The sequence below is a fragment of the Pedobacter sp. SG908 genome (assembly GCF_011759615.1).
Lineage (GTDB): Bacteria > Bacteroidota > Bacteroidia > Sphingobacteriales > Sphingobacteriaceae > Pedobacter > Pedobacter riviphilus.
In genome coordinates, this window is the sequence record NZ_JAAOYY010000003.1 from 519,045 (window position 1) to 576,715 (window position 57,671).

Annotated in this window: 42 protein-coding genes and 1 tRNA gene (2 of these 43 cut by a window edge); 24 read left to right on the forward strand and 19 right to left on the reverse strand. The window is 38.9% G+C overall.

The window, feature by feature from the left end; genetic code table 11:
• Together ribH and ytxJ are read left to right on the forward strand one after the other, a co-directional pair.
• Positions 1-387 carry the 3' portion of a 6,7-dimethyl-8-ribityllumazine synthase gene (gene ribH, locus FHT21_RS22920; protein ID WP_167297033.1) on the forward strand. Its footprint begins 105 nt before the window's first position, so only the last 387 of its 492 coding nucleotides appear in the window; the start codon falls outside the window, past its left edge; its stop codon occupies positions 385-387.
• A 266-nt stretch (positions 388-653) separates the two neighbouring features.
• Complete coding sequence (gene ytxJ, locus FHT21_RS22925; protein ID WP_167297034.1) at positions 654-986, forward strand: bacillithiol system redox-active protein YtxJ; 333 nt, start codon at positions 654-656, stop codon at positions 984-986.
• Between the two features lie 712 nt (positions 987-1,698).
• On the opposite strand, the gene FHT21_RS22930 is transcribed toward ytxJ, so the two are convergent.
• Positions 1,699-3,216, reverse strand: a complete 1,518-nt coding sequence (locus FHT21_RS22930; RefSeq protein ID WP_167297035.1) for a malate:quinone oxidoreductase — start codon at positions 3,214-3,216, stop codon at positions 1,699-1,701.
• A gap of 384 nt (positions 3,217-3,600) precedes the next feature.
• Here FHT21_RS22930 and FHT21_RS22935 point away from each other — a divergent pair, with 384 nt between their 5' ends.
• Entirely contained in the window at positions 3,601-4,902 is a 1,302-nt protein-coding gene (locus FHT21_RS22935; RefSeq protein ID WP_167297036.1) for a short-chain dehydrogenase, read from the forward strand.
• 91 nt (positions 4,903-4,993) lie between these two features.
• On the opposite strand, the gene FHT21_RS22940 is transcribed toward FHT21_RS22935, so the two are convergent.
• Together FHT21_RS22940 and msrA are read right to left on the reverse strand one after the other, a co-directional pair.
• A complete protein-coding gene (locus tag FHT21_RS22940) occupies positions 4,994-5,347 on the reverse strand; it encodes a VOC family protein (RefSeq protein WP_167297037.1) in 354 nt (117 codons plus the stop codon).
• Positions 5,348-5,420: 73 nt separating this feature from the next.
• Positions 5,421-6,020, reverse strand: coding sequence for a peptide-methionine (S)-S-oxide reductase MsrA (gene msrA, locus FHT21_RS22945; protein WP_167297038.1), 600 nt, complete (start codon positions 6,018-6,020; stop codon positions 5,421-5,423).
• Between the two features lie 353 nt (positions 6,021-6,373).
• Here msrA and FHT21_RS22950 point away from each other — a divergent pair, with 353 nt between their 5' ends.
• Positions 6,374-7,336 (forward strand): isopenicillin N synthase family oxygenase, encoded by a 963-nt coding sequence (locus tag FHT21_RS22950; RefSeq protein ID WP_167297039.1) that lies wholly within the window; start codon positions 6,374-6,376, stop codon positions 7,334-7,336.
• 23 nt (positions 7,337-7,359) lie between these two features.
• Positions 7,360-8,274, forward strand: coding sequence for a hypothetical protein (locus FHT21_RS22955; RefSeq protein ID WP_208399020.1), 915 nt, complete (start codon positions 7,360-7,362; stop codon positions 8,272-8,274).
• A gap of 281 nt (positions 8,275-8,555) precedes the next feature.
• Here FHT21_RS22955 and FHT21_RS22960 read toward each other — a convergent pair whose 3' ends face one another.
• Positions 8,556-10,373, reverse strand: a complete 1,818-nt coding sequence (locus FHT21_RS22960; RefSeq protein WP_167297040.1) for a serine hydrolase — start codon at positions 10,371-10,373, stop codon at positions 8,556-8,558.
• Positions 10,360-11,994, reverse strand: coding sequence for an amidohydrolase (locus tag FHT21_RS22965; protein WP_167297041.1), 1,635 nt, complete (start codon positions 11,992-11,994; stop codon positions 10,360-10,362). The genes FHT21_RS22960 and FHT21_RS22965 overlap by 14 nt, the downstream gene beginning before the upstream one ends.
• Before the next feature lie 588 nt (positions 11,995-12,582).
• On the opposite strand from FHT21_RS22965, the gene mutL reads away from it, so the two are divergent.
• The 6 genes from mutL to FHT21_RS22995 all read left to right on the forward strand — a co-directional run bounded on the left by mutL (position 12,583) and on the right by FHT21_RS22995 (position 21,935).
• On the forward strand, positions 12,583-14,418 hold the full coding sequence (gene mutL, locus FHT21_RS22970; protein WP_167297042.1) for a DNA mismatch repair endonuclease MutL: 1,836 nt from the start codon (positions 12,583-12,585) through the stop codon (positions 14,416-14,418).
• Between the two features lie 100 nt (positions 14,419-14,518).
• Entirely contained in the window at positions 14,519-15,250 is a 732-nt protein-coding gene (locus FHT21_RS22975) for a rhomboid family intramembrane serine protease (RefSeq protein ID WP_167297043.1), read from the forward strand.
• Positions 15,243-16,097, forward strand: coding sequence for a rhomboid family intramembrane serine protease (locus FHT21_RS22980; RefSeq protein ID WP_167297044.1), 855 nt, complete (start codon positions 15,243-15,245; stop codon positions 16,095-16,097). Before FHT21_RS22975 ends, FHT21_RS22980 begins: the two co-directional genes overlap by 8 nt.
• 29 nt (positions 16,098-16,126) lie before the next feature.
• The gene (locus tag FHT21_RS22985) at positions 16,127-17,209 is read left to right on the forward strand and encodes an endonuclease/exonuclease/phosphatase family protein (RefSeq protein WP_243854079.1); all 1,083 of its coding nucleotides are present in this window, start codon (positions 16,127-16,129) and stop codon (positions 17,207-17,209) included.
• Positions 17,210-18,086: 877 nt separating this feature from the next.
• The gene (locus FHT21_RS22990; RefSeq protein WP_167297046.1) at positions 18,087-18,719 is read left to right on the forward strand and encodes a nitroreductase family protein; all 633 of its coding nucleotides are present in this window, start codon (positions 18,087-18,089) and stop codon (positions 18,717-18,719) included.
• 489 nt (positions 18,720-19,208) lie between these two features.
• A complete protein-coding gene (locus tag FHT21_RS22995; RefSeq protein ID WP_243854080.1) occupies positions 19,209-21,935 on the forward strand; it encodes a carboxypeptidase regulatory-like domain-containing protein in 2,727 nt (908 codons plus the stop codon).
• A gap of 323 nt (positions 21,936-22,258) precedes the next feature.
• On the opposite strand, the gene FHT21_RS23000 is transcribed toward FHT21_RS22995, so the two are convergent.
• The 11 genes from FHT21_RS23000 to FHT21_RS23050 all read right to left on the reverse strand — a co-directional run bounded on the left by FHT21_RS23000 (position 22,259) and on the right by FHT21_RS23050 (position 43,088).
• Positions 22,259-23,218, reverse strand: a complete 960-nt coding sequence (locus FHT21_RS23000; RefSeq protein ID WP_167297047.1) for a D-glycerate dehydrogenase — start codon at positions 23,216-23,218, stop codon at positions 22,259-22,261.
• 62 nt (positions 23,219-23,280) lie between these two features.
• Complete coding sequence (locus tag FHT21_RS23005; RefSeq protein WP_167297048.1) at positions 23,281-24,090, reverse strand: DUF4249 domain-containing protein; 810 nt, start codon at positions 24,088-24,090, stop codon at positions 23,281-23,283.
• 4 nt (positions 24,091-24,094) lie between these two features.
• The gene (locus FHT21_RS23010) at positions 24,095-26,419 is read right to left on the reverse strand and encodes a TonB-dependent receptor (protein ID WP_167297049.1); all 2,325 of its coding nucleotides are present in this window, start codon (positions 26,417-26,419) and stop codon (positions 24,095-24,097) included.
• Between the two features lie 96 nt (positions 26,420-26,515).
• Positions 26,516-27,715: a multiheme c-type cytochrome gene (locus tag FHT21_RS23015; RefSeq protein WP_167297050.1), complete on the reverse strand. Its 1,200-nt coding sequence runs from the start codon at positions 27,713-27,715 to the stop codon at positions 26,516-26,518.
• Between the two features lie 16 nt (positions 27,716-27,731).
• A complete protein-coding gene (locus FHT21_RS23020; protein WP_167297051.1) occupies positions 27,732-29,483 on the reverse strand; it encodes a cellulase family glycosylhydrolase in 1,752 nt (583 codons plus the stop codon).
• A gap of 18 nt (positions 29,484-29,501) precedes the next feature.
• Positions 29,502-30,842, reverse strand: coding sequence for a glycoside hydrolase family 30 beta sandwich domain-containing protein (locus FHT21_RS23025; protein ID WP_243854081.1), 1,341 nt, complete (start codon positions 30,840-30,842; stop codon positions 29,502-29,504).
• Between the two features lie 144 nt (positions 30,843-30,986).
• Positions 30,987-32,516, reverse strand: coding sequence for a RagB/SusD family nutrient uptake outer membrane protein (locus tag FHT21_RS23030; RefSeq protein ID WP_167297053.1), 1,530 nt, complete (start codon positions 32,514-32,516; stop codon positions 30,987-30,989).
• 10 nt (positions 32,517-32,526) lie between these two features.
• Positions 32,527-35,646, reverse strand: a complete 3,120-nt coding sequence (locus tag FHT21_RS23035; protein ID WP_167297054.1) for a TonB-dependent receptor — start codon at positions 35,644-35,646, stop codon at positions 32,527-32,529.
• 261 nt (positions 35,647-35,907) lie between these two features.
• The gene (locus tag FHT21_RS23040; protein WP_167297055.1) at positions 35,908-38,826 is read right to left on the reverse strand and encodes a triple tyrosine motif-containing protein; all 2,919 of its coding nucleotides are present in this window, start codon (positions 38,824-38,826) and stop codon (positions 35,908-35,910) included.
• Between the two features lie 616 nt (positions 38,827-39,442).
• A complete protein-coding gene (locus FHT21_RS23045; protein ID WP_167297056.1) occupies positions 39,443-40,102 on the reverse strand; it encodes a GDSL-type esterase/lipase family protein in 660 nt (219 codons plus the stop codon).
• A 904-nt stretch (positions 40,103-41,006) separates the two neighbouring features.
• A complete protein-coding gene (locus FHT21_RS23050) occupies positions 41,007-43,088 on the reverse strand; it encodes an FUSC family membrane protein (protein ID WP_167297057.1) in 2,082 nt (693 codons plus the stop codon).
• A 287-nt stretch (positions 43,089-43,375) separates the two neighbouring features.
• Here FHT21_RS23050 and FHT21_RS23055 point away from each other — a divergent pair, with 287 nt between their 5' ends.
• Positions 43,376-43,699, forward strand: coding sequence for a hypothetical protein (locus FHT21_RS23055; RefSeq protein WP_167297058.1), 324 nt, complete (start codon positions 43,376-43,378; stop codon positions 43,697-43,699).
• A 234-nt stretch (positions 43,700-43,933) separates the two neighbouring features.
• Positions 43,934-44,359 (forward strand): hypothetical protein, encoded by a 426-nt coding sequence (locus FHT21_RS23060; RefSeq protein WP_167297059.1) that lies wholly within the window; start codon positions 43,934-43,936, stop codon positions 44,357-44,359.
• Between the two features lie 631 nt (positions 44,360-44,990).
• Here the strand turns inward: FHT21_RS23060 and FHT21_RS23065 are convergent.
• Positions 44,991-45,437 carry a hypothetical protein gene (locus tag FHT21_RS23065; protein ID WP_167297060.1) on the reverse strand — a complete coding sequence of 149 codons (447 nt, stop codon included), beginning with the start codon at positions 45,435-45,437 and terminating at the stop codon, positions 44,991-44,993.
• An 820-nt stretch (positions 45,438-46,257) separates the two neighbouring features.
• On the opposite strand from FHT21_RS23065, the gene FHT21_RS23070 reads away from it, so the two are divergent.
• Complete coding sequence (locus FHT21_RS23070) at positions 46,258-46,989, forward strand: DUF6261 family protein (RefSeq protein WP_167297061.1); 732 nt, start codon at positions 46,258-46,260, stop codon at positions 46,987-46,989.
• Between the two features lie 237 nt (positions 46,990-47,226).
• Here FHT21_RS23070 and FHT21_RS23075 read toward each other — a convergent pair.
• A tRNA-Lys gene (locus tag FHT21_RS23075) sits at positions 47,227-47,299 on the reverse strand.
• A 139-nt stretch (positions 47,300-47,438) separates the two neighbouring features.
• Here FHT21_RS23075 and FHT21_RS23080 point away from each other — a divergent pair.
• The 7 genes from FHT21_RS23080 to FHT21_RS23115 all read left to right on the forward strand — a co-directional run bounded on the left by FHT21_RS23080 (position 47,439) and on the right by FHT21_RS23115 (position 54,010).
• Positions 47,439-47,882, forward strand: coding sequence for a DUF3805 domain-containing protein (locus tag FHT21_RS23080; RefSeq protein WP_167297062.1), 444 nt, complete (start codon positions 47,439-47,441; stop codon positions 47,880-47,882).
• A 60-nt stretch (positions 47,883-47,942) separates the two neighbouring features.
• A complete protein-coding gene (locus tag FHT21_RS23085) occupies positions 47,943-48,713 on the forward strand; it encodes a Zn-ribbon-containing protein (protein ID WP_167297063.1) in 771 nt (256 codons plus the stop codon).
• Positions 48,714-49,576: 863 nt separating this feature from the next.
• On the forward strand, positions 49,577-50,050 hold the full coding sequence (locus FHT21_RS23095; RefSeq protein WP_167297065.1) for an SMI1/KNR4 family protein: 474 nt from the start codon (positions 49,577-49,579) through the stop codon (positions 50,048-50,050).
• 99 nt (positions 50,051-50,149) lie between these two features.
• Positions 50,150-50,893, forward strand: a complete 744-nt coding sequence (locus FHT21_RS23100; protein WP_167297066.1) for a hypothetical protein — start codon at positions 50,150-50,152, stop codon at positions 50,891-50,893.
• A 145-nt stretch (positions 50,894-51,038) separates the two neighbouring features.
• The gene (locus tag FHT21_RS23105; protein WP_167297067.1) at positions 51,039-51,587 is read left to right on the forward strand and encodes a DUF2199 domain-containing protein; all 549 of its coding nucleotides are present in this window, start codon (positions 51,039-51,041) and stop codon (positions 51,585-51,587) included.
• A 71-nt stretch (positions 51,588-51,658) separates the two neighbouring features.
• A complete protein-coding gene (locus tag FHT21_RS23110; protein WP_167297068.1) occupies positions 51,659-52,702 on the forward strand; it encodes an SMI1/KNR4 family protein in 1,044 nt (347 codons plus the stop codon).
• A gap of 228 nt (positions 52,703-52,930) precedes the next feature.
• On the forward strand, positions 52,931-54,010 hold the full coding sequence (locus FHT21_RS23115; RefSeq protein WP_167297069.1) for an FISUMP domain-containing protein: 1,080 nt from the start codon (positions 52,931-52,933) through the stop codon (positions 54,008-54,010).
• Between the two features lie 423 nt (positions 54,011-54,433).
• On the opposite strand, the gene FHT21_RS23120 is transcribed toward FHT21_RS23115, so the two are convergent.
• Positions 54,434-55,012 (reverse strand): dihydrofolate reductase family protein, encoded by a 579-nt coding sequence (locus FHT21_RS23120; RefSeq protein ID WP_167297070.1) that lies wholly within the window; start codon positions 55,010-55,012, stop codon positions 54,434-54,436.
• Between the two features lie 555 nt (positions 55,013-55,567).
• On the opposite strand from FHT21_RS23120, the gene FHT21_RS23125 reads away from it, so the two are divergent.
• The 3 genes from FHT21_RS23125 to FHT21_RS23135 form a co-directional block, all read left to right on the forward strand.
• A complete protein-coding gene (locus FHT21_RS23125) occupies positions 55,568-56,263 on the forward strand; it encodes a hypothetical protein (protein WP_167297071.1) in 696 nt (231 codons plus the stop codon).
• 80 nt (positions 56,264-56,343) lie between these two features.
• Complete coding sequence (locus FHT21_RS23130; protein WP_167297072.1) at positions 56,344-57,003, forward strand: hypothetical protein; 660 nt, start codon at positions 56,344-56,346, stop codon at positions 57,001-57,003.
• Positions 57,004-57,201: 198 nt separating this feature from the next.
• Positions 57,202-57,671: the beginning of a hypothetical protein gene (locus FHT21_RS23135; protein ID WP_167297073.1), read on the forward strand. The gene runs 505 nt beyond the window's last position; the window shows 470 of its 975 coding nt (coding positions 1-470); the start codon lies at positions 57,202-57,204; the stop codon falls past the right edge of the window.

A 57,671-nucleotide genomic window follows, 5' to 3' on the forward strand; every position in this document is an offset into this window, starting at 1 on the left:
ACCGGTGCTTTATACAATGGCGCATTAAAAACGCTGTTAGCAAATGGCGTTGCGGAAGAAAATATCATTTCTTTACCTGTACCCGGAAGTTTCGAATTAACAGGTGGTGCAGAAATTTTATTGAGCAAAAGAAAAGATATAGATGCTGTAATTTGCTTAGGTTGTGTAATCCAAGGCGACACGAAACATTTCGATTTTATTTGTGATGCTGTAGCGCAAGGGATAACCAACGTTGGCATTAAGTACAGTAAACCAGTTATTTTTGGTGTTTTAACGACCAATAACTTAGAGCAGGCGCAAGATCGTGCTGGTGGCAAACACGGCAATAAAGGCGATGAGGCTGCAATTACAGCGATTAAAATGGCTGATTTTTCTGCTCAAATTTAGCCATACGCTTTTAATAATTATTTGTAACTTAGAAGTTTAAAAATTATCAGATCAAATGAAAAAAGTAGCCATCTTGTTATTGGCGGTGTTTTGCACCATTACCATTTTAGAATCCTGTTCTTCTAAGCTTTGCCCTGCTTATGGGTCTTATCCAGAAGGAAAGCGCAGAAGAAATTAATCTACCTCATTTGTAATCTCATATTCAGGTCATTTACAGAACTTTATTTAACTGTAATTGTTGTCCTGTAAAACAATACTATAATATCATGACTTGGGTTAACTTAACTTCAATAGAACAGCTTGACGAGATCAAGAATGCAAGCGGTTTTAGTCTTATTTTTAAGCACAGCACACGTTGCTCAATTAGTTTAATGGCTAAAAAGAATTTCGAATTTGATTGGGACATCATTCCTGCAAGCACAAAACTTTACTTTTTAGATTTAATTAGCTACCGCGATATTTCCAACCAGATTGCCGAAGTATTTCAAGTAGCACACCAGTCGCCACAGATTTTATTGATTAAAGATGGCGATTGCGTATTAGAAGCTTCGCATAGCGATATTTCTGCTGATGAAGTTGCAGAAGTGATTGCGGCTTAACCATAAAGTATTTTTCACAAAAGAGGGTATTCGAGCAATTGGATACCCTCTTTTGCATGGTAAGAATATATGCCATATTTTTTTTGAAAAGCAAGGTCTGGTTTGCTATCGGTTACTGTAGTCCTGCTGTACACTGTAGTCCCGATGAACAATCGGGAGCTGCCATTCCCATCAGGTTTATTGAGGTAAGGTCTGTAAACAAAACACCCAGCATTTCTACGGAACGAAAAAAGGTGTCACAACACTGAGGTTAATTTATTGTATAAAAATCAATATAAATGACTGATTTTTTTTGCAAATGTTAAGTTACTAGGGATCGTCATTCCCAACTTGATTGGGAACCACGTAGTGCTCATGAATGCCTTTGAAGAGAAGAATGCCGATGAATAATCGTAATGCAAGCGCTTTAAGATTCCCACCTGCGCGGGAATGACGATCATTCTATTCAAGTATATCAATAGTAGCGTAGTTGAAGGGTATCTTTTTAATTGTTCAAACTCTCGAAGTCTTCGACTACGCTCAGACTGACAAGCGCACGAAATAACTTAATTGACATTTTCCTTCGGAACGATTGATGGCGCAAACGATCAATTATCTATCCGGTTTTGATCTATGGAGACACAGACCGAAGATGCAAAGAAAGAACCTCCACATAAAACAAAAAAGGTCCCGATTTACATCAGGACCCTCTAAAATTTATAACTGTTATAACCTAAGCAACCACAGTATTTTCGATTTTCAACACTTTTGAGGTCCTGTTTCTGGTTTCTCTGCAAAGATCTGCATCCTGAGCAAGTGATTTTCCATATGTAGGGATCATCTCTTTAATTTTTGCTTGCCATTCTTCAGTGGCCAAATCATCAGCAAAACAACGGTTTAACAGGTCGAGCATAATAGAAACTGCTGTTGAAGCACCAGGAGATGCACCCAATAAGGCGGCAATGGAGCCATCAGCAGCGCTTACCACTTCTGTACCAAATTCTAAAACACCACCTTGTTTTTCATCTTTTTTAATCACCTGAACGCGCTGCCCGGCATACTCCAGCTCCCAATCTTTAAGTTCGGCAGTGGGTAAATATTCTTTTAATGCTTCTAATCTATCTTCTGGCGATTGCCTAACCTGCTCAATCAAATACTTTGTTAAATCGAGGTTATGTAAGCCTGCCGACAGCATTGGGCGGATATTATTAAATTTTATCGATTTTGGTAAATCCAGGAACGAACCATTCTTAAGGAATTTAGTAGAAAAACCAGCGTAAGGACCAAACAACAGCGCCTGTTTGCCGTTAATCATTCTGGTATCCAGGTGTGGAACAGACATTGGTGGTGCACCAACCGCAGCTTTTCCATATACCTTAGCGTGGTGTTTTTTAATAATTTCTTCATTGGTACATTTTAACCATTGCCCGCTTACAGGGAAACCGCCAAAACCTTTTCCTTCCGGAATATCAGATTTTTCCAACAGCGGTAAAGAGCCACCACCAGCACCGATAAATACAAACTTAGCTACACGTTTACGTTTGTCGCCGCTTTCTAAATCTTTAACTTTTACGATCCAGTTACCATCTTTATTCTTCTTAAGGTCGCGGATTTCGTGGTTAAAATACAGATTAACATTACTTTGTTCCTTTAAGTTGTTAAACATGTCGCGGGTTAAAGTACCAAAGTTAACATCAGTACCTAAATCCATTTTTGTAGCAGCAACTTTTTCGCTTTTTTTACGGCCATCCATAATCAATGGTGCCCAGTTTTTTACAAGCTCAGCATCTTCAGTATATTCCATATCGCTAAACAGATCGCATTGGGTTAATGCATCGTAGCGTTTTTTAAGATATTCTACATTCTTTTTACCCCAAACAAAACTCATGTGAGGAATACTGCGGATAAAATTGCAAGGGTCAGAAACCAATCCTTTGTTTACTAAATATGACCAAAACTGCTTAGAAACCTCAAAATGTTCTGCAATTTGAACCGCTTTTTTTATTTCAACTGTACCATCCTTCTTTTCGGGTGTATAGTTCAATTCGCAAAAAGCAGAATGTCCCGTTCCGGCATTATTCCATGCATCAGAACTTTCTGCTGCTGCAATATCTAAACGTTCGTAAATTTCTATGCTTAAATTGGGTTCTAATTGTTTTAATAAAACACCGAGGGTTGCACTCATGATGCCAGCCCCTATTAAAATTACATCAGCGTCAGTTTTACCAACTGTCTTTTTCTTTTTTGTCATCTTAGTTTAAAGGAGTTACAAATTTAGAATGATTTTAAACATCCTACGAATTTTAGGTCATTAAATCTGAAAAAATTGCCAAAAAATTAGAAATACCTCACTCTTTTTGACAAGTTCTGATCAAATTTTAATCCAAAAAATAGTTTGGTCAATCACAAAGCAAACGGAACATTAAACTCGTCACAAAAACCAATTATTAATTTGCTAACCGCGACATCTATTTCTTTTAAAAATTTATCATTTTACTTTTAAAATCTCAAAAAAATTTAAATTTCGATAATTAGGAAATATGCTAAAAGACTATATTTTAAAAGAATCTGCATTTTTCATTTTTTCCTTTCCTAAAATGTTAGTTTTATACATCTATTTGTTTAAACATATCTCATGAAGAATTTAATTTTATTTTGCGCTGTCCTATTTTTAGCTTCCTGTTCTGGCGAAAAAACCGACCAGCTTTTACTCGAACTTGACAAAAAGAAACTAGCAGAAAACATCAATTATGATAAAATCACATTTTATAAATTTGCAAAAATAGCTGTCCGTTCAACTGCCGTTCAAGATACCACCCAACCCGAGTATCAGAAATTCAGCAAACAGGCACAAAGTGTTGTCAGAAACCTGAACAAAGTAAACGCACACAACAGCGAAAATATTTCAGTAATCGATGCCCTGATGGTATATAAAGAATATCGATCGGTTAAACAATTTGTAAAAGAAACCGATGAAGATGTTTTTCCATTGCTTACCGCCGGTTTTATCGCGATGAAAACGGGCGTAAAAACGCCTCAACCATTTTTTAAGGATGCAAACAAGGCCTACTATCAAAATATAGAACATGCCATTTTAAGCATGGCTGTACTGGCCACCAGAGATTTAGGGCAACCTTTTGCATTATATGAATGTGCTAAAACCCAACCAGAACTGCTTGATGATTGCGAAATTAAAACACTTTTAGAATTTGTGCGCGGTTTCTTGTTTTTTAGCAACAACCTGTTTTATTTATCTGAAGATGGCCTTTCGAGAAACATTAAATGGCTGGAAAAAAACGAGAAAATCCCACTCCCCTATACCAAATCATTTTTTGGCTGGAGCCGTTTAAACGATGAGCAGACACATTTGGCTTTCCATAGCATGAACTATCTTTTTAGAGGTTTCGACCGAATGAGAATGGAGCGAAAAATTGATGAAGAAAGATCGCTCGAAGATTTTGAGGCTTTCTTAAACGACATGAACAAACTCGGCATCCAAAACGAACTGGTTTGGGGAATAACCGCTTATTTAAATTTAAAGAAAGAGCAGCCCGAGAAATCACTTCCGGCATTGGAAAAGCTGAGCAAAAGCTCATTATTCTCTAACAGCGAACGCGAAGCACTGCAACAAACTATGGTTTATGTAAAAGACCGCGAGTCAGACAAGGCTTTAACCAATATATACGACAAAGCATTTATCGGTAAAATTGCCACCAAATACATGATTGCGGTACTCTCGAAAATAGACTGGAAAAAACTGATGAAACAGCAGGGTGTTCCTTATACCGAAGAAGTATTTGCTGGCATAGGCAAGTTTAAAGCGCTTTCCAATTCGGTGAGTGAGTATACTCAACCTTCAACTATAGAAAAAGGGGAAAAAGAGATTGGCAAGAAAGGCAGCGAACTGCTCGAAAAAGCTAAAGGTTTTTTGAACTAATGGTAAGTTTAACCACGGATAAAAGGATACACACAGATAAATTTTAGCATCTACTCAGGAGGACAAATTCATAAGCGGAAGGATTCGGGAATTAATCGAGATGACTTAAAATATTAATCAGTTTCCCAAAAGGATCTCTGGTATAAAACCGCCTAACGCCCCATGGTTCATCAGTTGGACCGTATTCGATCGGAAATCCGGCGGCTTTCACCTTTTCCAATATTTCATCAACATTTTCAACTTCGATGGATAAGTCTGGTGTTGGGGTACCCGATCCGCCTTCGGAAGCAAAACTGATCTGCACATCCATTTTTTGTCCTGTCGCCCCATAAGTGGCAATCCAACCATGATCCATTAGCAGATCAAGCCCCAAAATATCTTTATAAAAACTGGTTGCATCAGCAATTTTTTGGGTATCGATATTAAGCACTATTCTTTTTACCATAAATGGAAGTTTAAATTCCTAAGATAACAAAAAGCCCTGCAATGTTTATTGCAGGGCTAGTCAAGCACGCTTATCAGTTTTTAAGCTTCGCTTTAAATATTTTTTCCAGTTTCTCTATTTTGGGTTGAATCACCAATCTGCAATAAGGCTCACTTCCGTTTTTGTTAAAATAATTCTGATGGTAATTTTCTGCAATATAAAATGGTTTGGCCGCTTCAATTGCTGTTACCACTTTTTTGCCATAAGCATTGGTTTTATTCAACTCTGCCTTATACTTTTCTGCCAAAGCTTTTTGCTCAGCCGTGTGATAAAAAACAACTGAACGGTATTGGGTACCGCTATCGGCGCCCTGGCGGTTTAAGGTAGTTGGATCGTGGCTTTTCCAAAAAACTTCTAACAAATCATCGTAAGAAATCACCATGGGGTTATAGGTAATTTCCAAAACCTCTGCATGCCCGGTAGCACCAGTGCACACTTCTTCGTAAGTTGGATTGCTTAATGTACCGCCTTCGTAACCCGATTTTACCGACACTACACCTTTTAACCTTTGAAATATGGCCTCGGTACACCAAAAGCAGCCCATACCAAATGTGGCCTTTTCTGTTTTTTTAGGCTGTGCATTGGCCTGGTTTAAAGCCAACACCGACAATAGAATTAATATTATTTTTTTCATTGTGTGTTTATTTGTTTTTAACTGTAATGAAGCTATCATGATTTTTTATCTAATTGTTGAGATGGCAAATCACGATGGTCTCATTTTGTGTTCATTTATTTTATTAGTCGCAAATAACCCATTTACCTTACAGGCCAGCTGCATTATTTTCTAGTTAATTATACGAAATTAAACAAAGCCTAGTTTGCGTATAAATTATAATGGATTTGGTGTGACAATCAGACATCATATTGATTTGCAATTTTGTTAATAACTTAAAAATCTCTATATTAATTCGTTAAATACATAATACCCAACCAAAATGCAGTTATTAACAATTCTTTTTAAATTCGTACAACATTAAATATAAAATTATGTCTACACCGTATATTCCTTGTTTAGATTTAGGCTCTTACATCAATGGCTCAGCAGAAGACCGTAAAAAATTTTCTGATGAATTGGGCAGAGCTTTTAACGATTCGGGTTTTGTTACCATTACCAACCATGGCTTAAGTCAGGAATTAATTGATAAACTTTACGAAAACATTAAAGCAGCCTTTTCGTTACCCGTTGAAACCAAAAGGAAATACGAGAAACCAGAGCTAGCCGGGCAACGCGGTTATACCAGCGCGGGCAAAGAAACGGCTAAAGGTGCCAAAACACCAGATTTAAAAGAATTTTGGCAAATCGGGCAGGAAGTGACTGATGGCGATCCGGTTAAAAATGAATATCCTGATAACGAGATTTTAGAGGAATTACCAGAATTCAACAAAGTAACAGGCGAAATCTATAAAAAACTGGAAGAAAATGGGACGCATTTATTGCGTGCCATTGCAACTTACTTAGAATTACCAATCAATTATTTCGACAAACATGTCCATAACGGAAATTCTATTTTAAGGGGTATCCACTACTTCCCGATCGAAAACCCTGAAACCATTCCTGATGACGCGGTACGCGCAGGTGCCCATGAAGATATTAACCTGATTACTTTATTAATCGGTGCCAGTGCAGATGGTTTAGAAGTGTTAACCCGCAGCAATGAGTGGTTACCAATTAAAGCACATCATACTGATATCGTTGTAAATGTTGGCGATATGTTACAGCGTTTAACCAACAATAAATTAAAATCGACGACACATAGAGTGGTAAACCCACCCCGTGAGTTGATGAAAACTTCACGTTTCTCTGTTCCTTTTTTCTTACACCCACGTAGCGACATGGATTTAACTAGTTTACCATCAACCATTGATGCTGAACACCCTAAAGCTTATAGCGATATGACAGCTGGTGAATATTTGGATGAAAGATTGAGAGAAATTGGATTGAAGAAGTAGTTCGGAGTCGTGAGTCCTTAGTCATGAGTCCTTCGCGAACCGTAAAAAAAATAAAAGCATCGGCCAAAACCGGTGCTTTTTTGCTATTTTCAATTATGCACGCAACAATTTTAGAAGTTTTCGCCGAGATTGATGGCGTCGGTTCTGCTTCGGGTCTGTTCCTTCACGAAGATTTACTGTATATCATTGGCGATAATAGTGGCCACTTGAACGAATATAACATCAAAACCAAAAAGCTACGTAAAATTCAGATTTTATTTGATAAAACGCTCGATCAGTTAGAAAATATCCCTAAACCCTTAAAACCCGATTTCGAAATCCTTTGCCAGCATAACAACAAGCTCTACATTTTAGGCTCGGGCTCTACGTCCAAAAGAAACCTGATGATCGAATTCGACCTGAAAACGCAAAAAGTTTTTCAAAAGGATCTAACTGAAACTTATTCCTTGCTTAAATCTATTTCCAAAATAGATGATCAGAACTTTAACCTCGAAGGCGCAACCTTTACAGGCAATGAGTGGCTACTTTTTAACCGAGGCAATGGGATTAATGCAAAGAATGGTATATTTAATATTCAGGAAGCTGATTTAGCCAAAATTAAACAAGCTAAGTTCAATCCTTTTAAGCTTCCAAATATTGATCATGTTGAATCCTCTTTTACCGATGCTCTATTGGTAAAAAATGAAATATTTTTTATTGCTACCGCCGAAGATACCAAATCGACTTATGCCGATGGCAAAATTCTGGGCAGTTTTATTGGCAGTATTAACCTGCAGACTTTGAAGCTAACCTTCAGCAATAAAATTTCGGGCAAACATAAATTTGAAGGCATTACTTTGCTTAGCCAAAACGAGCATAGTGCAATTTTCCTGCTCTGTGAAGATCGTGATAACGAAGAACTTAAAACGGTAATTTATAAGCTGATTCTAAATCTTTAGCGTAAGAGCTATTAACTCTCTAGCAAACACCTGCCCTATCAAATACAGGCTACTCAATCACAATTCTTGAAAGCCTACCCAAATGCAGAGGCCTTTTTTAAATTGAAAGAAAATACGATCCTAATTATAAATTCAGAAATAAGCTTTTTGATGCCTATTACAGGCCTCAAAATTAGCGACTTAAACTGGAAGCCATTTGTATCTACCCAAATTACCATAGCGTCTTAATTCAACCTACCTTAATGCCCTTCACTTCTTAATGGTCTTTTAATTTTACAGGTTTATTTCTTCGATTCATCAATAGCCTTATTTACCACGTCCTGAATTCTACCCCTAATTTTTAAGTTCGATAGTTTATCCGTAACGGTAGGATTAACACGGTTAGATAAAAATACATAAACCAAACCTCGGGATGGATCTACCCAAACACAGGTTCCGGTATAACCCGTATGGCCATAAGTTTGTGGCGAAGCCAGTTCAGACGGGTAATGTTTAGTGGTATCCGGATCCCAACGATCGAAACCTAAACCCCTACGACTAACATTCGATTGTTTCGAAGTAAACATATCTACTGTCGAATTTTTGAAGTATTCTACACCGCCATAAGTTCCGCGGTTTAAAAGCATCTGATAAATAATAGCCAGATCGTTGGCACTGGCAAACAAACCAGCATGACCTGAAACTCCGCCTGCTAAAGCGGCACCCTGATCATGCACATAACCTACAAGCAGGGTTTTTCTAAAATATTTATCATCTTCGGTAGGAATAATCTGCTCCGGTTTAAAACGGTTCCGCGGCAAGAAACCTGCCGTTTGCATGCCAAGTGGTTTATAAAAATTCTCGTAAGTATATTGATTTAACGGCTCTTCGCTGATGTGCTCTACAATATCTTTCATCACATACATACTGATATCGCTGTATACATATTTACCACGTGTTTTAATGGGCGAATTGAGCATTTTAGGCCACATAAAATCTTTAAAAAAGCCTTTTTTAATATAATAGTTATCGGCTACTTTGGTTGGATAGGCCGCAGATGAATCTCTGCTATAATCGCCTGTTTTAATATAATCGTGAAAAGGAATATAAGGGATAAAACCTGCCTGGTGCAACATCACTTCCCGCACCTGAATATTGTTCATAGGTGTGGTACGTGCTTTCGGGATATAAGCACCAATATTGGTATCTAGTTTTAGTTTTCCTTCTTCAAATAAACGCATTACTGCAGGTGTGGTTGCTGTTACCTTGGTTACCGAGGCCAGATCAAAAATATCTGTTACCTTATCGGGCACATTGGTATCGTAGGTATGCGTACCATAAGCCTTATTAAAAATAACTTTACCATCTTTCGCTACCAAAACCACCAATCCCGGGGTTGCTTTCTGTGTTATCGCTTCGGAAGCAATGGCATCAATTTCTTTTAAATTATTGGAGTTGATTCCCGCATCTTCGGGTACTGTATATTTTAAGCGGGTAGCGGTGGTCACAAAGCCAGAACCCATCGTATAACGGGCAGAAAAGGCTGTGCTTAACTTATTCACAGCGGCAATGCCACCAAAAATATACTGAGGAACAATCGCAGCGGCATCAGCATTGTTCTGTGCCGTCCATATAATCGGCGATTGCAACAGATCAAATGATTTTAAACCTGGCCCGTTACCAAAAAAAGAAATAATTACCTGCTTATTCTTACTGATGCTGTTGATAAAATTGATGTATTTAGCTTTGTTAACATTCTGATCGTCGATACTGATTAAAATTGTATTGAAATATTTTAGATCATCTTCTAAATCATTCAGATTCAAGCTATCTTTATAAGAATCGGCAGAAAATGAAGTAATTTTATCATATTTATTGGCCAGACTATCGAACACATTACTATAGGCAAAACTCAGGCTAACAGAAGCGATATTTTTCTTTTCAAGTGATTTTAGCGGGATAATAGCATCTTGGTTATTTAATAATACGGTTGTGTTTGAAATGGCATTGGCAATAGCCAGTTTTTTCTCATTTGTGGTATGCTCCTGTGCGCAGGCCATTAAGCATAAAACATTAAAAAAACTCGCCGCAGCCAGGATATACAATCTATTTCGCTTCATATACTTTTTCTCCGTTCAAATAGGTTTTTAAGACTTTGGTTTTTAATATTTTTTGTGGTATTGATTTTAAAATATCGTAATCGAGCATAACAAAATCGGCTAATTTGCCTTTCTCCAAGCTGCCCTTTTCATGTTCTTCAAAATTAGCTTTGGCGGCCCAAATGGTCATTCCGCGTAAGGCTTCTTCTGGCGTTAAAGCATTTTCCCTCTGGAAGCCCCCCTCTGGAAAACCTTTTGCATCTGCTCTCACTGTTGCTGCATAAAACGTTAATAATGGATTAATGTTTTCTACCGGGAAATCGGTACCCAATGGAATCCAACCGTTTTGTTTTAACAATTGTTTGTAAGCATAGGCACTTTTTAACCTTTCAGCACCCAAACGCTGTCCTGCCCAATACATATCAGAAGTGGCATGCGTAGGCTGAACCGATGGAACAATGCTGGCTTTTCCGAACAGGTCAAAATCGCTGGCATTCACCACCTGTGCATGTTCAATACGCCAGCGTTTATCGTTTTTCCCCTTTAAGATTTTATTGTAAATATTCAGGATTACCCGATTCGCCGAATCGCCGATGGCATGAGTACACATCTGGAAATGATTGGCAGCAATTTTTGCAGCTACTTCTTCAAAATGTTGCTGATCGCTCAATAGAAAACCAGTTTTGTTAGGCATATCGCTATAAGGATGCAACAGGCAGGCACCACGCGAACCTAAAGCACCATCGGCATAAACTTTAAATGCCCGGACATTTAACCGATCGGTTTTGATCGGCCCGCGACTAAAAAGATATTTATAATTATCAGGCTCGTCTGAAAGCATTACATAGAGCCTCATTTTCAGTTTGTTTTCTTTTTGCAGTTTCTCGATGAATTCAACAGCCTGGTAACTTAAGCCGCAATCATCAATAGTGGTTAAACCAGCAGCGAAACAGTTTTTCTGTGCATCTATAAATATTTTTTCGGCCAGTTTAGCATCTGGTGAAGGGATTTTACGCGCTACTAAAGCTACGGCGTTATCGATTAACACACCGGTGAGCTTTCCATTTTGGGTTAGCATATCGCCACCTACCAATTTCTGCTCACCTTTAATGCCGGCATCATCTAACGCTTTTTGGTTAGCAATGGCCGCGTGCCCATCAATCCGGTTTAAAAATACAGGGCGACCTGGAAAAAGTATTGTTAACTGTTCATTGGTAGGGAAAGCTTTATTGTCCCAATCGTTTTGGTCCCAGCCATTACCAATTAACCAACCCTCAGGGTGCGTTTTAGCAAAATCGCTTAGGCGAGCAAGCACTTCATCCCACGATTTTGTTTCTCTTAAATCGGCCGTTTGCAAACTTTTGCCATAACCGTAAAAATGAGCATGCGCATCTATAAAACCTGGATAAACGGTTTTGCCTTCTGCATTGATTTCTTCTTTGCCAGCATATTTGGTTTGAATATCATCACTTTTGCCAAGGGCCAGAATTTTACCATTCCTCACAGCGAAGGCCTCAACCGTATCAAATTTACTATTAACAGTATAAACCTTTGCGTTGAAAACAATTACATCAACTTTTTCCTTTTTGGTGCAGGAAGTGAGCAGCAGAATAAAAAAAAGGCTGTATAAAATGGATTTCATATCGATAAAGATAGAAAATTGAAAGCATTTGGGCTTGTAAATTCGGTTTTACAGAAAGGAATCTGTATAAAGAATTATTTTGCCATGCATACACGGAATTAGTCTTAATCCGTGGTCACTGCCTCATAGACTAATAGATTATCATTTTTGTATCCTGCCTATCTCAATAATATCTTTTTCTATCCGTGAGGACACAGGCCGAGGTAAGCGATGCTGAAACAAATCCGCTAGCTATCGGATCCCGAGGACGACTCTTAATAAACCAGTGAATGGATTGCTGCATTTATGACGACTGGCCTAAGTGAAATAAACCAGATGGGAGCGGCATCTTTTTTGGCTGCCTTTCGACTCCGCTCAGGATGGCAGGCTAAAAGATACAGCGTACAGCGGGACTACCAGAACCGATTGGCGCAGGAACCTGCTTTTCAAAAAAAGCGATACAGGATTAATTTATATAAACTGTTCTTTGCAATGAAGACCAACAAAGTAATTCTATTTACCAACAGTCATTTACATGTTGAGTTTTAAACAAATCGGGTTCTTTAAGCTTATTTTGCATAATTTAGCGCATTCACTTTGCCCTAATACATGACTGATATTATTCACTTATTGCCTGATGCTGTTGCCAATCAAATTGCTGCCGGAGAAGTTGTTCAACGACCTGCTTCTGCGGTAAAAGAATTGCTCGAAAATTCGATAGATGCCGGCGCAGATAAAATACAACTGGTAGTAAAAGATGCTGGGAAAGCATTAATTCAGATTATTGATAATGGCTGTGGAATGAGTGTTACCGATGCCAGAATGTGTTTCGAACGCCATGCTACATCGAAGGTAAAAAAAGCCGAAGATTTATTTGCCATCCGTACCATGGGTTTCCGCGGCGAGGCCATGGCTTCTATTGCGGCCATTGCGCAGGTAGAAATGAAAACCCGCAGGCATGAAGACGAAATTGGCACTTGCATTTCTATTGAAGGTGCACAGGTAACCAATCAGGAACCGGTAGCTACTTCGCCCGGAACACAGATTTCGATTAAAAACCTGTTTTTTAATACCCCCGCCAGGAGAAACTTTCTTAAAAGTAATCCGGTTGAAATGCGCCACATTCTGGATGAATTTCAACGGGTAGCATTGGCGCATCCGGGTGTTTTTTTTAGTCTGCATCACGATGGAACCGAGATTTTTAACCTGCCAAAAGGCAATTTAAAACAGCGTATTGTCCACCTTTTTGGCAACAACTACAACGAACGTTTGGTTCCTGTTGAAGAAGAAACGACTATTATTAACCTTAAAGGATATATTGGTAAACCTGCTTTTGCAAAAAAAACCAGGGGCGAGCAATTCTTTTTTGTGAATAACCGTTTTATTAAAGATCCTTATTTAAACCATGCGGTAAGCTCTGCTTTCGAAGAGTTATTGCCCGACGACAGTTACCCGCTATATGTATTGTTTATAGAGATAGACCCGTCGAAAATCGATGTAAACGTACATCCTACTAAAACAGAGATTAAATATCTGGATGAAAAATCTATTTATGCAATCATGAAATCGGCTGTAAAACGTTCCATTGGTCGGTATAATATTGCACCAACCTTAGATTTTGATCAGGAAACTGGTTTTAGCAATATGATTACCCATAAAGCGGTAGAAGATATTATACCACCGAGCATTAATTTCAACCCTGATTTTAATCCTTTTGCCAGTGATAGTAGTTCTACTTCGGGATATGCGACTTCATCAAGAAATTATGAAGCCAAACCGAGTGCTAAAAACTGGGGGTCGCTTTATGAAATAACAGAACAGCCAATTGTAGCGCAAACCTCTATTTATGCTGATGAAACTGTTTTAGAAACCAAGCAGAAGCAGTACATGCAATTGCATAACCGCTATATTGTTTCGCAGATCAAATCAGGGTTAATGGTGATCGATCAGCAAATGGCACATGAACGAATCCTTTACGAACGTTTTCTCGTACATCTGGATGACCGCAAAGGCGCATCGCAGCAGAGTTTATTTCCGCAAACCATTACACTTAATGCCCATGATTTTGAACTGGCCAAAAGTTTACTGGACGATATAAAAAGTTTGGGCTTCGATGTACGGGAATTTGGGAAAAATACGTTGGTAGTAGAAGGTGTTCCGGTTGATCTGGGTAGCAGTAATATTAACGAAACGCAATTATTTGAACAATTGATTGAAGGCTTTAAAAACTCACAGCAGGAACTAAAATTAAGCAAACGCGATAGCCTTGCCAGAAGTTTAGCAAAAAATAGTGCCATTAAAGCCGGAACAAGCCTTGGCCAGGAAGAAATGAATACTTTGATTGATGAGCTTTTTGCCTGTAAAACACCTAACTTTAGCGTGAGCGGTAAACCGATTATCCAAACCATTACCTTGGCGGAGCTGGATAAGAAGTTTGAGAAGTAGATTTAGGGTTTAGGGTTTAGGGTTTAGGGTTTAGGGTTTAGGGTTTAGGGAAAACAATGGAAGATTAAACTTTGCCGCTTAAAAACAAGAAAAAAATTAAATGAATAACATATATATTCCACCAGTAGTAAAAAATCTACTGATTATTAACATCTTATTTTTCGTAGCTAGCTACCTGCTCACAACGCTCCACCTTGATGATCGCTTAGCGGTATATTATTTTGATTCTCCTAAGTTTGAAATATGGCAGCCGATTAGCTATATGTTTATGCACGGCGGTATTGCACACATCTTTTTTAACATGTTTGCATTATATTCTTTCGGAAGTTTGTTAGAATCGAGATGGGGTGGCAAAAAGTTTATTATCTTTTATTTCATTACCGGATTGGGTGCACTAGCATTACAGTGGGCTGTACAGGCTTACGAAGTACACCAGATTATTGGTAGTGCCACCAATAATGGAAAGATAAACCTTACCGCATTATTTCAGGGTGAGTTTAACACACAACAACTTTCAATGGCACAAGCGGTTACGCTTCGAAGCATCTATTTTGGCGGCATGGTTGGTGCCTCTGGCGCTATTTTCGGCTTATTGGTTGCCTTTGGCATGCTTTATCCAAATGCCGAATTACTCATTATGTTTATTCCGGTTCCGGTAAAAGCCAAATATATTATACCAATTTATATTTTAGTAGAGTTATCTTTGGGTGTTGCCCAGTTTGAAGGCGATTCTATTGCCCATTATGCCCACCTTGGTGGTGCTTTAATCGGCTTTATACTTGTTAAAATATGGAAAGACAAAAACGATACATTTTATACACTCTATGAATAATACTTTCAAAGATTTAAAATACAAGGTTTTTCAATCGGGCAATCCAATATTCTTTTACATTGGTGTTAACGTACTTTTGTTTCTGGTTATCGCTGTTATTGGGCTATTTAGCAGGCTTAGTGGCCAAGGTGATATTGTTGGTCTATTTGTTAGCGATTATTTAGGTTTACCCGCCAGTATTTCAAAACTGCCCGAACGATTTTATACCCTATTTACCTACATGTTTATCCATGATGGGATTCTTCACATCTTGTTTAATATGCTCGGCTTATTTTGGTTCGGCAACATATTCATGAATTTTTTAAAAAGCCGTCAGTTCCACTTTGTATACCTGGCGGGCGGTCTTTTTGGTGGTTTATTTGCCGTTGCTGTATTAAATATATTTCCGCTTTATGCCAATGGACTAGCAAGTGTAACTATTGTAGGAGCATCAGCCGCTGTAATGGCCATTATTGTTGCTGCTGCAACACTGGTACCCAATTACAGCATCATGCTGCTTTTTTTTGGTGAGGTTAAAATAAAATGGATTGCCATTGTTTATTTTGTGCTCGACTTTCTAGCCATCGGTTCGGTAAATGCAGGCGGAAGTTTAGCGCATATAGGAGGTGCCCTGGTTGGTTTTATTTTTATTAAACGCCTGCAAAGCGGAAGCGACTGGAGCAAACTGTTTGAGCGCAAACCAAAACTAAAAGTGGTTCGCAACGAAAAGCCGGTTAAAAAGCCCGAGTTTAAGGGAGGCGTTTCTCAACAGGAAATAGATGCCATTTTAGACAAAATATCAACCTCAGGATACGATAAATTAACAGCAGCAGAAAAAGAGAAATTATTTAAGGCGAGTAAAGATTAATGGCCACAAAAAAGAAGAAATATAATTTCATGGATAAACTCCTCTTGCCTATTGCCGTTATGTTGGCAATAGCTTTGCTTTTGGGAGTTCTGGCCGGAAATATGGATCCAAGAAAACATGCCATTATTGCTTTTTTCGGGCTTGCCTACCCCTTTGTCCTATTCGTTAATATTATTTTCTTGGTTTGGTGGTTTTTAAGCAAAAAATGGATTTTTGCAATCGCTACCATTCTGGTTATTGCACTCGGTGCTAAAACTTTAAAAGCAACTTTTGCCATTGGTGGCGATGAAGGCGGCGCTGAAAAAGCAGATAACAGCATCAGAATGATGACTTACAATGTGCACAGTTTTAAACTATATGGCGAAGACAATACCGAATCGGTTAAAGAAAAAATGCTTCAGGTGGTAAAAGACCAAAATCCTGATATTATTTGTTTCCAGGAGTTTTTTACCCGCTATAAGGGTGCATTTGATACTGTTGATAGCCTGAAGGCCCTACTAAATACGAAATATTACTATTTCGTGCCCACCAATAAAAACGATTACGAAGCCACAGGCTTAGCCATATTTTCTAAATTTCCGATTAAAAATTCCGGTAAAATTCCTTTTGTTGAAGGTTTCCCTGGTAATATGAGTATTTATACTGATCTAAACATTAAAGGAAAAACGCTAAGGGTTTATAATGTACATTTTCAATCAATTTCTTTCGAAAAACAAGATTACGAATATTTAGATAAGGTTAAGGAAATGAATACAGAACTGCAGCCATCTAAACGGATTTTAAGAATGCTGAAAAGTGCCTTTTTTAAACGTAGCGGTCAGGTAGATATTATGAAAAAAGAAATGGCCACCTGTAAAACACCTTACCTTATTGCAGGCGATTTTAACGATACACCAGCATCGTACGTAGTTACCCAAATTACAGCTGGCTTAAATAATAGTTTTATTAAAAAGGGCAATGGCCTCGGAAAAACCTATAATGGTAAATTCCCTAATTTTCAGATCGATTATATTGCTACTTCTAAGGAACTTGAGGTGTTAAATTATAAAATTACCAAGGCCAAATTATCAGACCACTTTCCGGTACGCAGCGATTTAAGGTTTGTTCCTTAAGGCTTAATTACGATTTTATGGTGCGTGAAAACACGAACCATGGCGATGGAAAAAATCGCGCCTTCGATTGTCGTTTAATGATTTTTTATTTGGAGCGCAATGCCTGTGCAAAACAATAAGTTTCTTCCCGTTTTTCGCTTTTACGCTTTGCTTCCTCGTGCCTCGTTGCTGCAGGGTAACACTTCAACCGGGGCTATTGGGCCAAAACAGTTTTTCATTTTTGAGGTTGCAGGGTACACAAACCCTTGTTCCTAAACCCGATTGCAATGAAAAGCCCACAGCGTAGCGAGGACTTGTAATGCAAAGCGGGACTGAAGTTACCAAGAACCACAGGCTAATCATTTCCTAATTTTAAAATACTAATTTCAATTTGGAGCGCAATCCCTGTGCAAAACAATAAGTTTCTTCCCGTTTTACGCTTATACGCTTCGCTTCCTCGTACCTCGTTGCTGCAGGGTATTGCTCAACCGGGGCTAGATGGCCACAGTAGCATTTCATTTGTGGGGCTGCAGGGTGCACAAACCTCTGTTTCTAAACCCGGATTGTAATGAAAAGCCCACAGCGTAGCGAGGACTTGTAATGCAAAGCGGGACTGAAGTTACCAAGAACCACAGGCTAATCATTTCCTAATTTTAATAGATTTCTTTCTGAATTTATTCTATATCGGCGAAATACCACCAACCATGCTGCCAGAAAGATCCTGAAATAAGCTCAGGAAATGGTACACGTTATAATCTGCCTTCAATTATAACGACGGATTCCTGCTCTAAATAACGATTGAATTACCCGTTATTTTTTTTCTTATCATACATCAACAATAGGTTTATTCCTTATCTCCATATTTGCTTCATAAAATTTAAAAAAAATCTTCAAAAATATGAGCTTAATAGATGCCCTAAACTGGCGTTATGCCGTTAAGAAAATGAACGGTCAACCTGTTGAACAAGAAAAAGTTGATAAAATTATTGCTGCAGCACATTTGGCTCCAACATCCTCTGGCTTACAGCCATTTAAAGTAATTGTGGTAACCAACCAGGAGTTAAAAGAGAAAATCGCACCGATTGCTTATAACCAATCGCAGGTGATCGATTCTTCTCACCTATTGATTTTCGCAGCCAATGAAAACTATACAGAAGAAGGTATTGATGCTGTTTTTAGCAGAATGAATGCTGAGCGTGGTTTACCTGAAAGTGGAACCGATGCTTACAAAGCACAATTAAAAGGTATGATCTTATCCAGAACCGCTGAAGAAAACTTTAACCATGCAGCCCGTCAGGCGTATATCGGTTTCGGTATCGCTATTGCAGAAGCAGCTTTGTTAAAAGTAGATGCTACCCCAATGGAAGGCTTTAACGGCCCTGCTTTAGATGAACTTTTAGGTTTAGATAAAAAAGGCTTAAAAAGTGTTACCCTATTGCCATTAGGAAACAGAGATGAAGCCGGCGATTGGTTGGTAAACCTTAAAAAGGTACGTTCCCCTAAAGAAGAGTTCTTAATTGAGTTTAAATAACAGGCAAACACCATTATATTTAAAACGGGCCGCTTTTAGCGGCCTGTTTTGTTTTAAGATACCATCTGTAGCGTCTCTACGGATTGCTGAGAGATTGAGCTTGTAACTCTATGATTATAAAGCGAGTCAGAGACTCTCTTCTATGCTGAAATCCATGCCCTTCGGAACACTAAGGATAAGCGGCTTTTGACGATAAAATCACTAGATACTGTCCGTAGAGTTAAGCGTAGCGTCTCTACGGATTTTTTAATAAGATTGAGTTTATAACTCAATACCTAAAAGCGAGTCGGAGACGCTCTTCTATTCTTAAATCCGTAGTGCCCTTCGGAACACTACGGACAGGCAAGGATGAACCACTGACCAGTGAACCAATAGCTAGTGAACCAATGAACTTAAATCTTTTGTAAAAAAATGTTAAACATCATCACATTTTATGTGCTCTATTTATAATTGGATATATTTACGGACTTAGCATTTAATATCCAATCCATGAAGATTTTTAGATTATCGTTTATCATACTGTTACTTCTATCAGCACTAAGTTTTTCTTCTTCGGCCCAAACCGATACCATTAGCATAAACAGTATTATTACCAAAACGAATAAGGTATTGAGCGATTACCCAGCTGAAAAGATTTATCTTCATTTTGACAAACCTTATTACGCAGTAGCCGATACGGTTTGGTTTAAAGCTTATGTTACCGAAAACCAAAATTTCTTATCAGCCATCAGTAAGATCATTTATGTGGATGTAATCAATCAGAAAGATTCGCTTATCCAAACTATAAAATTACCCATTACAGGTGGTTTTGCCTATGGCAGTTTTGCCTTAGATCAGATCAACTACAAACAAGGCAATTACCATATTAGGGCTTATACTTTATGGATGCTTAACAGTGAGGATCCTGCTTATTTTAACAAAACTTTTTATGTAGGTGAAGCCATTGATAAAGAGGTAAAAACCCATATCACCTATAAAAACACCTCCACTGATAAGTTAGAAAAGATTGATGCACGTGCACAATTTAAAGATGCCAATAATAAACCTTATGCCAATAAAAATGTAAGCTGGCAAGTGGTTACCAGTTATACGGTTATTGCCAAAGGAAGGGGCACAACAGATGCCAACGGATATTTAACCATTGCGATGAGCAATGCACAAAAGGCCGAATATCAATTACAAAAAGGCGAACTGATTACCAGTATTAATACCACTGATAAAGATGTAGCAAGCAGTAGCTTTCAACTTAAAAACGCTATTGTAAGCAAAGATTTTCAATTTTTTCCGGAAGGCGGGAGTTTAATCGCTGGCCTAAACACTAAAGTAGCCTTTAAAGCCATTAAAAGTGATGGTTTAGGCATTAATTCAAAAGGCACGGTAACCGATAATGATGGCAAAACTGTTGCCACTTTTACTGCTCAGCATTTAGGAATGGGCAGTTTCAGTCTATTGGCTGAAGCCGGAAAAACTTACAAAGCAGCTGTAACTTATGCCGACGGCACTACTCAAAATTATAATTTGCCGGCAGTTGTTGCAAATGGTGCTGCCGTAAATATAGATAACAGCAGTGCAGATAATATAGCCATAAAAATTTTGGCTAACGATGCTTTCTTTGAGCAGAATCAGGGCAAAAAGCTTTATTTAATAGCGCAGAGTAAAGGCGTTATCTGTTATGGTGCACAAACAGCATTATCAAACAAAGAGTACAATACAACCGTACTTAAATCCAAATTCCCGAATGGAATTGCGCAATTTACCTTGTTTAATGAGTTTGGTAAACCATTAAGTGAACGATTGGTTTTTGTTCAGCACAAAAATACCATGGCGGTAACTTTAACCAGTGCTGCAACTACTTACGGAACTAAGAAAAAGGTGAAAATAAATGTAGCTGCCAAAAAAGATGGCGCCCCCGTAGAAGGTAACTTCTCGGTAGCTGTTGTAGATGAGTCAAAAGTTCCATCAAACGAAGATGCAACCAGTACCATATTAACAGGACTTTTATTAAGCAGCGATGTTAAAGGCTATATCGAAAAAGCAAATTATTACTTTAATGCACCAGATGCGAAGAAAAACGCAGATTTAGATGTACTATTACTAACCCAGGGCTACCGCAGCTTCAAATACACCGATATTATTGCCAATAAATTACCTAAAATTGATTTCTTACCAGAACAAGGCATCGAAATTTCGGGTATTTTGCGCCAAAACAACGGTATTCCGGTTAGAAAGGGAGCCTTATTATTAACCATACCGGATAAACGTTTCAATTTAGAAAGTACCACTGACCCTGTTGGGAATTTTAAATTCCAAAATCTGATGTTTAACGATTCCTCTAAAGTGACCATTACCGCTAAGTACAATGTTAACTACAAAAACATGACCTTAAGCTTAAATGGTGCACCGGTGCCAACGCTAACCAGAAACTTTAGTGCGGCCGAAGAGGTTTTAAATATCGATAGTGCTTTAACCAGTTATTTAGATAACAGCAAAAGACAATATGCTTATTTACATACACTAAAAGATGTAAACATTAAAGCCGCTGTGGTTCCGAAAGTAAGTCATAAAGATTATCCTGCACTGAGCGGACTAAGTCAAATGGCCGACCATGAGGTTAGTGGCGATCGATTTAAAGGATGTGGTTTATTGATTAACTGTTTACAAGGTATGCTTGCCGGTGTTACCTTCGTTGATAATAATTTTTATGTAACCAGAGATTACAACCAGGGCAAAAAAATCCCGATGGGTATTTTCATTAACGGGATGAATGTAGACGTAAACCAGATTAACACATTAGATCCTAATCAGCTCGAATCGGTTGAGGTATTTTTAAGAGACGATTTAGGCTTGGTTAACCGTACCAATAATGTAAACGGTGTAATTGTATTTAACCAGAAAAAGGCACCTAAAGGAACCAAAATTACGAAAGCACAGTTGATGGATATGCTTCCAAAATACTATGAGCTTACTTTCTCGCCCCAGGGTTATAACAAAGAAAAACAGTTTTACTCACCTAAATATGATGTTCCTGCAAGTATGAACCGTAACGATTTAAGAACCACTATTTACTGGAACCCTAAAGTAATTACTGATGCAACGGGTAATGCCTCTTTCGAATATTACAATGCAGATGGTAAAGGGCAGTATAAAGTAATTATTGAGGGTATAGATGCCAACGGAAATTTAGGAAGATCGGTGTTTAAATACCTCGTTAAATAGAAGTTAAGGTTCGCTTGTTTTGGCAAGCTGAGAACAGATTAAGTGGCTTAACTGGTGAATGGTTTAAATTGGTTAACTGTAACAAAACATAGTCATCCTAAAGGATAATTTATGGTATAAAAATCAATTGAATGACGGATAAAGAAAGTGAATGATCGAAGTATCTTCATTTCGACCGCAGTGGAGAACCCGAAGGCTCTGCGAAGCAAAATCTTTTAAATTTGATTTAGATAACTTAGTAAAAGATCTCTCCTCCGAAGGAGTTCCTTTGGAACATTTCGCTATGCTACAGTCTAGATGACAATTCTATTGGATTTATCATCTCACTTCACCTCGAAAGGCAGCTTTTCTCCTTTCAATCCTGCCAAAACATTCTTCACAATAATCTGGGCCATTGCGGCTCTGGTTTCTTCCGTGGCTGAGCCAATGTGTGGTAAAACGGCAACGTTTTCCATCGCTAACAAGGGATTATTTTTATCCGTCGGTTCTGGGTTCGTTACATCCAAGCCTGCCCCCCATATCATTTTCTCCTCTAAGGCTTTGATTAAATCCTTTTCGTTATGAATACCACCTCTTGCCGTATTAATAAAAATAGAATTGGGTCTCATCTGTTTAAAAACATCTAGCGTAAATTTACCCTTGGTTTCTGGTGTTAATGCCGTATGGATAGAAAGTACATCACTTTGAGCCAAAAGTTCTTCAAAAGATACATATTTGGCCCCGATTTCTTTTTCAGCTTCTTCGTTACGCGAGCGGTTATAGTAAATTACCGACATGCTGTAAGCGCCAATGCATTTTTTTGCCATCTCTAACCCAATTTTTCCAAGGCCGAAAATACCAAGGGTTTTGCCATTTACTTCAATACCAAGTTCAGGACTGGGTTCATAGTTTTTCCATTCACCCTTAATAATTTTCTTATGGGAGTAGAAAGCCTTTCTGGAAACAGCCAGCATCAATAAAAAAGCGGTATCAGCAGTGGCGGCACTTAACACCCCAGGTGTATTTCCGATTGGAATACCCAAGGCCTTTGCTGCAGCTATATCTACGTTATCGTAACCTACTGAATGTAGCGCAATAACCTTTAAATGACTACAAGCTTTCAGAAATTCAGCATTAATCTTATTTGGGCCTACACTAATCAAAGCATCCTGATCCTGGCAGGCTTCAATCAATTCTTGAGGTGTAATCTGTCGGTTTTCTTTCCACTGGGTAATGGATATATTGTTTTCTTCCAGTTTTTTTATTCCAACTGAAGCAATGTTGCCACTTATAAATACTTTCATATTTTATTTAACAGTAAAAATTATAAGGTGTTTTTAATCAACTTGAATTATCAAAAAGATTTTTATTTTACAGTTGCTGATAGCACTTGGTAAGTATTGGCGCTAAAATAGCCGAGTGCCTGATTGGAAATATTAGAAGTTGGATTAGCTGGAGTGGTGCCTTGGTTTGGCCCCCGGTTTGATTGCTGACTTAAAGCATACCAATAATCGAAAATATTAGAATCGATACACTCCATTTCTATTTTAATTTTATCGTTCGAGTTTAACTCATCACTATCGTGGTCGTTAGTAGGAGGCTTAAAAAATAACTGGATCCTTAAGTCGTTTCCATTTGTTAAACGATCGTTATTTACATAAAAGCGCTCTGATAAAACATCATTAACATAGAGGTTAAAATGATAAAAATTGGTTTCGTTGGCCGGATCTTTAAAGAATACTGCAGCAGTTTTACGCTCTCTCCCAAAGAAAAAATTTTTGATCACCCCGATGGAATCCATTTTAACCACATTAGGCATTTTCGAACTGGCCGTGTAGGTTTGTCCTTCGGCATTTACATTTAAATTGTAGGTAACCCCTGGCTGGCCTTTCATTTTATTGATATAAGTTCCTGGTGTTGTACCTTCCTTAAAAATATAGGTGTTACCCTTACTATCTGTTACGGTAACACTGGCCCCCGAAATTTTCGGAAAAACATTGGCTTCTGTATAACCAATGGTTTTGCTGATCTTAATTTCTTGATCAATCAGTTGATCGTTAATTCTTCCTTCAATTACGATTTGAGGCGCGGCATTTTCAGTATCAATAGAAATAATCTTCTTACAAGAAGCTAAACATAGAGTGAACAGCGAAAAGTATATAATGCGTTTTTTCATTGTTTTAAAATTTAAAGTTCCAGGTAATAGATGGAATAAGTCCGAAAAGTGAGGTTTGCTGTGCCGCAGTTTTGGTCGGATCGTTCGGATCGGTAATAAACTCAATAGAATAAGGATTTTTTCTGGCCAATAAATTATAAATCCCAAAATTCCAGCTTGATTGGTATTTCCTTCCTGGTTTCCCTTCTAAGGTTGCACTCACATCCCAACGCATATTATAAGGCATTCGGCCTGCATTTCTTTGTGTATAGTAGTATGCCATCTGTCCACCAATACTATATTTTCCTGCCGGATAAGTTACGGCATTACCCGTGCTGTAGATAAAACTCGAGGAGAAAGTCCAGCGCTTGGTCATGTTGTAAATTCCTACTAACGAGATATCATGCGTACGATCTTGCCTTGCCGGAAAATATTTACCATCATTGAGTTCGGTAAATTTACGTTCGGTACGCGATAAGGTATAGCCTACCCAACCGTTCAGCTTTCCGAATTTTTTCTTAAAAAACAACTCTAATCCATATGCCCTGCCTACCCCGTATAAAAGTTCTGATTCTACGTTGGAGTTGGCCAATAATTCAGCCGCATTTTTATAGTCGATCTGATTCTGGAGCCACTTATAATAAACCTCTCCCGAGAGTTCGTAATTGTTATCCTGGATGTTTTTGAAATACCCCAAAGCCACCTGATCGGCAATTTCGGGTTTAATATTGGTACTGCTCAACACATACTGATCGGTTGGCGAGCTAGACGTAGCATTGGTTAAAATATGTACATTCTGTGTATTCCGGTTATAAGAAGCCTTGATCGAATTTTCTTCGTTAAACAAGTAACTTACCGAGAAACGTGGCTCGAGGTTAAAGTAATTTTTATGAAATTTACCCTTGGCTACATTTTCTGTTGATACAATATTCCCATTGGCATCATAGGTGCTAAAATTACCTGGCCCCATTAAAGAAAAAGCCGCCAAACGCATACCATATAAAAAGTTTAAATGTTCGTTTACGGCCCATTCGTCAGAAATATAAGCGGCTGATTCAATCCCATAACGCCTTTCCTGCGTAAGCGAATTTACCTGCGATGCTTCATCGCTATCAATATCAATCGGCGAAATACGGTGTTGTGTGGCATTTAAGCCAAAACGGAGTATATGTTTATTGCTGAAATACTGGAAATCTTGTTTAAAGTTAAAATCACGTACCAATGAGGTGGCTTTAAAATTCGTGGCATCATTTAACAGGCGAACCGTATAATTATAGTTATTGTAAATTAATGAGGTATTTGAAAACAAGCGGTCGTTAAAAATGTGGTTTAAGCGAATGGTGGTGGTAACATTGCCCCAATTATTTTCAAAAAGGTCTTTAACGCCGATATTATCTTTACCAAAATAGCCAGAAATATAAATGGTATTTTTATCATTGATTTTATAATTCGCCTTTGCATTAATATCATAAAAATTCAGGGTACTGCCATTAACAGATGAATCTGGCGAAGAGCGTAAAAATGCATCGATATAGGTGCGGCGGAAACTCACCATAAACGAGCCTCTGTCTTTTACAATAGGCCCTTCTGCTTTTAAACGCGAAGCGATTAAACCAATACCGCCCTGAAACTTAAATTCTTTATTGTTGCCATCATCCATTTTAACATCCAAAACAGACGATAAACGGCCTCCATACTGCGCCGGCATGCCACCTTTATACAGGCTTACATCCTTAATCGCATCGGCATTAAAAGTAGAAAAGAAGCCCAAAAGGTGCGATGAATTGTACACTACAGCCTCATCTAAAATGATTAAATTCTGATCGGCAGCACCACCGCGAACATAAAAACCTGTATTTCCTTCGCCACCTGATTTTACGCCTGGTAGCAGCTGAATGGTTTTTAAAATATCCTTTTCGCCCAAAAGCACAGGAATGGAATTAAGCGATTTCATATCGATCCTTTCCAAACCCATCTGCGCACTTTTAACGTTTTCGTTTTTGCGGTTATTGGCACTTACGGTTACTTCAGCAAGATCATTTGCACTTTTTAATTCCTCATTTAACTTGGTATCTTTTGTTAAATTGATGGTTTTAACAATGGAGGTATATCCGGTATAACTTACCGCTACAGTGTAGGTTCCTTCGGTCTGTGTTAAAGCAAAATATCCATAATTATTGGTTAAGGTTGCAGCGGTAGAAGCTCCAGAAATCCTTACCGTTGCACCAATTAAGGTTTCACCTGTACCTGCATCGCGAATGGTGCCGCTAAGGGTAAATTTCTTTTGAGCAAAAGTAGAGGTGGAGAGAAAAAGGAGGAAAAATAAAGCTAAGTAGTGTTTTATGAGCATATCGGCTACTATCTAATTTTTAAGGTGGAAACCAAATGTACGAAATCCAAGTCCTATTAATGGATAGTGGGGAATTTCTTAATACAAGTTTGGTTTTTACTTATTAATAACGGGATAAATAGCAATATGGTGTGAGCGTAAGCGATATGGGCTCAAATGGTCTTTGCCCGCCTGTTGAAAAGTGATCAATTTTGAAGATTCTTTAGGCATATGGCAGTCGATACAATTGGTACTAAGCGATCCTTTAGCTAAAGTGGTTTTGCTATGGTTGGTGCTTTGGTGGCAATTAATGCAGCGCTGTGAGTAAAGATTTAAGTTGCCCTTAATATTTTCATGTATATTGTGGCACGATTGGCATGTCATGTTTTTACTCTTTCTATAACAATTCGATCCGGTTAACATGCTGGTTTGGTTACCATGCACATCTGGGTCACCACCGCCAAAACCTACAAAATCCTGTGTGTAGTAATCATCCAAATTATCGCCAGGTTCGAAACCAAATACCGATTTTTGGGCAACTAAGGCATTTCCAGAATGGCATACCCCGCAGGCATCCATTTTTTGTTTACGGGTAAGTGTTTTATAAAGTGTTATAAACTTCGCTGTCTTTTCCTGAGGGTTTTCCATATGAAATACCACATGCTGTTTACCTGGTCCGTGGCAGCGCTCACAATCTATCCCATAAATAACAGAACCTTTTTCCATCTCTTCGTCTTTTGAAAAGGTAGACTGTTGCGTGAGTTTAATATCAACATAAGAGGCGTGGCACTCTAAACAACGACTGGTTATTGCCCGGTCATAATAAAAGCTTTCTTTTGGAAAACCAGGGCTGATGGCCCAATTCTGAATAGCAGCAAAGTAAGATAAAGGCAGTTCGTACATTTTCTTGCCTTGCCAATAAGTATAAGTATAGGCTTTTTCGCCTGAACCAAACTGCATATCAAACTTTTGCGCACGAACGGCTTTTCCATCCTGATAAGCCACCTGAAAAACACCACTATCTCTTTTTTCGATCACCACTTTTTGATGTGCACTGAACAAAAAACTGTTCGAATCGGGCGAAAAAACTTTTAACAAAGCAGCATCAACCACGGGTTTAGAAGTTAAACCATGCGGACTGTGTGCATAAGACTGTGATAAATCTTTATGGCATTTAACGCAGGTAGCCGCTCCGGTATAGGCCTTTCCCCTCGCATCTTCAGGCAATTGATCGGCCGCATTCATGCATCTTGAAAGGATAATGATGACTATCGCCATTGCTCCTAAAATAACCACGATCCGTTTTATACCTTTCAAGATGCTGTTTTGCTTTTTATTTTATAAACTGAATATAACTAAAATTATAACCGCCAATGGCAGCCAAAATCCTAATTTTTTGATTTCCGGCTTTTAATGGTACGTTTTTGATCTCGAAAGTGGCAAACTTTTTCGCATCGCCAGTATTGGGTACGGTTACTTCTTTAGCAACGGTTTTACCATCAATTGAAATATTCATCCGTCCGCTAGCCTGACCTGATGCTGCATTTATTTTTAAAGTATACATTCCTTTTTGCAACACATTTATGGTGTATTGCAACCACTCTCCTTTTTCGATGTGGTTTACATAATACTTTTCATACTGTGTAGAATCTTTTGCAATATCTACCCCATCATTCCTGTAAATCCAGCCACGGTTACCTGCACTTCTTTTTCCTGTTGAGGTATGGTAATCGGCCGTATCGTTATCGAAGTAGGCAAAACCATTTCTCCCCAAGTCGTAATCAACCGCGTAAATAATACTCTTGTTTTTAATTAAATTGGCTTTAAAAGGTTTGGTTTCGTTACTAAAGGGCTGGCGAATCATCGCATCGATTACGTCGCGGTGAATGATGGTATTTTCTAACCTCGAATAAATAGCCAGTTCCATCAGTCCACTGTACACGTTGCTATCTTTAGGTTTATTACCGCCATTGTTCAGGTATTTAACCAACGCATCGTAATTGGGGTTCGATTTAATTTCCATTGGGTTATTGAACCCGATTTTTTTTAAAGGCCACCACGACCAGCCGATATTGTTTTTTTCTAAAAGGTGGATGGCATCGGTAAACCAAACATTCGAATTTTCGCCTGTTTCGCCCAGCCAAACGGGTACTTGCTGCTCGTCGCGGGCTTTAATAATGTGCGCTATTGAAGCCTGATCGTTGTAATTCCAGTATTTATGGAAACTTAAAGCCATATTTTTATCCCACAGCGGGAAAATACCATTGTAATTATTGCCCCAGCCATTACCTTCAATAATGATCAGGTGTTGCGGGTCTACCTCGCGGATGGCTTTGGTAATCTCTACCATCAGTTTTCTTAAAGGCGCATTTACTTTTTCTTTGGTTCCGTTTTTATCGTCTTCAGGATTTGTAAAACCATAATTGGGTTCGTTTATAATATCGTAGGCGCCAATGTAAGGTTCGTTTTTGTATCGTTCGGCCAGTTTTCGCCAAAGGGCAATGGTTTTCTGCTGGTTGGCCTCACTATCCCATAAATAAGGTTTTGACGGATCGCGGTCGGCAATGTTTAAATCGTTTCCCTGCCCACCAGGTGCCGCATGCAAATCTAAAATAAGGTACATTTTATTGGCTTTACACCAGTTGAGCAAACTATCGGTTAAGGCAAAACCCTTTTCGAGCCAGGTATTTTTTCCGGCCACGGGTTCTTTATCTACCGGTAAAGTATATAAATTATAATGTATAGGCAGGCGGATGGAATTAAATCCCCAGCGTTTCATGGAGTCGACATCAATTTTGCGCATGTGGTTAGCCAGCCAGGCATCGTAAAATTCCTGGGTCTGTTTCGGCCCCATTAACTCTTCTATCCGCTCACGAATTCGATACTGCTGTGCTTCCTTATTGATTTTGAGCATGTAACCTTCCTGCAACATCCAGCCTCCAAGGCCAATGCCACGCAATAATACATTCTGGCCCTGGCCATCAACAATTTTTGTACCCGAAGCTTTTAAAAAGCCCTGACTAAAACCGGTAAACGAAATGCTGCTGAACAGAAAAATAGATAAAAGAGATTTTCTTAAAAACATAGTTTAAATAATTGATAATTACCAGATATAAGTGGCTACTGCGCCCTTATCGAGCGCCGCAGCGTATGTTTTACCATTTTGACTGATGTTAAAGGCAGCAGCTTCTTTACCGGTATTGGCCACAATAAGCACATGTTTACCATCAGGTGTTTTAAATGCAACGTTAGCTAAACCATCCAGCTCATTAGAAGCAATGCGTACCGAGCCCGGCCTTACAAATTTCGAAGCATGGGCAATGGAAAAGTAGGCCAGGTTACGGCTATACTTATCGCCACTAATGGTAACTGCCCCCTGGCACATGGAGCAACCGCCCCTATCGGTATAAGGCTTATTTTCAGGGTCGGCAGCGAGGTTCCATTCCAAAACGTTTTTGCTCCAGTTTCGCGTAGCACCAATAATTAAACGCTTTACCGGATTTACGATATTGATGGTTGCGGCATCGGGCGATTCAACCACCATTTGCTCAGAGAAATAGATGTTTTTATCGGGATGGGCATTATGCACATCGGTTAAAGCTTCTATTTTACCTCCGTAAAGGTGAAAGGCCGATCCATCGATATATTTTTTGGCTTCAGGATCATCTAAAATGCTGATCGGATAATCAGGTCGGTCAGCATTATGGTCGTACACAATAATCTTGGTTTTAATATTGGCCTTGGCAAAAGCAGGCCCTAAGAATTTCTTTACAAAAAGTGCCTGATCTGGTGCTGCCATAAATAAACTAGGGTTATTGCCTGGGTGTAAAGGCTCATTTTGAACGGTAATCGCATCAATAGGAATACCTTCCCTTTGCATTTCCTGTACATACCTTACAAAGTACCTGGAGTAAGCATCATAATATTCGGGCTTTAACATCCCGCCTCGGGCATCGTAAGTGGTTTTCATCCATAAGGGAGGAGACCATGGCGAGCCCATAATTTTTAGTTTGGGGTTGATCGCAAGGATTTCCTTCATTACCGGAATTACATCCATTTTATCTGGACCGAGGTCAAATTTAGCCTGCGTTAAATCGGTTTGCCCTTCTGGAAGGTCGTTATAAGAAAATACTTTTTCATTTAAATCAGATGCACCGATGCTCAGGCGGATGTAACTCACTCCAATATTGTTTCCATCAGTAGCAAATAACTCCTTCAATAAAGCCGCTCTGGCTGGTGCCGACATTTTAATAATGTGCTGTGCACTTCCCCCTGTTAAGGCAAAACCAAAACCATCTATACTTTGAAAAGTTTCTTTATCGTTTACAAAAATGGTGGGCTGCTTATTTTTGGCGTTGACCAAACTTAAACCGGTAGATTGACGGGTAAATAAGGCCGTACGATCGGCTTTGGTTAACCACATTTGTGGCTGGCCTTGTGCCATAACCGAAAAAGTGAAAGCACAACCTATTAAGAGTCCAAAGGACTTGGTGAATAGCATACAAGGAAGATGATCTGGTAAAAAACAGGAAGAAAGACTTAGCTTTCTCCCTGTAACAATTAAACATTAAGGATATATAGACGGGCATTATTTAGAACCGCCCCATTCTTTACTTTGTAAAATTTTAGAGTTGGCCAGTTCTCTTTCCGGAATTGGAAAGATTTCGTTTCTACCGGCTTTAAAACCTTTACCAGCTAATACAGTTGGCGCCAGGCCCCATCGTACCAAATCAAACCAGCGGTGTCCTTCTGCGGCAAGCTCCAAACGGCGCTCGCGCATAATGTTATCCATAGTTACCGGTAGCGGATTTAAGCCCACCCTTGCCCTTACTGCATTAAACATGATATAGGCTTTTGTTCCGGCACCAACACCTGCACCACTTTTTAGCAATGCTTCTGCCTCTAACAAATAAGTATCGGCTAAACGGATTTCATACATATCCTGACCAAAATTAAGTTCTAACTGGCCACTGGCCGCTTTGGTAGAAGTACGGCCAGCGTATTTTTCTATAAAATATCCGGTATTGGCATATGCATGTTTATAGGTAACAATATTTGCCTTTTCCAAACTATCCAGATTGGCAACGGTTGCTTTATTCCTCGGGTCGAAATGAATCTGATCAAAGAAATCTTTGGTGAAAGGCAAGAAACTCCAGCCCGAAATATAATCGGGAGCCAAAGCTGCATTTACAGGCACATAGTTACGCGGGCCAACCAAAATGCTCATTACGTTACCTTCGCGGCTACCTACTGTTCCCCAGCCCATATCAGAGGTGGTGTTATACACAATTTCGAGAATCGACTCTGAATTGAATTTATTTTTAACGTTCCATAAATCGGCAAAGTTTGGCAGTAATTTATAACCATATATGCTGGCCCCAGGAGTAGGTCCGTTAACCAGGGCAAATTCTGCCGCAGCTTCCGTCCATTTTTGCTGCCACATATATACTTTACCCAAAACTGCATGTACGGCACCTTGAGTAAGCCTGCCACCTTGCGAAGCGACTGGAACCGTAGTTGGCAAATTAGGAATAGCTTCCGATAAATCTTTAACAATTAAAGCATAAACCTGATCTGCAGGAACCTGTAATACATCAAACATGGCACTAGGCTCAACCACATCGGTTAACAAAGGAATGTTCTTAAATAACCTAACCAGATCGAAGTAATAGATTGCCCTTAAAGCTTTAACTTCTGCAATGTACCGCGTTTTGGTGGCATCGTCTAAACCTGAACCATTTACTTTCTGTAAAAATACATTAGCGCGGTAAACACCGGTAAAGCCCTTGCCCCATAAATGGCTGGCCGCCCCAGAGGTAGAAGTTAAGGTGTAGTTATTGATGGTTTGTAAATCGCCGATATCAGATGGCGAATCGCCTCCGGCAAAATGGTCATCAGAACCTGCCGATAAAATATTCACTTTCGTTAGGTATCCTGAAGACTGATTTCCCAGAACGTCATACACCGAAATGAGCGATGTTAATGCTTCTGCAGGCGTTTTGTAATAACCAGTCTCCAAAATGCGTTCTCTTGGATTTACATCCAACTGTTTTTTGCAAGAGACAAACAATTGTGATGAGACGGCCAAAGCCGCGATATAAAAAATACTTTTTTTCATTGTTCAACTATTAAAATCCAACATTTAAACCAATCATAAATGAACGTGCCTGCGGGTAAACACCACGGTCTACACCTAATACCGTTCCGCCGATTTCTGGATCATATCCCGTGTATTTAGTAATGGTCCATAAGTTTTCGCTCATTAAATAAGCTCTCACTTTTTGCGCACCAATTTTTTTCGATACATTTTGAGGAAGGGTATAACCCACCTGTAAAGTTTTTAATCTGAAATAATCGCCTTTTTCCAGGTATAGTTTCGAAAACTTGATGTAGTTTCCGTTTGGATCAGTTTCAACAATACGCGGCATGGTAGTAGACGGGTTAGAAGGCGTCCAGCGGTCTAATATTTTGGTTTGCCAGTTGGCATAGGTAACATCTAAACGACGTAAGCCCTGAAAAATCTGGTTTCCGCCAACACCATTACCGAAAGCCACCAGATCCCAGTTTTTATACGCCAGGTTAATGGTTAAACCATAGGTGTATTTAGGAATCGGACTGCCTAAAAACGTCCTGTCTGATGAATTGATTTCATTATCGCCATTTAAGTTGGCATATTTAATATCACCTGGTTTAGCGTTAGGCTGTAATTTAGTACCGGCCGGACCAACATAACCATCAATTTCTGCCTGGGTTTGGAAAATACCAAGCATATCGTAACCATAGTATTCGTTGAAAGATCTGCCTAAGCCGGTTCTCGTAAAGTTGCCCATGGTTTGGAAGCTTTGTGCATTATCTTCGATAAAGGTTTTACCCGGTAATAACTTGGTCACTTTATTTTTAAGGAAGGATATATTTCCGTTTACACCCAGGTTAAATTCGCCAATTTTTTTGCGGTAGCCCAGTTCGAACTCAAAACCTGTATTTTGCATATCGCCCACGTTTTGTGTCGGGCCTCCAGCTGCGCCAACGTACAATGGAATATCTGGCGTTTGCAATACCCCAACCGTTTTCTTTTTGAAATACTCTGCCGATAAGGTAAAATTGGTAAACAGGGTTGCATCAAAACCAATATTGGTCTGGCGGGTTTCTTCCCATTTCAGATCGGGGTTAGATAAAGCAGCAGGGCTCCAGCCTATCATACTTTGATCGGTTGTACCGAAGGTATAGTTACGGCCACTGCTAACTAAAGAAACGTACCTGAAATCGCCCAAAGCATCGTTACCCGTAACCCCATAACCTCCGCGGATTTTCAAGAAATTCACGATATCATTTTCTTTCCAGAAAGCCTCTTTTGAAGGCACCCAACCCAATGAGAACGAAGGAAAATAACCGAAACGGTTATTGGTACCAAAACGCGATGAACCATCACGCCTGATAATACCCGTAAACAGGTATTTTTCATCATAATCGTAAGTAACACGGGTAAATAATGAGTTTACAACGTGTAACGTTCCATCACCACCACCTACAAGTTTATTAGCGGTTCCAGGATCATAGTTTAAATTCGCTTCGTAAAAGCTATTGGCAATGATATTCTGGTAGGTAGTATTTAAACTTCTGCTGTTGTTATCCATGTAATACCCTTGCCCCACAATAATGAAAGCATGGTGTTTACCAAAGTTGCGCGAGTAGCTTAAAGTATTTTCCCAGTTATAGTTTAATACCGTATTAATTTCGCGGTAGAATGATTTTTTATCATTTTTAGAAGAAGAGTTCAGGTAAAAAAGCGGGGTGTACGAATCACCACCATAGAAGGCTACTTTAGTGCCTAAACTTGATCTGAATTTCAAATTGGCGATGGGTTCAATCTCCGCAAAAGCATTACCAACAATGTTGTGGTCCCAGCTGTAATTACCCAGGCGGGTTTGCATATAAGCTACCGGGTTAGTCATTTCCTGACCAACAATCGGCGAGATACCATAAGGGAATCCGTTAGCATCTCTTAAAGTATTTGCAATGGTATAAGGCGATTTGGCAATTAAAGCCGGGTCGGTTTCTACTACCGGCGTAATCGGATCGAGGTTAATGGCCGAGCTTAATGGTCCGCCAAATTCGCTATTGGTATTACCTAAACTGCTGTTTACCGAATGGCTATAACCTAAATTTTCGCCAAAAGTAATCCATTTTGCAGGTTTATAGGTAGAATTGATCCTTACGTTCGCCCTGTTCCATTTAGAAATAGGGCTGGCAACAATACCATCCTGTTTAATGTAGCCCATCGAACTGTAGATGGTAAATTTATCGTTTCCTCCACTAACGCTGAACTCATGTGTCTGGCGGCGGGCATCATCGTTAAACACCTGATCCTGCCAGTCGGTACCTACACCTAAAGCAGCCGGATTTGCATAGGGCTGTGGTAATCCGGAGTTAGCGGCCGATTCGTTTCTGATGGTAGCATACTGGGTGGCATTTAATAAATCGAGTTTTTTGGCCGGTGCAGAAGTACCGTAGAAGCCGTTATAATTTACGCTTATTAAACCTGCTTTACCTTTTTTGGTTGTAATAATAATTACCCCATTAGCAGCCCGGGCACCATAAATAGCCTGCGAGGCTGCATCTTTTAAAACTTCGATAGATTCGATATCGGCCTGGTTCAGGTAACCTATGCCACCGTTATCTACAATTACCCCATCTACAACCCAAAGCGGATCATTATTACCCCCCGAAGCAAAAGAAGTATATCCCCTCACCCGAACGGTAGAAGAGGTACCTGGCTGTCCGTTACCACTGGCAATGGTTAAACCAGATGTTCTGCCTTGCAAAGCCTGCTCTACCCTGTTAATGGGCATGCTTTCTAAATCTTTTGCCTTAACGCTCGAAATAGATCCGGTTACCACACTTTTCTTTTGTGTACCGTAACCTACTACCACTACCTCGGTCAGGTCTTTTGAATCGGCTGTCAGCGTTACATTAATGCGGCCTCCTGCCGGAACAGTTACCGTTTGTGCCGTCATACCGATTAAATTGATGGTGAGCTTTGCGCCTACCGGAGCCTGAATGGTAAATACACCATTGGCATCAGTCGATGCCGCTCTTGTCGTTCCATCTAACTTAACTGTGGCACCAGGTAGTGGCGCGCCATTTTGCTCTGTTACCTTTCCTGTAACCGGAATGTCTTGCGCCATTAAGGCAAACGGGAAAGCCAGGAGACAGTAAATGAAGAATACGAATGTAAATCTTCCTCTCATAGAAATTAGTTTTTAGTTAATGATATTTGGTTAGTTCATGATACAGTCTTATTGGCTGCTGTTTCATAAATCAAATCTATAGACGCGATGAGCAATAGCACAATTTGCCACTACTACACAAACCATACACCAACCCTCAAAAAGACTAAAAAACAAAAAAAATAGGCCTACATAAGCCCTACAAGAGAAGTATAAAAAACTGTTTTACAGGTATTTAAATTTTTTAACAAAAATAACAGCTTTTGTAACAAAAACGGATGTTTAAGACGTTTTCTGTCGTGCTATTTCGATCAGGAATTCGTACAAATTGGTTTCTGGCTTAAGCTGAAGTTTCTTTCTAAGGCGATAACGTCCCACTTCTATAGCCTTAATGGTCACATTCATCAGCTGGGCCATTTCTTTTGAAGAAAGATTCATCGACAGGTAAGCACAGAATTTCAGATCGTTCTGGCTTAGGTCTGGATAAAGATCTTTTAGCCTGGCAAAGAACTCGGTATTTACATGGTTAAAATGCACACTCATGTGATCCAGTTCCTGGTCTTTCTTCTCTACATCTTTAATCAGCCTGATCAGGTGCCTGAAACTTGGCGAGCTTTCGTTAAGATCGTGGTTTTTAATTACCGCCGATATAACCTCTTTAATTTTTGCCAAAACTTTACCACGCTGAACCAGATGCATGGTCATGGTAGAAAGTTCTTTGTTTTTATAATTTACATCAGCTTCAAGCTTTTCGTTCTGCAGCCTTACAATTTCTTTTTCGTTCCGATCCAGTTCCAGCTGGTGCAGGTAACTCATGCGTTCCTGTTCTTTAATGTGCTTCTTTTTTTGCCACCTGATAATTAACCTCAGGGCCATTACAATCAAAACAAGGTAAACCATACGCATCCAAATGGTATTGTACCAGGCAGGCAAAACCACGAATGTATAACTCACTACTTCCGATTCGTTACTGATACCGGTACTGGCCTTTACATTAAAGGTATATTTTCCGGCAGGTAAGTTGGTATAGTCTTTTTCACTTTTAGTATTCCACGCCGACCATTCGTTATCAAAACCAATAAGCTGGTAGCTGAATTTAATATTTTTATCGTGCTCAAAAAGTGTAGAGGCATATTCGAAATGGATAGAATTTAAGCTGTATACATATTCAGGTATTTCATTCAGATCCTGGCGGGCCACAATACTCCCTTTGTTTACAAAATAGCCTCCAAAAACCACACTGTCTTTATTACCCATTAATTTAACCGTGCCTAACACTACATCTGGCCGGGTTATATTCTGAATGTATTTCTGGTAATTGATATGGTAAGCACCTTTGTTGGCCCCTATAAATATGTTTTTGCTATCGGGCGTATATATCGATTCGAAACCACCAACCACTTTGCCGTTTAGCTCGGGCAGGTATAAAATACTGAAAGCATTTTTGCCTTGAGGCCTGTGGAAATCGATTACCCCTACCTTTTTATTGGTAACAAACCAGATATTGCCATCGTTATCTTCTTTAAGGTACTGGATGGGAACACCATTGAGTGCAGCCCCCAACAATTTAAAACGGGTAAACTTTTTACTGGCCATACTATATTCAAAAATTCCGCTTATAGTGGCAATTACCACCCTGTTTTTAAGACGGAACACGTAATTATAGAGCTTGGTAGGCAAGCCATCCCGATCAGAGCATAAGGTAGTACGCAGGATACTTTTATGATCGGGCTTTAGTTCTATCTTGTATACACCATGGTAAGGATGCGAAGCCCATATCAGATCAGGATTATTGTTATCGGCCACAATAAAGCGCAGCGTTTCGTTAATTCCGACAATTTTGCCGCCGTTAGTAAAGCGGCTTCCATCGTAATTTATTTCTTGTAGTCCGGCGTAAGTACCCGCAATTACCTCTTTACTCGGGTAAACATTATCCATGCTTTGGTACATCCAGGTACCAATTGAGCTGTACAGCGGGGTGGCAGCATCATCCTTCACCAGCAGGGTCCCGTCCTCGTGTGCCATTAGCAACTGGTTGTTAATTTCGTCAAGCCCCCATACCTGCCCCTTGGTGTTCTTTACCTCTTCAAAACTGGCTGTCGAATAGCTTAAATCGGGCATAGCCGTATTAATTTTAGTGCGGTACAAACCATAAGAGGTACCAATGTAGATCGATCCGCCATATTTACGAAAAGCGTAACTGGTAATCTGCTTATTTCGATCGGGATAAATACTTTTAACAGCACTGTTTATGGCCACATAGGCAATTCCATCATCAAGGGCCAGCCACATGTTCTTATCCTTATCAAGCAGTATGCCCCTTACATTATTGTTTTGTAAGCCCTCTTTATAGTTGTATTTCTGTACCAGGTTACCCTGCTTGTTCATAATGTACACCCCGCCGGAAGTGGTGGCTACACCATATAAATCCGGACTGATTTGAGTGGTAAAATAAACCCTTTCGTTTAAAAAAACCTGATCCAAACTGGTTTTTAAAGGTTTTAGCTCGTGGTTAACGATGAGAAAGAAGCCTTTTTTTAACATCGAAACCAATAAGGTATCGCCACCATAAGGCAACACCGCTGTAATGCCCGAGCGGTTTAAAACGCTGTCTACGCAAAAAGGCTTCCATATTTCGTGGTCGTAAATCATCAGGCCCGAATCAGATGATTGTGAAAAAACTTTCCCCTTTGCCGCGCCCATAAACAGCCAGGTAGTATTGGTTTTATAACTTTTAATTACCCCGTCTTTATAATGCAGAATGGCATGTATCGACCTAAAAAACACTTCATCGCGCACAATTGAAACGCCCCATATATCGGCTAGTTTCCGCATGTTTTCGGGCAGCAGGTTTAGTAGCGATGTGTATTTTAAAACACCTTGCGCATTCGGGTAGAAATACCCAAACTCATCTTGCCCGCCCACGTAAATGCGGTTTTTAGAGTCGATCCCCACCGAACGTACCGAGGTAAGATTAGGCAACCTGAACAGGTTCCAATAGCGGCCGTTAAAAGTAAGCAGCCCCTCATTATTGCCAAAATAGAGGATACCATTTTTATCCTGCTCTACATCCCAGTTCTGAATACCGCCATTATACTGCTCGTTATTGTAATTTACCACTTGTGGAATCCCCAGTAGCACCTGGGCCTGGGCACAATAAACAGTCAGGAAGAATAATATAGCCAGTAGAAGTCTCTTCATGTAGGTTAGGGGACGGTTAAAACGCAATAATAAATATATAATTTTAATTCCGGTTAGCCGCACTTACAATTTCAGTGGCTTGCGCACGTTTCTAACGCGTGCATAAATAGCTTAACGATTGCATCGTTTATGCAGACCATTTTTTACCACCTAAGACATTTAAGAACACTCAAGTTTTCAGCTTTAGTCTTTCTGCCTCAATCACCAGACCTCCGACTCCGGGCTTCCGACTCAAAACCACTTCAATAAATCTGCTTTAGTCTTTGGTCTTTTAGCTTTTGTCTTCTTATGAAGCGCAAAACCTGTGGTTAATTGGCTGGGTTCAGTCCCGCTTTCACTGCAAGTCCTCGCTTTGCTCCGGGCTTTTCGTTCAATCGGGGCTAGATAACTTCATACCTGCAAGAAAAATATACTAGTCGGGATTTTCAATAAGGCTTGCGCGCGTTTCTAACGCGTGCATCAAATAGCCTAACGATTGCATCGTTACGCTACTCCAATGAATTTTAGTCCCGATATCCCGCAATAGATTTCTCCGCTACGGTCGAAATGACGAATTTTAGCTTTGGGATTTAACTTTAGTCTGCTGACCTCTGACACCGAACTTTGGACTAAAAATCTATTTCAATAAATGAGGTTCAACAGCTTTGCGCCAGATGGCATAACCAGCAGCATTCATGTGCAGCATATCATCTACAAAAAGTTCTGGCCTAAGTTGTCCATCTTTAGTTAGCATCAACGGATATATATTAACGAATTTCGTATTCGCTTCTCCGGCAAGGAACTTTTTAATTAACGCGTTAGATGCTATCGCTTTCTCCTTAAATTTATCCCTGCTCGGGCTTGGTTTAATCGAAATATAAACAATAGGTACCGTTGGCAGCTTTACCCTAATGGCCTGGAATAAGTGGATGGTCCGTTTTAAAACAGTATCAGGTGTAACCGTTTCGTTTGGCAAATCGTTCTCCCCCACATACAATACAATCTGTTTAGGTTGGTAAGGAAAAACAACATCGTTTAAATAATAGGTAATATCGTTAATTACAGCACCGCCAATACCTCGGTTTAAAGCATTGTATTTGGCGAAAACCTGTGTACAGTTGTCCCATTTGCGGATAGATGAGCTTCCTACAAACAACACCGGATTTACAGGCGGTTTATACATTTGATCGTACTTTTTAATCACCTGCACATCATCCCAAAAATTAGGTTTCTTTTGGGCAAAAGCAGTTATGGTTAAGAGAGAGAGGCAAAGCAGAACAAAGGATGATTTTTTCATATAAGAATGTTTAAAACGGACCCAATATAACAATATACTACTGGCGGTCAGTAAATCAAACAAATTTATTACCGCTGGTTTACGTTGTGATTGACATGTAGGAATCTGTTATCCTGAGGGATAATTTATTTGTATAAAAATCAATATGATTAACAGATAAATTTTATCAGGTAGTATCCCTCGAGAGATCGTCATTCCCAACTTGATTGGGAATCTTAAAACGTTTGCATTAAGATTCCCGCATGCGCGAGAATGACGATTTTTCTATAGGAATCTGTCATCCTAAGCGTAGCCGAGGGATTCTTTATGTATAAATTACAGTTTAAAAGTTAACGCCCGCAGGGTCTTCGACTCCGCTCTCCGTAGGTGTCCTTTGGACAGACTGACAAAAAATTAAATTTATCGTCGAAAACCAGCACCGAACTTTGTAGATAAACCTGATTGAAATGGAAAGCCCGCAATCCCGATTCTTCATCGGGAGAGGACTTGGAATGGAAAGCAGGACTACCATCTGCCAAGACCTACTGCCCTTTCATTTTCAAAAAACCAACTCAAAGCAATCTATTGACAACTGATTAGATTCGCGAATCTGCTATCATTGGCGTTATTTATAATCATTTATTAACTCTTGACTTGTGAATTATGCATTTCCACTTAGTAAGGCCCATGGCACTATATCTCCGTTCTACTTAAATCCGGCCTAACAAATTTTTCGGATTCCACTGACCGAGCCTTAAAACTGGCTTTAAAAGAAAAATTTTCAGCCGGCATTTTTTGTTTCTTTTTGATGCCAAAAAGAAAGAGCCCTTCGGCGGCGGTGAGCCGAGGCAAGACTGTGCTGTGTGGCATCACTCAGATTGATTTTTATTAAACAAATTATTCTTTAGACTAACAAACAATAAATTCACCCCCTGAAACCAGCACTAAACCTGCTAAAATCCAACGATAAAACCGCAATATGTGCCAGTTTCTGTTTGGTAGAATGGTCATCATGATTTACATCTACCACCTCAACATCAGGCACATCATCATTTTCTAGCACATCCTCATTACTCAGGTTACTTACAATCTGCTTAACCAACAACGGATCGGCCTGCTCTGGTTTATGGTTAACAGAAAGGTATATAGAAGTTATAATCGCATTAATCTGGTAAATGGTAGACTGTACCCCATACAAACCATTAAAATCGATGTGTTTCCGCATCGGCTCCTGGCTGGCCGACTCAATGGCTTCGCTTAGTGCAGATAAACTCAGGTTGGCATTTTTTCTGGCCATGCGCGAAACATTCTCGCCCAGGTTTTCCTTCCTTTCTATCGCCACCTGCAAATAGTGCAAACTATCTTTTGTGGCTTTGCTTATTTTCTCTTTCAACTGGCGACTGTCCCAAATTGGGAAAAGATAAGTGGCAAAAATGGCAATCACACAGCCCAGCACCGTAAATATAATCCTATCGTGTACAATATGATCGAAATGGCCCTGGTAACTGCCCAGTGTTAAAATTACCGCGGGGGTAATAAACAATACACTTACCGTATAATTTAAACGGTTAAAGGCATAAAAACCCAACAGAAAAATCACTGAAAAAGAAAGCAGCACCGCCGGACTCTTCACAAAATAGATCATAATCAATCCGATTACAACCCCACCTAAACTTCCTTTTAAACGCTGTAGATTCCGTTTCCAGGTAATCGAAAACTTCGGCCGCGCCACAATTACCAGGGTAAGAAAAAGCCAGTAACTGTATTTGCTGGGTTCCAGCTGCCAGATGAGCAAAAAACCAAACAGAAAACAGATGGCCAACCGCAGCGAAAACCTGAAGATGGGTGATTTTAGGGTGAGGTGCTCCCTGATCGAAAAGCGATCGCCGGTAATAAATAAAGGATATGAAATAGATCCGCTCAGTTCTTGTAGATGTTTCTCTGGCGTACGTTCGTTGCCCCTTATCATTTCGATAATGCGCACAATATCGTTCATGTTCGAAACCACCTTCAGCACAATTCTCCGTTGGGTTTCGTTTAAACGCTCCATTTCCTGCAACAGCATTACACGTTTCTGGTAGTATTCTATATTGGTAGCCACCTCTCCTTTATAAGCCTTTGCCGAGCGAACGTGCCTGCCCAGTTGCTCCAGCTCTTTGGCCAGCAACTCAATTAAGGAAGCAATCAGTTTTAAACTCGGGCCGGTAGCCAAAGTTTTTCTTACCAAGCCGTAATCGTAATGTACGGCATTCAACTGCTCATATAAATCGATGAGTAACCTTGCCCGCTCCAATAACAACTGGCCTTTGGGGTTATCAGGATTCATGGCATACTTATCAGTAAGCAACAGATTACGGATCAGCTCGTGTTTCTGGTTTACCTTAATATGCAGTTTTATGGCTTCCTTTTGTTGCAGATCGAGCGGAACATCCACATCATAATTCTTCGCTTTGGCATTCAAGAACATTGCGCTGCTCATCAAACACTCAAAAATGGCATGGTGCAACGAGCGGTAAGGCCGCAGCAAAATCTGGATTAAACTGATTACATAATACCAAACCCCACCAAGCAAGATATAACTGCTAAAATAAAGCGGCCGCACCGGGTGAAGCCCCATTACGAAGGTACATACAATTAAGGCCATGGTACCGATTAGCGAGAGTTTCTGCCCGTATACGGCAAACATCGAAAAGCTGAAAGCAGCGATAACCACCACAACCGCGGTGAGATAAATATGATCTAAAACCGACGAAACCACCAGTGTGGTAGCGAAAAACACGATAATACTCCACAGCGCAGTTTTCAATTTATTCAGGCGGTTATCGGGTAAGTCGGTCAGGCTGATCAATAAAGCCCCAACCCCTATTCCTTTTGCAGCTTCAGGATTGCCCAGGTAAAAGAATAAAATGATAGGCAATACCACGGTAACGGTGGTGCGCAGGGCATCAGAAAAGTACTCGCCTAGAAAGAAATAGGTAATGGTAGAGCCAATGCTGTTTTTGCCCATGAATAGGTGTATGAATGCTGATAATTGATAAACGCCGCAAAGATAACAGTTTTATAATGCATGCATAGCAAATAGCGATACAAAACCAGATACCGATTTGTTCTTTGGGTTTTAGAGGAGTAATTGCGTGTTTGTAACTTAATCTTATGTGTTACTCCGTAGTGACGCTGCGCTGAACACTACGAAGACGATGGGTCATTGGATTAATCAATATTATGATCTATCTTGTAGCGATAATTTAAACCAATTAACGCAAACAATTAATAACGTCATTTATAAATAAATACATGAGATCATACTGTTTAACATACGATGCTAAAGACAGCAAAAAATATCAAAATGACTCTGATTTTTACAGGAGAATAATTACTGAAACTTTAATTGAGGCTGGATGCAGTGATTTTTTTATGCCAGTAGCCACTACGATTATCTTTAGCTACGAATCTCATAATATTAGCACATTAAATAGTTTAATAGAAAGTGAATTGTCTAAGCATATGTATTATCACTTGTCTCTTATTGCTATAACCACAAATGGCGATAATTATGTCAAAGGAAATCCAGATAAAAATTTGAGTAAAAATTTCGATGAGTTCGTAAAAAGTCTATAATCTTTTATCCTAATGTCCTAAGTACTCACGCATCTCATCAATTAATGATTTATAATTTGGAGGAAGAATAGAATCGTCCTCTTTTAGCTCTTTATCAGCGTATCTTTCGTTTTTTTTATATAGCCACCAAAAAATGTAATTTATATATCTAATACTTATAAATAGTTCTTTTCTAGAAAAATAGATCAAGACTATTTTTTTGTAAACTCTAAAATATAATATCTCATAAAAAATATGACAGATGAAGAACGCCGAGAATTGGGTATCATGACCGAAACAGAATTGGATGATATGAATAAACGATTGGAGAGAACGGAGGAGTCAGGGATATCTGATACGCAAAAGTATTTTGATAGAATCCATGATAAATTATTCTCCTTAAATAGTTTACTAATTGGAGGTTATTTTGCTTTAATTGCAATCAGAAAAGATGTTCCTAATTGGAGTATTATAGTACCTCTTATCAATTCAGGTTTTCTACTTTTGATTGATTATAGAATGATGGTCAGAGCAAGAATACAAGCTTCAATTACCACGGCAGATGAGAAACAAAGAGAGAAGTATGGAACTATTATAAATAATACCAATTTATTCTCACTGTTATCAATCTACTCAAGCATAGCTGTAGTAGTAATATTTGTTTACTATATTCTATCTTAAAAACTAAAGCCCCTCGTTTTCACGAGGGGCAGTCATAAATTAATTGAGAATCATTACTTAAACTAGTTTAGCCTAGCGCAATGTGCACATCTAGGTTTACCACCAGTTCCTGATCTTAAATTCTCTTTTTCAATGTTATTACCTTCTGTACATTTACTGTTGTCATGGTAAACATTTTGTTTAATCGAATGAAATGCAGCTACTTTTGCCATAATGATTTATTTAATAAATGAGCTGTAAAAAACTCAATTAAATACCATTATTTTTTACGGTTAACCGTAGCACTAAAAAATAATTATAGACTTGACATTTTATGTTCATGAACTATATTTGTTATTATGGCAATTTTTGGTGTAAACTGATATATCATTGCCTAATTTTTTATCTCTAAGCATGGTTTTAGCTTTTTAGTCAATAATTACAACCCTTCTAGCGCAAGTCTTAGTGCGTCTGTGTGAGCATTGGGCTGACTTGTGCTTTGTTTAAAATTTAGGTGCCCAAATTTTTCAAAAAGATTGCTTCACTCCATCTCACCACCCATACCCTTCAGTTCGCAATGACGATTAGCCGACGAAGAACTATAAAACAGACTTACATGCACTGGGCTGTCTTTCAACTGCCCAGTAGGTTTTTAATCCCTATACCCATCTCTAAAACTATAATGCGTTTGCGCATTACAGATTACATAATCTATAATTTCGATGTTTAGCTTAGCGCAGGTATTAAAACAGGTGCTTACAAAAAGTTCATCAAGTGGGTTAACCTTAATGCTTTTCACATCGCAATAGTTTAACACCAGTACGCCATAAGCATTGCAGGCAAGGGCCAAGCCAGCCAGTTGCTGTATACAGTTAATGGGTTTTGCCTGTTGCTTTAGTTTATGCCAGCAAAAAACCTCGTGGTTGTGGTTTACAAACAGCACATACCAATCGCAGGCTTTGCCAGATGATGGTTTGCCGCGGAGCTGTTTTAAAAATTGAATTGAATTTTTAGCCAGGTTTACATTTACTGGCTTTTTCAGTGTGCTATAACTAAACTCCAGTTTAGCTAAGGCAATTTGATTTTTCTGTGTTCGCATTTTTTTGAAAAATTAAATTAAAGCCCAGGTCACCGCGAACACAGTCGGCAAGCCGAAGAGTTCCCGGACTTTCACCGGTATGCCTGGGATATTGTTAAGAAAATTATTCGTTGAATTGCTCCAACTGTGTTCGCGGTATAAATATAGCAAAAATTTATAATTAAGCTGCTTAAAAAATGAATTTTGGATGCAAAATATTCTGCTAAAAAAGATTGCTTCAATTCTGCGCCTCCCCCAACGCTTCAGTTCGCAATGACGGTATCCGAATGAGTTAAAGCACCCAGGCTTCCGTTATCCGACTCCGGACTTCCGACTCCAGACTAAGGACTCCAGACTAAGGACTCCAGACTAAGGACTTTCTCAAAAATCCCCTTGCTTGTAACTAACCTTTTCGTTATCTTAGTCGTATCCCTTTTTAACCAAGCAGGTTTTTTCTATCTGCACGGTTATTAAAAAAATCATCCCTACATTTTATTAACGGGTTTTATACCCATAAAATTAACAGGTTATGAAAATAACAGGAATGATTAGGGAACCTCCGCGTTCTGCAAAAAGCTGCAACCACAGCACAAAAACATTTAAAAATTATCTCTTTTGGCTAAAAGGGGCAAATTACATTGAAACCTTGCTGCAGTGTGCAGCGACAGATTAAAGTTACTTTGAAACCGTCCTGCAGCGTGCAGCCACCAATCAAAGTTACTTTGAAACCTTCCTGCAATGTGCAGCAACAAATCAAAGTTACTTTGAAACCCTCCTGCAGTGTGCAGCAACAAATCAAAGTAAAAACATAAAAAAACATCAACCATTAAATTAAAAACCTATGATTAACTCAATCGTATTACAACCGCTCAGAAACAGCGAGTATATCCAGTTCTTAACCGATACTTTAAACATTGTATCGAAAAATAATCCGCAGGCACTTAATGTTAGTGCACAGTATGATGCCTTGCGTACCGCAACCGATAATGTAGAGAAGCTGTTCAAAATTAGCCAGGCCAGTTTGGTAACCGCCGAGATAGAGGCTTTAGATAAACGGCGCGATGATGCCATAAACGGTATTAGCCTGCAGGTACAAAGTTTAGCCTACAGTGCCGATCCGGTAATAAACCAGCATGGCAAAACGTTAAATGCCCATTTAGTGCTATTTGGCACCAGCATAGCGAGAGAGAACTACCAGAGCGAAACCACCATATTGCGCAATATTGTTAACGATTGGAAAAACAAACCCGAACTGCAAGCGGCCGTAACGGCTTTAAACCTGGGTAACTGGTTAAGCGAGTTAGAAACGGCCAATAACGAATTTAACCTGGCTTATATTAAACGTAACGAAGAACTGGCCGCCGCCCCTACCGAAAAGCTGCGCGAGTTACGCAACATTGCCAACAACTTATATTATAAACTGCGCACAAGGATTAACTCTAACCTCGATATTAACGATGGTGCAGAACCCTGGGCCGCTACCGTAAACCTGCTTAACCAGCACATTGGCACCTATGCCTTGCTGCAAAACCGCCGCGCAACCACAACAGGAGTAGAACCATTGGCAGGTTAATTTTTTTAACCACCTAATGCACACTGGTAAATGGGATATACCCTTTACAGTGTGCATTTTTTTGTGATCATTTAAGTACGAAAGCATGGCCAGCAGCATAATTTTAACAATCATCAAAACAATTGCCTTTTAAAAAGACTACCAATGCCCCTGCTGAGATAAAACATTAAAGAAAATAAAACAAACCGTTAGCGCTTATGCCGAAAGGTGTGGGCGTTTTTGTTTTATTGAGGCTAGTGACCCCTCAGGGGCTCGAACCCTGGACCCACAGATTAAGAATCTGTTGCTCTACCAACTGAGCTAAGGAGTCTGATAGATTAAATATAGGATTTGATAGGAATATTAGAAAGATTAACCAAAGTTATTTATACCAATGAGATCGTATGGAAGCTAAGTTATGTTGCGTCTTTTACTTAATTTGGCTTTTAAAAAATAGGATAAACAACACTATGAATAATTATATTTCTAGGGATGGCTGGTTTAGCTTCAGATTAGCTGATGGCTGGGCAGAATACGATGATGAGGATGATTCTACGTATGCCTTCTGGAATGAGGCAGAGGAATCTTGGACAGGTAATTTTAGGATTACAGCCTTCCAATGGCCAAATGTAACTGGCTCCAATGTGGATAAAGCTAGTGAATATATTACTACTGAGGTTTTGGAAAATACAGGTGCACAGAAAATTATTTTAGGCGAATACAACTGTGCACATTATAAGAAAGAATCTCAACAAGAGGAAGATCACCAGGTAGTCTATTATTGGGTTGCCGGAGCACAGAATGATATATTTATCTGCACATTCGCAATTGATAAGGAACAGGAAACATTGCCGATTAATAAAAGGGAACTAACATCGGTTCAAAATATGATCGCTAGTATCAAAATCATTTAGAACGATTTATTGACTTTATCTACCAATGTGGAAACTTATTAGCATCAAGACAAAGAAAACATGTACACTCAAGAAATATCAATTGATATAAAGACAAAAAAATTGGATAAAGATGAACTCATTGATGAGTTCAATGTATTGATGTCATTTTATCGCGCGAATGGGCAGACACAAGGAAAAATAGAATCTCAGTATATTAAAAACGACAAAATCGTTTGTTTACCTTTCACTCTTGAGAAAAATTCTCTTAACAAGAAATTTAATAACTTCTATGTAAATAGACAGACAAAAAAAATTGAAGATCTCTGTAATTCTGAACTGAGGTATAAAACTATCGGCAAGTCGTATGACAGCTATAAATCTGCTTGCAAATGTAAAAGGCCTAGCTTTTATATTCTTGTTACAAATTATATCACAATTGAATCTCCATTGACTTGTGCAACCTGTAACAAATCAGTACCGCTTTATAGATTACCAATTTATTACGATCATGGCTATATGCCGATTTTAAGTTGGGAAACAAATTATATTTCTTGCGACAGTTTGCAAATGAATTGTGAAGTTGGAGAACGTTGGGCTTTAAATCAGATGCAAGAAATTAACTCCCAACTATCCAAACAAGGACTCGAAATTTGCAGAAAAATTGAAGAACTGACTTCAATCCCAACTTTTTATTATTTACATCATTACAAAAAATATAAAGGAGATCAGCTAACTAGGCCCTGCCCAGGTTGTAGTAAGAAATGGAATCTAAAAACACAACTAAACAATCGGTATGATTTTAAATGTGACGAGTGTAAAATAATATCAACAATATCGCCAAACGTTTAACAAGAATAACCTGCACGCATTCTTCCCAATCTAGCGCAAATCTTAGCATCCTAACCTAAACAACTGTCTGAATGGCTTTCAAATAAATTAACACATTAATCTCACTAAAAATCTTAACGAGTGGGTTCGTTAAATGCACATTAGTATACGCCATTGCCCTTAACTTAAATAAAATTCTCTTCATTTACTCAATCACGAAATTGATAAAATAACAGTTGCTATATTTAAGCATTGGTAGCAACAGCGACAAAACTTAACATGGACCAAGAGACAGCAAGTTATATTATAAACTACTTCAGTAACTTAATGACTGACAATGAAAAGTTAGCACTGAAACACCATATGCATACCTATAAAACTTCTGATGATCCTAAGATGAGAAGAATTTTGACTAATAGGGGTTGGATTAGAACGGAACCCGAAATACTTAACTTTCTAAAAGACGGCTATGATGAATTTGAGGTGAACATCGCCAGACGAATAATGACGGAAAATTCTGAAAAGGTATTTCTTAACAATTGCTCAAAGTGTAATAAACTTGCAAGGACACCTTATGCCAGGCAATGCCGACATTGTGGCCATAACTGGCACTAAATAACGGTTATTCAGCAGACATGAACAAATTCAAACAACTTTTCAAAGATCACAAACGCGAAGTAAAGAAACTAGGCATTACCTTTAATGCTCCCTGTAGCGATGAAGACCTTGTAGACCTGGAGCTAAAGCTTAGTTATCCCCTTCCGCCAGACCTTATTGAATTCTATACATTTTGCAACCATTGCTAGCGCAGGTGTGCCGCGTGCGAAGAACAAAAGAAAATAGGCTATAGAAATTAAAATTATATTAGTTATTTACATATACACATGCATCCAAAAATAACAGACATTATAGCCAGAATAAAGGCTGAGAAGGAAGACCTTGGGATTACGCTTTATGCGCCGGCTTCCTCAACAGAAATATCGGATTTTGAGAACATTATGGGCGTTAAATTACCAGAAGACATTACGGAATTTTATCGCTTTTGCAATGGTTTCGAATCAGAGGAAGATATGTTTAGGATCATTCCTTTAGAAGAAATTATTGACAATATAGCACAGCCAGATACTTATGCCGTAGAACAAAATGATTTCCATTTTGCAGAATATTTAATCTACTGTGATATGTGGACAATTAATATAAACCCGGTTAACAGAAATGATTACCACATTTATAACAAGGTGGAAAATGTAATCACCTTAACAAATTCATTCCCTGAATTTTTAGAGGCATTTTTAACCGGCGGTGTGTTTGACGGGCTGTACACCTGGAGAGAAAATATAAAACGATTGACTAAATAAAATTGATTTTATTCGGTTTACTTTAGTATATCGAATCCCAAAACTCTATCTTTAGAACAACTCCAGCTATTCTACCCAAATGTTTCGATGTTAACTCCAATGAAACGCTATCTAAATATTCTGGCTTCACTTTTAATTGTTGCGGCCTGTACTAATAAACACCCCACTAAACTGAGTACAGCTCAAAACAATCCAAGTAAAAACTGTGATTGCACAAAGGATACACTGTTAGCCCAAATTATTTCTTGTGAACCAATTTCTTTAGATAATGGGGCAAAACTATACTGGAATTATAACTGCGACTCTTCGTGGATAACCTTTGAGAATAGAAATCGAGAGAAAAAAACAATCTTTACATTAGGTGATGGATTAATACAATTAACTAATCGGCTTGGCCATACAAGTTTTCAAGAATTTAGAACTACATTCCTATATACAAACAGGGTCATTTCTGGTTGCTGTGATCCAGACGATTACTATTTATACAGCAAAGCTTCAGGTAAACTAATAAAAAAAATTGGAACAGCTATCTACGTTTCAGACAATAGTCAAATACCTTTTGTGATTTCTGTTACCAACAGAAGTCATATTCCAAAATTCGATTTTAATTCTCTAACACTCTATAATGTCGACACTCAAAAATCGTTCAGGATTAAAATCAAAAAAGGAGAAATCGAAAAGGGAATGAAAAATAACAATTACATGTTCCCAGAATACATTTTTGACAATCCTACTATTGACGGGCAAATCCTTACTATTAAATATTTTACAGAAAAGTATATTAAGGGGGTGAACCTAAAGTATAAAACGATCAAAATTGACTTAAAACAATACAACCACTAGCGACTCCTTCTTTCTAGCACAAGTCTTAGCGCGCCTGACTTAAGCAAAGCCGGACTTGTGCTTTCATTAAAGCAATAAAATGCCGGACTTTTTATTTTATGCTTAAATCTTTACCTTGTGGCTACTCAATTAACAAATACCCATTTTGAAATTATTCTCGTTTTTCAACAAGCCAAAAAACAAACATACCTATACCTGTTCTTGCTGTGGTCAGGTATATCATGAATTGCCTTTATGTTTTGGTTCCGATTATCCCGATTATTATTTCTCTGTTCCACCAAATGAAATCGCAGAACGAATCGAAATTAACGAAAGTTGGTGTGTTGTCGATAAACAACATTTCTTTCACCGCGGTCGTATAACAATTCCAATAATTGACCATAGTGAAAATTTAATTTTCAATGTATGGGCATCTATAAGCCCCGAAAACTTCAATAGAAGAATGGAACTATGGGAGGTTCCTGACAGAGTTAGCCAGGAACCATACTTTGGATGGCTACAAACGATTGTTCCAACTTATGGTGATACATTAAATATAAAGACTGTCGCTATAGAACAGCAAGTTGGCTTAATCCCTGAAATTAAATTAATTGAAGAAGGACACCTTTTGACATTTGATCAGGAAAATGGCATTACCTATAAGAAAGCGGTAGAGATTGTTGACCAAATAATGAGCGCGCAACACCATGCATAATAACACAAAATTGAATGTATGCTACAGTCTCGTAATCTCGTGCATCCGAATCTAAGATTTGATAAAACCACATGATAAACTATACAATCAATAAATATCACATTAACATTTTCGATGATGAGGCATATACAGAGGGGTCGGTTGATCATGTTAACCGTTATGATTTTGTTTATTTTGAAAAATCTAAATATCGGTCTACATCAATTTATGGAATAAAAATTTTTCAAGATAACGTATTAATCAAAAGTGCGGTTATAGGCGCTATCGGTGGTGGAACATCAATTCACGAAACCTCAACAATAATGGAAGATGACAGACTATTAATCTGTTGTTCTGACACCATCTTCTGTTTATCAATTCCTGATTTGGCCTTATTGTGGCGTACGCAAGCTGACCTAGCCACTTGCTTTGAAATTTATAAATACCAGGACGACTATATTATTCATGGTGAGCTGGAAATATCACGACTTGACAGGGACGGTAAAATACTTTGGCAACAAGGTGGTGCTGATATCTTTGTAACCCTTACGGATGAACAGTCTTTTGAACTCACTGAGCATTTTATTATGGCCAAAGACTTTGAGAACAGGGCTTATAAATTTGATTATGAGGGGAACGATTTGAGTACAAAACCTAGCATCGATACAAGCAGGAATAAGTTCAAACATTTTTTTGAAAGTAAGAAAGATGAAGTGAACGAACTAGGCATTACCTTTAATGCTCCATGTAGCGATGAAGACCTTGCAGACCTGGAGTTAAAGCTTAGTTATCCCCTTCCGCCAGACCTTATTGAATTCTATACATTTTGTAATGGATTTAACACCGATGATTGGTTATTCAGGGTAATTCCAGTACATGAGGCAATTGATTATAAAAGTGAATTAGCAAACAATATTTTCCATTTTGCCGAATATATGATCAATAGCGACCAATGGTTAATCCAGCTCAAGGAAGGAGGTCAATATGAAGTTATAAACGACGATCATGGATCTCGGGAAATGACGGCTCAGACGACTTCAATTCTAAAATTTCTGGAAATATATCTCACAGAAGGTCTTTTTAGTAAATCAGACAACAACAGCTTTTGGGATAGGTTAAATAAAAACCGTAATTAATCTATGATGTGAATATAAGGCAGTTGAAATCATCAAATAGATTGCTTCACCCCACCTCATAACCCCTGACCTTCCGTTCGCAATGACGTACCGTTTTGCCTTATAAATCCAAACTTCGAACCTCTGTCTCCTAACTTCTCACTACCCTCATAAATATACCCATTAAGGGGTATTGTTTATTTCATATATGATTGGGAGATTTGGCAATAACAAACAAACAATTAAAGTATGAAAATAAACAAACTCCTACTAATGGCACCAGTGCTTGTGCTATTGGCAACGGCATCTACTGTGATGGCGCAGGTAAAAAAATCGCCAGCCAAAGCGGCGGTTCCGGTTAAAACCAAATACGGCGCTTTAGCTATAGACCGATCTAATGGTTTTTATTATGGTTTTTCATTCGATCAGCCAAACCTGGCAGAAGCCGAGAAAAGAGCGGTTGACGAATGCAATAAACGTGGCGGATCTTGTAGCATTGTACTCACCTATTCGGGCACAGGTTGTGCAGCCTACCGCACCATAAATGGCAATGTAGGCACCGCATTTGGCTGGGGCATAGCAAAAACCAAAGAAGAAGCCGATGCAATAGCTACCAAAGAGTGTTTAAAAAGAAGCGGCGGCATACAACCTACCAACTTTGTTTGGAGCTGTAATGCAGCACAAGCGGCGCAGTTAAAAGAAATATACAACGCCTCACCTGAAATTACAGGTCCGGTAAAAATTGGCAACCAGGTGTGGACAAGTACCAATTTAAATGTAAGTACCTATAGAAACGGCGAGCAGATTTATTACGCAGCTAACCAAAAAGAATGGGAAAAAGTAAGCAGAGAAAAGATTCCGGCTTATTGTTACCTTAATTTCGATAGCAGTAATGAAAAGAAATACGGAAAGCTTTATAACTTTTATGCAGTTACAGATCGTCGTGGATTAGCGCCAGCTGGTTGGCATGTACCTAGCAGCAATGAATTTTTAATACTTATTGCGGCTTTAGGTGGTGAAAAAGTAGCCGGTAAAAAAATGCGTGGAACTACCGGTTGGGACATCAAAGATTCGTACAAATTTGCGCATGGCAATGGCGATAACTCATCAGGTCTCAATTTATTGACGAATGGCAGTGCAGGTGGTGATGAATATGGCGGTGGCCAATCATTCAAATATGGCGTATGGTTAAGCTATTGGTGGTCGAGCACGACCAAATCAAGCGGCGACAGCTTTGCCTATTACCTTGACTTTAACAAATACAGCGAACCGCGTGTAACCGACTATAGTAAAACCACAGGCGCCGCGGTAAGGTTAGTGAAAGATTAATTTGCCCATATCAAATAATGCTCATATTTCGGAACCTAAAGGTTAGAAATCACTTAATCAACCGGGAATAATCAAGATTTCCGGTTGATTTTGTTTAAGGGGAAATAGCTATCAAGATTTAGCTTCTCATTTTATCTGTTCTCGAGGTACAACCCATGGTTAAATAGCCCTGATGGGAGTGCAACGGACAGCAGGACCGAAGCCTGCCCAAGGATCACTGCCCTTGCGCTCCAAAAAACCTTTCAATTCCAAACTCATCACTTCTTGTCCTTTTTTTAGACATGTAGACTTCAGACTAATCTACAAAATAGATTGCTTCGCGCTACCTCGTCACCCTGGCCTTCGGTTCGCAATAACGATTTGCGTTAATATAAACCCGGACTTCAGACATCCGACCCTATACTTCCGACTCCAAACTCAGAACTACCCCTCTCCCAATTTTCCAACATACCTATAAGTGTTCAGCTGTACCCCTGTTGGTGTAGTTTTCGTGCTTACAAAAGCCAGTTCGCGTGCATCGGCAGTGTCCGAAAAGAAACGTTTGCCCGTGCCCAGCAATACCGGGTATACCATTAGTACAACCTCGTCAACTAGTCCCTGCTCCAATAACACAGCAACCACAGTCGAACTACCATATACAATCAGGTCAGGGCCTTCTGTTGATTTGAGATCGCGAATACGCGTTACAATGTCTGTACCTAAATCTTCAACCGCCCCCCATTCGAGGCTGTTGGGCCTATGGGTAGCGACGTATTTTTTGCCATTATTTAAACTGTTTGCCATCGGATTATCGCCTGCTTTTGGCCAATACTGGGCCCAGCTATCGTAGGTTTTGCGGCCCAACAGCAGATCGATGTGAGTACCCTGAGCTTCCAGTACTGCGGCTAAACCTTCTGCACTCCGGTAAGGTGTTGTCCATCCGCCATGTGCAAAATCCTCGCTGTTTTCGTGCTGCATCACGCCATCAAGTGAGATGTGCTCCATTATTTTGATCTTTCTCATGTTATTTTCTATTGATTTGATGATGATAAAGTTACAACGGAAGAGCCACACGCATGAGGGGCAATCGTGACAATATAAAGGTGTTTTTATGACCATTGCATTGGACGTAAGATGATTACCGGAGTATCTTCCATATTATATCTTCCATTTTACCGCTTACACGATCATTATTTGGGTGTTATAACCAATATGGTTAATGGTTTAACTGGAAATGGTAAAGGATTTGGAAACGAATGGTGCTGTACTTTTCGGGCAACGCAGCCCCGCCATTCGCTACAATCTTTTTGTTACTGTTATCCTGAACCTATCGAATGGGCAACAAAAAGGATTTTCGCTGATGTCGGGTTTAGTTAGGAGGGTTTGTAGCTTTTGGCAAGGTTGAATAGTGATTGCCTTAAATTTCCTATATGTAATTGTTAAACTAATTACCTAAAAAACCTACTAAATTTCTATCTTGTGATAACTAAATTAACCATCATGCTTTCTTTTCACACGAACTCTTATAAACGACACACATCTTATTTCATTTTATTCATGGTGTTTTTTAGTGGTTGCATGCAAGCACAAACAACCATTTCTGATCAAAAACTAACAGGTGATATAAAAAAAGATCTTGTTAGGCTATTGCCAATAGGAACGGTTAAAGCAGACATTATAGATGGCGTACAACAAAACCCAAGACAAATGGAGTTGACAAAAAAGCTTCAATCTTCAATAGCACAAAATTATGAATGGTTTGTAGACTATATGAAAGCCGTACCTCAGGGCGAAAAAATACCTTATCATGTTAAGTTGGGTTTAACAAAACAAGAATATATGGAACTTATGGGTTTTATGGACAATATAGAAATGGTTTCTACTGGCACAGAAAACATCTCTATTCAAATCAAAAATGATGTAATTTATTTTAAATCTCAGAACAAGCTTTCAAAGCTAGATTCGCTGACTATTGACCTTAAAAGTAATATGGTATCATTTGGGAAGATAAAAATTCCTTTTGCCGATAAGCTAAATATAACATCTGATAAAAATGCACTAAAAAGCAAGTGGATGGGCTATAGCTGGGTTTTAGAAGAACCAAAGGATTTAGATGCCAATGCAATGAAAGATTTAAATAGTTTAAAAATGAGACAATATAAATTCACAATAGGTAAACTCGAAAAGACTGGAAAAACTTATATGAGTCTAAAGGGTAGGGAAATTGAAAATGGGGCAAAAACAATTGATTTCGAATTACCAATCCAATTTTAATTAACCAGTGACCAAAAAAGCTTAAAAAATAGTAGGTATCATTATCTATCCTGCATGTGATCTATTGACAAATGAAAATAATGCTACGCATTTCGATATTATTCCTCTTCTTTAATTGTAAATACATCGACAAGAAGTCTGAAGTCAAATGGAAAACAATTGAAGTTGGCGACTACCTTTTTGACTTTCCTCAGAACTTTAGATTAATTAAAGAGCAAGGGATTGACTCTTATGTTGGGAGAATTAAAGGAAATGATATAACCTTTGAATTTGATTTTGGGTTTTACTCAAATGACTTTGAACAAACCGTTGATGAATATTTAAAAGATGGAGATTGGCGAGGTCTCATTGCATTTCAATTTATGAAAGATGGCGTAAATTATGATGACAGAAATATGCCAAATGTCGAAATTATCAATATCCGACCCGCAACGGCGAAAGATAATTCAAAAAATAAAAAATATGATTTTGTTGCCGAATGTGTATACGAAAACAGCAAATTTGAATACCCGATATCGATTCCAGATGATATCAAAAACCAAAATTTTAGCGTTGATACCATCCAAAATGTATATAGAAAGATAGTATTCTCCAGAGACACGAAAAATGGAATTACTGGAATTTACCTAGCAAAAACAGATGGTAATGTAGCACTATCAATGTTTACCAGTAACCTGACGACAGCGCAACAAAAAACCGTATTAAAAATTTTCAAAACAGGCAGATTAAAAATTCAATAGCAGTAGAGCCCAATCAATCCTCATAAATCTATCTTTGAAAATTACTTAAATCGACAGACATTAGTTAATCTTTCGTAAGCCCCAGTAAATCGTGAAATCATCGCTAACGCTCCTCATCATTTTTAACCTTACCGCAACATTATCTTACTGTCAATCTAAACCTGCGCCGATTAATTCCGAAAACACCAAAAGGTCATAATGAAACGACAAACTATACCAATCAATCATTTAATAACCATTTGTTGGTTTAACAATTCAGTTATAGACTGGGCCTCTGCTGGCATGCAGTATACGCTTGATGGGAAAACAGATCAATTGGGCGAAAATAGTTTTGATTTTGGCGACAGCGCCATTACATCGGCCGACGGACAATATGCGTTTATTTATCAAAAACTTGGCACAAAGGGACTCCTACTTAAAAATGGAGCACTTTTAAGAGAGATAAACCGCTCCTATTATTGCGCAGATGTTTATGAATACCCTGCAGCATTCGTAACCTTAAACAATAAAACATTTTTAATTCATTGTCCAATCGAATATTGCAGGCTTGATTTTGAAGAGGTTGAAACCGGACAAATCATTACCAATAGTGAGGGACGAAATCCCGCTGACTTTTTTCATTCCCGGCTCGAAATAAGCCCTAACGGCAAATACCTGATGAGTAAGGG

Coding starts and splice junctions, on each gene's coding strand:
- ytxJ (WP_167297034.1), top strand. CDS start 654: ATGACTTGGGTTAACTTAACTTCAATAGAACAGCTTGACGAGATCAAG.
- FHT21_RS22930 (WP_167297035.1), bottom strand. CDS start 3,216: ATGACAAAAAAGAAAAAGACAGTTGGTAAAACTGACGCTGATGTAATT.
- FHT21_RS22935 (WP_167297036.1), top strand. CDS start 3,601: ATGAAGAATTTAATTTTATTTTGCGCTGTCCTATTTTTAGCTTCCTGT.
- FHT21_RS22940 (WP_167297037.1), bottom strand. CDS start 5,347: ATGGTAAAAAGAATAGTGCTTAATATCGATACCCAAAAAATTGCTGAT.
- msrA (WP_167297038.1), bottom strand. CDS start 6,020: ATGAAAAAAATAATATTAATTCTATTGTCGGTGTTGGCTTTAAACCAG.
- FHT21_RS22950 (WP_167297039.1), top strand. CDS start 6,374: ATGTCTACACCGTATATTCCTTGTTTAGATTTAGGCTCTTACATCAAT.
- FHT21_RS22955 (WP_208399020.1), top strand. CDS start 7,360: ATGAGTCCTTCGCGAACCGTAAAAAAAATAAAAGCATCGGCCAAAACC.
- FHT21_RS22960 (WP_167297040.1), bottom strand. CDS start 10,373: ATGAAGCGAAATAGATTGTATATCCTGGCTGCGGCGAGTTTTTTTAAT.
- FHT21_RS22965 (WP_167297041.1), bottom strand. CDS start 11,994: ATGAAATCCATTTTATACAGCCTTTTTTTTATTCTGCTGCTCACTTCC.
- mutL (WP_167297042.1), top strand. CDS start 12,583: ATGACTGATATTATTCACTTATTGCCTGATGCTGTTGCCAATCAAATT.
- FHT21_RS22975 (WP_167297043.1), top strand. CDS start 14,519: ATGAATAACATATATATTCCACCAGTAGTAAAAAATCTACTGATTATT.
- FHT21_RS22980 (WP_167297044.1), top strand. CDS start 15,243: ATGAATAATACTTTCAAAGATTTAAAATACAAGGTTTTTCAATCGGGC.
- FHT21_RS22985 (WP_243854079.1), top strand. CDS start 16,127: ATGGATAAACTCCTCTTGCCTATTGCCGTTATGTTGGCAATAGCTTTG.
- FHT21_RS22990 (WP_167297046.1), top strand. CDS start 18,087: ATGAGCTTAATAGATGCCCTAAACTGGCGTTATGCCGTTAAGAAAATG.
- FHT21_RS22995 (WP_243854080.1), top strand. CDS start 19,209: ATGAAGATTTTTAGATTATCGTTTATCATACTGTTACTTCTATCAGCA.
- FHT21_RS23000 (WP_167297047.1), bottom strand. CDS start 23,218: ATGAAAGTATTTATAAGTGGCAACATTGCTTCAGTTGGAATAAAAAAA.
- FHT21_RS23005 (WP_167297048.1), bottom strand. CDS start 24,090: ATGAAAAAACGCATTATATACTTTTCGCTGTTCACTCTATGTTTAGCT.
- FHT21_RS23010 (WP_167297049.1), bottom strand. CDS start 26,419: ATGCTCATAAAACACTACTTAGCTTTATTTTTCCTCCTTTTTCTCTCC.
- FHT21_RS23020 (WP_167297051.1), bottom strand. CDS start 29,483: ATGTTTTTAAGAAAATCTCTTTTATCTATTTTTCTGTTCAGCAGCATT.
- FHT21_RS23025 (WP_243854081.1), bottom strand. CDS start 30,842: ATGGCACAAGGCCAGCCACAAATGTGGTTAACCAAAGCCGATCGTACG.
- FHT21_RS23030 (WP_167297053.1), bottom strand. CDS start 32,516: ATGAAAAAAAGTATTTTTTATATCGCGGCTTTGGCCGTCTCATCACAA.
- FHT21_RS23035 (WP_167297054.1), bottom strand. CDS start 35,646: ATGAGAGGAAGATTTACATTCGTATTCTTCATTTACTGTCTCCTGGCT.
- FHT21_RS23040 (WP_167297055.1), bottom strand. CDS start 38,826: ATGAAGAGACTTCTACTGGCTATATTATTCTTCCTGACTGTTTATTGT.
- FHT21_RS23045 (WP_167297056.1), bottom strand. CDS start 40,102: ATGAAAAAATCATCCTTTGTTCTGCTTTGCCTCTCTCTCTTAACCATA.
- FHT21_RS23050 (WP_167297057.1), bottom strand. CDS start 43,088: ATGGGCAAAAACAGCATTGGCTCTACCATTACCTATTTCTTTCTAGGC.
- FHT21_RS23055 (WP_167297058.1), top strand. CDS start 43,376: ATGAGATCATACTGTTTAACATACGATGCTAAAGACAGCAAAAAATAT.
- FHT21_RS23060 (WP_167297059.1), top strand. CDS start 43,934: ATGACAGATGAAGAACGCCGAGAATTGGGTATCATGACCGAAACAGAA.
- FHT21_RS23065 (WP_167297060.1), bottom strand. CDS start 45,437: ATGCGAACACAGAAAAATCAAATTGCCTTAGCTAAACTGGAGTTTAGT.
- FHT21_RS23070 (WP_167297061.1), top strand. CDS start 46,258: ATGATTAACTCAATCGTATTACAACCGCTCAGAAACAGCGAGTATATC.
- FHT21_RS23080 (WP_167297062.1), top strand. CDS start 47,439: ATGAATAATTATATTTCTAGGGATGGCTGGTTTAGCTTCAGATTAGCT.
- FHT21_RS23085 (WP_167297063.1), top strand. CDS start 47,943: ATGTACACTCAAGAAATATCAATTGATATAAAGACAAAAAAATTGGAT.
- FHT21_RS23095 (WP_167297065.1), top strand. CDS start 49,577: ATGCATCCAAAAATAACAGACATTATAGCCAGAATAAAGGCTGAGAAG.
- FHT21_RS23100 (WP_167297066.1), top strand. CDS start 50,150: ATGAAACGCTATCTAAATATTCTGGCTTCACTTTTAATTGTTGCGGCC.
- FHT21_RS23110 (WP_167297068.1), top strand. CDS start 51,659: ATGATAAACTATACAATCAATAAATATCACATTAACATTTTCGATGAT.
- FHT21_RS23115 (WP_167297069.1), top strand. CDS start 52,931: ATGAAAATAAACAAACTCCTACTAATGGCACCAGTGCTTGTGCTATTG.
- FHT21_RS23120 (WP_167297070.1), bottom strand. CDS start 55,012: ATGAGAAAGATCAAAATAATGGAGCACATCTCACTTGATGGCGTGATG.
- FHT21_RS23125 (WP_167297071.1), top strand. CDS start 55,568: ATGCAAGCACAAACAACCATTTCTGATCAAAAACTAACAGGTGATATA.
- FHT21_RS23130 (WP_167297072.1), top strand. CDS start 56,344: ATGCTACGCATTTCGATATTATTCCTCTTCTTTAATTGTAAATACATC.